This is a genomic window from Phyllobacterium sp. OV277, assembly GCF_900104355.1.
Lineage (GTDB): Bacteria > Pseudomonadota > Alphaproteobacteria > Rhizobiales > Rhizobiaceae > Phyllobacterium.
The window spans coordinates 1-57,671 of the sequence record NZ_FNIY01000002.1; the positions used below are offsets into that span (position 1 = coordinate 1).

Below are 57,671 nucleotides of genomic sequence, written 5' to 3' on the forward strand. Positions count from 1 at the left end.
CGATGGACCAACGGTTCACTGAAGCTGCCAAGCGAGCTGTGGGCCGATTGCCGAACCCACGTCTTTCTGCGCGTGACCATGGATTCCGGCGGCAGCCCGCACTGGGTGGCAGGGTCGAAAACCAGACCACCACGCACCGAACCTGCTGATACAAACCAAACCAACATCGTCCCGCTGCGTGCCGCGTGACGCGGGAAACGCGCTCTATTTGTCGATGAGATCGGGCTCCGCTTGGTCAGTACGGACCGGGTCGAGCAGGAGAAGCGGCGAGCTGCCCTCCAGTTGTTTGGTATGGCTGATAATATGAACCCGGTTTTGCTTATCGCGGTGGACTGAATAGACCAACTCGCCATCCGGCGCTTTGTCCGCCAGCTTGCTGTCGATCCGAAACCGCAGCGTCAGTGCCAGCAGCCCCAGCACGAAGACGGGAGGTATAAGCAGCCATATCGCCTTGATCAAATCCGGCGAGGCTTGAAATGTATCGAGCAGATGAGCCCAGAAATTGTAATCGTTCATGCGCACTCCCTTGTCCAAGAGGAAAGTGGCCACCGGAGGCTAAGCCTCTGGTGACCGGGGAGTTCGTAACTCTCGCAGGAAGAGCGCGCCAGCCTTTAGGGTTGCCCCCTGAACATACGCTGGCGCCTCCCCGATCATAGAACGGGAAGTGCAGTATACGGCAGCACAAGGCCGCCTGCGAGAGGTTACGACACCCCAAGACCGATCCATTTCGAGCGGTCTCATTGCGGACCATAATTGGAATGTGACGGGGGTGGAACTGGTAGAACTACTGGTATGCAGACTTATTGAGCTTGGCGTGGTTCGTGGTTCGTGGTTCGTGGTTCGTGGTTCGTGGTTCGTGGTTCGTGGTTCGTGGTTCGACAGGCTCACCATGAGGGAGGTGGGTGATGCAAAGATAATCGCAGAGATTGCAGATCAAAATGGTTGCAGACTGTAGCTCCCCATCATCCCTCCCCACTCCGTCATCCTCGGGCTTGACCCGAGGACCCATAATTTAAAAGCGCGAGTGGTCACGTTCGTTTGATCTCTTTTGCCGTGGGTCCTCGGGTCAAGCCCGAGGATGACGGGGAGAGGTGGTTTGTAGGGAGCCATATTCTGCAGCCATTATGATTACCTTTGCATCACCCCTCTCCCTCATGGTGAGCTTGTCGAACCACGAACCACGACCACCAACCAACAGCCTTGCAGGGATCACCTACCTGTCAATAAAATCCCGCACGGCCTTATTATACCCCGCCGGGTCCTGCAGCATCGCAAAGTGGCTGGCATTATCCAGTATCACCAGCTTGGCGCCGGGAATGGTTTTGGCCATGTAATCCGTATGCTCGCGGGTGATCGCTTCGTCATGATCACCAAGCACGACGGCAATTGGTGTTTTGATTTTTTTCAGGTCGTCATCGGTCCAGTTTGGCTCGCTGGCCCACATGCCGCTGATCTGCTCGACAAAGGCATCATATTCGCCCGGTGTCGGCGAAATTTTCCTGTAAACCCCGCCAGCCTTTTCGATGTAACCCGCAAAGGTCTTGTTCTGCAGCACATCCGGCTTGACGCCGTCGATCTTGGTATTGGCGGCCTGCGCAAATACTTTGGTGAGGCGCTCCGGGTGATGAATGGCGATATCAATGCCGATAATGCCGCCATCGCTCCAGCCAACCAGCGCCGTCTTGTCGATTTTGAGATAATCGAGCAAAGCAAGGTAATCTGACGACATCAGATCGTAGCTGAACGGATCGGCATTGCGGGTGGAGCGGCCATGGCCGCGGCTATCGGCAACGATAACCATATGGTCCTTGGAGAGATCAGCCACCTGCCCGCCCCAGACATCGCTATAGCCAAGCCCGCCATGGATAAGCAGCACCGGTGGGCCGGAACCATAGACCGCATAATACATCTGAATGCCATTAACAGGCGCGGTGCCGCTTTTGACGGCGGCTGGCATTGGTGCGGGATCAGGCAGTTGCTCCCAGCGCTCGGCGGCAAGCGCCGTTGTCACAGCGAAGGCAAACAACAATCCCAGAGCGGCGGCGACTGATTTGAGTTTCATGATGCTCTCCATTTCCTGCAATGATTGCAGTGGGTGAGCAGCAAGATCAGCACTTTTCAGTCAGCGCCGCAATGGGCCGGAGGCGGACTACTCCGCCGCCTCCGCAATGGCTTCGTTGGCCTGCATGGCAGGATCAACCGGCTTGGGCTTGCCCGCGCTCGGCAACTGCACCGGCTTCAGGAGCGTCGCCATCAGCAAGCCGAACAGGGCAATGCAGGCGGCTGTCAGGAACAGCGGGCTGAATGCTGCGGCATAACTATCGGCAAGCATCTGCTTTGCTTCCGCTGGCAGTGCCGCCATCATCTTGGGCGTCAATTCTTCGATATTGCCGACACCCGGAATGTTGACCGCCCCATGCGAGATATTGGCCGCGATAATCGCTCCATAGGCCGAGATGGCAATCGAGGCTCCGGCCATGCGTGCCAGCGATACCGAGCCAGTCGCTGCACCAACATCGCGACTTCCGGCGGCGTTCTGCACGCCGATAATCGGAATCTGCTGCCCCATGCCAATGCCAACACCGTGCATCAGCATCAGGAGGCCGATGAGAACCACGGGAGTTCCCGCATGAACCTGCGTGAACAGACCAAAGGCAACGGTACTGATGGCCAGGCCACCCATTGACAGATATTTGTAGCGGCCCGTCATCGAGATCACGCGGCCCGTAAATAGCGAGCCGCCGACAATGCCACCCGTCAAAAGGATGAACAGCAGCCCTGCCATCGATGGCGACAGACCCGTCGTCGTCTGCAGGAAGAAGGCGAAATAATTGACCATGCCGATGGCAATGCAACCGCTGGCAACCGAAATGATCACGAACAATGTGAAGGTCGAATTGCGGAACAGCGATAACGGAATGATCGGCTCCTGCGCGCGGCGCTCGACAAAAACCCATATGATGGCGCAGACAATGCCGAAGCCGATAATGCCGAGGGTCTGCGGCGCCAGCAACGAGCCGAACAGCTGGCCGCCATCGGCCGCAAGCACAAGGCTTGTCGTCGTCAGGGCAAGCAGGACAGCACCGGCATAGTCGATCTTCGGCTTGCGGGCGGGTTTGCGGTAGGGAAGCATGAAGATCAGCCCGGCGAGGACGATCAGCCCGATCGGCAGGTTGATCAGGAAGATCGAGCGCCAGCCAAAAAGATCGCTCATCGTGCCGCCCAGAACCGGCCCGATAGCGCCAGAGGCGATGAAGACGAGGCTGAGATAGCTCTGGTACCGTGCGCGTTCGCGCGGTTGAAACAGGTCAGCACTGACGGAAAAGATCGAGACCATGACCCCGCCGCCGCCAAGCCCCTGCAGCACGCGTGCGGCAATCAGCGTGTTCATGGAGATCGCAAGGCCGCAGACGACGGAGCCGAGCGTGAAAATGAAGATGGCCGAAATCATCACATATTTACGGCCAAACAGGTCGCCAAGCTTGCCATAGACAGGCATGACCGCGCTGATGGCGAGCAGATAGGCAGAGCCGATCCAGGCGAAGCGCTCAAGCTGGCCGAATTCACCAACGATAGTCGGCAAGGCGGTTGAGACGATCTGATTATCCAGCGTCGCCATGAACATGGCGGCCATCAGAAAGAAGAAGAGAGTCAGCCGTTTGCGCGGGTCCGCGACGAGCGGCTCAAAGGAATTATTCTGGTCCATTGGATGGGGTATCCGGTTTGATTGGCGCAATTTATGTGCTATTAGCATACATATGTCAACAGCAGCGGAATGCTTTTTGCATATTTTAAACCCGGTGCGCATCTGTTATGGTTGAATCATGACTGATACTTTAGTGACACATGAAATCGAAACGCCCGAAACCGGGACAGATGACGATCTCCTGCGCATTGGCCATGCTATGACCCGTATGCGGCTGATGACAGGACGGCGGGTGATTGGCCGTCTTGCCATTCAGAAGGTTGCGCCGGGGCTGGAACTCACACACCTTGATGTGCTTGATGCGGTCAGGCGCGGGGAAATCTCCGGTGAAGTCACGGTTGGCCTGATTGCCGAAACATTGCGGATCGATCCCTCACGCGCCAGCCGTATCGTTGCGGAAATGGTTGCCAAGAATGTGCTGCGCCGGAAAGCCTCGCAGGCCGATGCGCGGCGCATTGTCGTTGTCATGACACCGCTCGGACAACGGCTTCTCGCCGAACTGCGGTTGCAAAAGCAGGCCATTGTCGAGGGCATCGTTGCTGATTGGTCGCCCGAAGAAATCGAAATCTTCGGACGCCTTTTCGAAAAGTACGTCAGCGGGTTCGAAGCATTGTTTGCATCACGCGAATAAGCGTCAGATGAGCTTGCGCGCCGTAAGCTCGTCTTTCAGATAGGCATAGTAGATCGGCGCGGCGATGAGCCCCGCCACGCCAAACCACGCTTCCATAAACACCATCGCCAACAACAATTCCCACGAACGGGATTTGATCCGCGCGCCGATAATGCGGGCGTTCAGGAAATATTCGAGCTTGTGAATCACGACGAGGAAGGCGAGCGAGCCGAACGCCGCCATAAACGACACACTGAGCCCGACAATGACGATGATCGTGTTGGAAATCAGATTGCCGATGACGGGCAGAAGACCGGCCACGAAAGTGACGACGATCATCGTCTTGACCAGTGGCAGATGCACGCCAAGGATCGGCAGGATGACAACGAGATAGATCGCTGTCAGGAATGTGTTCAGCGCTGATATGCGGATCTGCGAAAAGACGATATTGCGGAACGCCCCGCTGAGCACGCTCGCCCGCTCGACCAGCGCTAGGGCCAGTGGACCCGGCGTGCGCGATATATTCACCGAGCTTAGCGCAATCATGCCGCCGATCACCATTCCAACGATGACGCGGACGATCAGCACGCCGAAATCACGACCGACAAGCTGCAACTGGCCCGCATGTTCGCGCAGCCATTTGGCGGCAATGGATTCCAATTCGTCAAGGTTGGACGGGAAATAGGCTTTCGCCCAGTCAGGCACATGAACCTGTGCCGTATCCATGATCTCGGCCATTTTCTTGAATAGCGAGACAACGCCTTCGGAACCATTGGTCAATTGCCCAAGGCCGCTCACGACAGCTGCAACAATCAGAAGAATGAAAATAATCGCCAGCAGCGCCAGCGCCAATGTCTTGGTCAAGCTGTTGGAAACACCAAGCTTACCAAGCACGGGCGCCGCAAGATGGACGAGATTATAGACGAGAAGTCCCGATAGAAGGGCCGAAAGCAGCCCAAGCTGGAGGACAGCAAAGAGAGCGATGAGCGTCAACGCGAAAGACGCGATGTAGAGCCTTGTGGCAGTCAGCAAGTTGCACCTTGAGAAAGGCTATCTGTTTCAATTTGTTCCTAGCCTTGAAAGCCTCTCCGGCGCAAGCGAAAGCCGCGTAAACGTGGACAAAATTTAATGGCGGCGGCAATTTCCATGCAACCCCATTACCCGCTAATGTACTGTTTCTCTTAGACCCTTTCGAGGGAAGACATGAACAGGTGAGTGAATGGTATCGAAAACGCGCGCTCTGGTGGTGATCCTGATCATTGCTGCCCTTTGCGCGGGCGCATATGTGACGCGCGAACGCTGGTGGAAAACACCCGGCGCGACAACGCAAAATGCTGCCTCGCCGGGTGGTGGTCAGCAGGAAAGCGGCCGCCGTGGCGGCGGGCGGCGCGGCGGCGGCCAGAGCCTTGGCCCCACGCCTGTTCTTGTGGCCGAGGCCAAGTCCGCTGATGTTCCTGTTTATATTGATGGCGTGGGTTCAGTGCGTCCACTCAACTCTGTCGTCGTGCGTTCGCAGGTCAGCGGCAAGCTGGCCGCCATAGAGTTTCAGGAAGGGCAGGATGTGAAGGCGGGCGATGTGCTCGCGCGCATTGATGACGCCATTTATCGTGCCCAGCTGGATCAGGCCACCGCAAAGAAGGCGCAGGACCAGGCGCTTCTTGCCAATACCAAGCTCGACCTTGAACGTTATATCCGCCTTGCCCAGACCAATGCTGGCACGCAGCAACAGGCGGACACGCAGCGCGCGCTGGTCGCGCAATATGAGGCGCAGCTCAAATCCGACGAGGCTGCGATTGAAAGTGCGCAGGCAACTCTGGATTACACGATTATCCGCGCACCCATTGATGGGCGCACCGGTATCCGCAATGTCGATGTCGGCAATATTGTCAGCACATCCGATACCACGGGTATCGTGACACTGTCGCAGATCAAGCCGATTTCGGTGCAATTCTCGATCCCGCAGCAGCGGCTGGCCAAGATCAATGTGGCAAGCGCGGCCAATACCCTCCCCGTGCAGGCGCTTTCGGGAGACGGAAAGACGGTCATCGACAGTGGCACCCTTGCTGTTATCGACAATCAGGTCGATCCGACGACGGGAACCGTAAAGCTCAAGGCAAACTTTCCCAATGACAAGCTCGTCCTCTGGCCGGGCGCTTTCGTCAATGCGCGCTTGCTGGTGCAGACCTTGAACGGGGCAATTGTCGTACCCACCGCATCGGTGCAGCGTGGCCCCACGGGAACCTTTGTCTATCTGCTTCAGGAGGGTGACACGGTTGCCATGCATCCGGTGACAGTCGGGCAACAGGATGATGTGCAGGCCGTGATTACGGAAGGTGTTGCAGCGGGCGACAAAATCGTCACCACCGGCTTTGCCCGATTGCAGGACGGCGCCAAGGTTCAGGTCACCAGCGCTACGGATGCAGGAACGACGCCTGCTCCTGATGCAAAACCGGCTGATGATGGCAAACAACCGGGTGGAACTGCAAAGAGCGGCGAAAAGCAGCATAAGCGACGCAATCAGCAGAGCGGTGGTGCAAGCGGCGGAGAGGCCGATAGCGGGACCCCGAAATGAGTGTTTCGACACCTTTCATCCACAGGCCCATTGCAACCTCGCTTCTGGGGATTGCAGTGCTGCTGGGCGGTATTCTCGGCTATCTTGCCCTGCCGGTAGCGCCGCTGCCACAGGTGGATTTTCCGACGATACAGGTGACAACACAATTGCCAGGTGCCAACCCCGACACCATGGCGTCGCTCGTCACTGCACCGCTTGAACGTCAGCTGGGGCAAATACCCTCGCTCTCTTCAATGGTGTCATCAAGCGCATTCGGCATCAGTCAGGTAACCCTGCAATTTGATCTCGACCGGGATATCGATGGTGCCGCGCAGGATGTGCAGGCGGCGATCAATGCTGCCGGTTCCCTGCTGCCAAAAACCCTGCCCTACCCGCCCACCTATGCCAAGGTGAACCCCGCCGATACGCCCATTATCACCCTCGCTTTACGGTCCACGAGCTATTCCATCCGCAATCTCAGCGATTTTGCCGATACCATGATGGCGCAGCGCCTGAGCGAGGTCACGGGCGTCGGCAATGTCAATATTCAGGGCGGCGTGCGCCCGGCCGTGCGCATTCAGGCGGATTTGCCGCGTCTTGCCTCCTATGGCATTGCGCTAGAGGATATTCGAACCGCGATCACCAATGCCAGCGTTGCGGGTGCCAAGGGTGCGCTCGATGGCACACATCAATCCTATACGATTTCAGCCAACGACCAGATTGTTGATCCACAGACCTATAATTCCATCATTGTTGCCTACAAAAACGGTTCCCCGGTCCTGCTCAAAGATGTGGCAACTGTTGTTGAAGGGTTGGAGAATTCCCGTGTTGGCGCGTGGTATCAGGGCGAGCCTGCCGTCGTCATCGATGTGATGCGCCAGCCCGGTGCCAATGTCATCGATACGGTCGCCCGCGTGCTGCAGCAATTGCCGCGTCTCAAACAAGCCCTGCCAGCAGGGGTCACGCTGGATGTGGTAAACGACCGAACGAACACAATCCGCGCGTCCATCCATGATGTGCAATTGACTCTGGCAATCAGTATCGCACTGGTCATTCTTGTGGTTTTCATCTTCCTGAGAACCGTGCGTGCCACAATCATTGCCGGTGTTGCGCTTCCCCTGTCGCTTGTCGCGACGTTCGGGGTGATGTGGTTTGCAGGTTTCAGCCTCGACAATCTTTCCCTGATGGCGCTGACCATCGGCACCGGCTTTGTGGTCGATGATGCCATTGTGATGATTGAGAACATTGTTCGCCATATTGAAGACGGCGAAGGCCCGCTCGAAGCTGCCCTAAAGGGCGCGGGCGAGATCGGGTTTACCATCATATCCCTGACCGTCTCGCTGATCGCAGTGTTCATCCCGCTGCTTTTTATGACCGGCATTGTCGGGCGCATGTTCCGCGAATTTGCCTTGACCCTGACCATCGCCGTCGTCGTATCGGCAATCGTCTCCCTGACGCTGACACCCATGATGTGTGCCCGCATCCTGCGTGGCAAAGAGGAAGGCGAGCGCCGGGGCGTCCTGCACAGCATCGACCAGTGGATGGACAAGGTCATAGAGGGCTACCGCCGCAGCCTGCTCTGGGCGCTTGATCGTAGCAAACTGATGCTGCTGCTGACGGCTGTCACGCTTGCAGCGACGATTGCGCTTTACGTGATCATCCCCAAAGGATTTCTGCCTTCACAGGATACCGGGCTGATAACGGCGATCATCGAAACCGAGCCAACAACCTCATTCGACGCGATCAAACGCACCCAGGCTATTGTTACCGACAGGCTGCGACAGGACCCTGATGTTGCAGGCGTTGTTTCGGTCGTTGGAACCAGCACGACCAATCTTACGCCCAACACGGGCACGCTCAGCCTTGTGCTGAAACCACAGGACCAGCGGTCGGATTCGGCCGCGCAGATTATCGACCGGCTGCGAACAGAGACCACTGGCATTCCCGGCGTACAGGTAACATTCCAGAGTGTGCAGGATATCCGCATCAGCACCCGTTCCAGCCGTGCGCCGTACCAATATACGCTGACCGGCACCGATACCGCGATGGTGGTGGACTGGGCGCAGCGGCTCGCCAAGGAATTGCAGCGCGATCCGGCTCTGATCAATGTGGCTTCGGAAATCGAAATGGGCGGCGGGCGCATTTTCGTCAATGTCGACAGGGAAACCGCCTCGCGGCTCGGCGTTTCCATGCAGGCGGTCAGCGACACGCTCAATGACGCTTTCGGTCAGCGCCAGATCGGCACGATCTATGGACAGGCCAATCAATACCGGATCATCCTTGAAGCCTCGCCGCAATATCAGGCGGACCCGAAGTCGCTCGACAAACTCTATGTCAGCGGCACCGGGGATGCGCAGGTGCAATTGAGCGCGTTTGCCACCGCTTCGTTCACCACGGCACCATTGGTTATCGGCCATGACGAGCAGTTTCCTGCTGTCACCGTCAGTTTCGATCTTGCACCGGGAGCCTCGCTAAGCCACGCGGTGACGGCAATCAAATCGGCTGAAAAGGCCATTGCCCTGCCCGAGTCGATCCGTGGGCAATATTCTGGCGATGCGGCGGAATTTGCCAGTTCACTCGCGGGCGAGCCTTGGCTCATTCTTGCTGCCATCATCACGATCTATATCGTGCTCGGCGTTCTCTACGAAAGCGCCATTCATCCCATCACCATTCTCTCCACACTGCCATCGGCGGGTGTCGGGGCACTGGTCGCCCTGATGCTGTTCGGGCAGGACCTGTCGATCATTGCGCTCATCGGCATCGTGCTTCTCATGGGTATCGTGAAGAAGAACGCGATCATGATGATCGACTTTGCGCTTGAAGCTGAAAGAACCGAAGGACTTGATCCGCGCGAAGCGATTGTCAAAGCATCGATCCTGCGTTTCCGCCCGATCATGATGACCACGCTTGCGGCGCTTTTCGGTGCCCTGCCGCTGGCGCTGGCTCAAGGAACCGGATCTGAACTGCGCATTCCGCTTGGCATCAGCATTATTGGTGGTCTCGTGCTCAGCCAGCTCCTGACGCTTTATACAACGCCGGTCATCTATCTCGGCTTCGAACGGCTGCGCAGCCGCATCGTCGGCCGACCAACCGGCACACCCGCCCCTGAAGCGGATGGCGGCGTATGAACTTTTCCGAACCGTTCATCCGCAGACCTGTTGGAACCACGCTTCTGGCGCTGGGTCTGTTGATGCTCGGCATTGTCGCCTATGGTTTTCTGCCTGTAGCAAGCCTGCCTTCCGTTGATCTGCCGACGATCCGCGTTTCCGCCAGCCGCCCCGGCGCCGACCCTGCGACCATGGCCGCCAGCGTTGCCGCGCCGCTGGAGCGGCGCCTCGGTTCCATCGCTGGCGTTACGGAACTCACATCGGTCAGCTCGCTCGGCTCCACCAACATTACGGTGCAATTCGACCTTTCGCGCGATGTCGACGGGGCGGCGCAGGACGTGCAGGCAGCGCTCAACGCAGCTGCTACGGACCTGCCTTCCGACTTGCCGTCACTGCCCAGTTTCCGCAAGGTCAATCCGGCGGCAGCACCCGTGCTTATTCTGGCGCTGACATCCGATACGGTCTCTGCCAGTGCTATTTATGATGCGGCAGATACTGTCATCGTCCAGCGTATTTCACAGGTGGAAGGGGTTGGCGAAGTGACAGCCAGCGGAGCGGATCAACCGGCGATCCGCGTCCGCTTCGACCCTGATCGCCTTGCGGCCATGGGCATGTCGCTCGACACGGTTCGCACCGCCATCGTCAATGCCAATGTGGCCGAACCCGTTGGCTCTATCGATGGCAGTGATTTTGCTTTCTCGATTGGCACCAATGCGCAATTGAAAACAACCGAGGATTACGGACGGATCATCATCCGCAGCGGCGACGGGACGGCTGTTCGCCTCTCTGATATCGCCACTGTCGAGCAGGGCGTGCGCAACAGCAGGTCGGACGCCTGGTATAATGGCAAGCCTTCGGTTCTTCTCAACATCACCAAACAGGCCAATGCCAATGTCATTGCCACCGTGGATGCGGTGAAAACGCTGCTGCCCGATCTGAAGCGACTGATACCGCCGGGCATTGATATTGCGGTTCTCTCAGACCGGACCACGACCATCCATGCCAGTGTGAATGATATGCAGTGGACGCTTCTGGCCACCATCTGTCTTGTTATGGCGGTTGTCATGGTTTTCCTGCGGCGCGCCACCCCGACCATGGCAGCCGGTGTGACCGTACCATTGTCGCTCGCTGGCACATTTGCCGCCATGTGGGCCTGGGGTCTTTCCATCGACAATCTGTCCCTGATGGCACTGGCCGTATCGGTTGGATTCGTTGTCGATGATGCGATCGTCATGATCGAGAATATTTATGCCAATCTTGAAGAAGGCATGAAGCCGATGCGGGCAGCGCTTGAAGGCGCGCGGCAGATTGGCTTCACTGTCGTTTCCATCAGCGTGTCGCTGCTTGCCGCCTTCATTCCCCTGTTCTTCATGGGCGGTATCGTCGGGCGTTTCTTCCAGACGTTCTCGCTGACCCTTGCCTTCACCATTCTTGTCTCCACGGTCGTATCCCTGACTGTCACGCCGATGATCTGCGGACACAGGCTGAAAGCCCATGATGCCAATGCCCGTCCGGGCGCCTTCGGCCGTATAGTCGAAGGTACGCTTGACGCTGTGATCGCCTTTTATGGCCGGACATTGAAAAGTGTCCTCTATCACCGTGTTCTGGCCGTGCTTGTCATTTTTGCCTGCGTTGCCATCACAGCTTTTCTCTATGTCAAAGTCCCAAAAGGCTTCTTTCCGTCTGATGATACCGGCTTCATCATGGGCGGTACGCAGGCTTCAACCGATATCTCCTATCCGGCCATGGTGGACCTGCAGCGTCAGGCGGCAGCGATTGCAGGTCAAGACCCGGCTGTTGCTGGCGTTGGCTCCTCCGTCGGTGGCGGCGGGTTCTCATCTGGTGTCAATCGCGGGCAATTGCTGATTTCACTGAAACCGGAAAAGGAACGCGACCCGACCGCCATCGTCATCGACCGTATGCGCAAATCGCTTGCCTCCGTGGCGGGGCTGTCAACATTCCTGTTCTCGCCGGGAGACATCCGCGCGGGCGGACGTTCGACCCAGTCGCAATATCAGTTCACCCTATGGGATGCCAATTACAGTGAACTTGTCACATGGGCGCCAAAGGTGCTGGACCGCCTGAAACAGGAACCCGGTTTGACCGATGTGGCAACGGACCGCCAGCCCAATGGATTGCAGGCCAATGTGACGATAGACCGGGTTGCTGCTGCACGCATGGGCGTGGCCATCGGCGATATAGACAGCGCGCTCAACAATGCTTTTTCACAGCGGCAGGTCTCCACGATCTACTCGGCGCGCAATCAGTACCGGGTGGTGATCGAAGCCAATGCCGGTTACGCGCTCGACCCTGAGCAAATCGCCAATCTGCATGTGACCGGAACCGGCGGCATACAGGTGCCGCTCAGCAGTGTCGCCAAAATCGAGCGCACCCTTGCGCCCCTCGTCGTCAATCATCAGGGGCAGTTTCCGTCCGTCACCATTTCCTACAATCTGGCATTGGGGACATCGCTTGAGGACGCGAATAATGCGGTACAAACAGCTGTTCTCGGCATGCATCTTCCCGATTCACTTCACGCGGAGTTTGCGGGCGACGCCGCATCACTCACCCAATCCACCGGCAGCCAACCCCTGCTTATTCTTGCGGCACTGCTGACAGTCTATATCGTGCTGGGCATCCTCTATGAGAGCCTCGCCCACCCTTTGACAATCATATCCACCCTGCCCTCTGCCGGGCTTGGCGCCCTGCTTGCACTGGTCATAACCGGCACGGAGCTGACACTGATTGCCTTTATCGGCATCATTCTTCTGATCGGCATCGTCAAGAAGAACGGCATCATGATGGTGGATTTCGCACTACAGGGCGAGCGAAGCTATGGCCTGTCGGCGGAGGATGCGATTTATCAGGCGTGCCTCAAGCGTTTCCGGCCAATCCTCATGACAACGCTTGCCGCCATCATGGGTGCCATACCGCTCATCATTGCGACCGGTCCCGGTTCAGAACTGCGGCGTCCGCTTGGAATTACCATCGTCGGCGGGCTCATCGTGTCGCAGGTGCTCACCCTCTACACCACACCAGTCATCTATCTGATGCTGGCACGGCTGCACGAACGCTGGTCGGTAGAGAAACCCATAGCTGCCGGGCAACGGCCATAAAATTTGTAAAATTTTAATAAATTGAAACGCGGGATGAACGGCTGGTTCTACGCGTGTTCAGGTTGCAACCCATACCTTTGTGTCAGTTCCACGGGGGTATCTGTCATGCTTGTACAGCGTCTTGGCATTGTCTTTTTCATTTTCATGGCTTTTGCCTTGTCCTTCGGCAGTTTTGTCAATTACACGGCCAAATACGGCCGGGACGCCCACCTCGCCTATCAGGGCAAGGTTATGCAGGACACACGCAACAACTGAGCCACTCATTATTGTTTGCGCTTCTCCGCCTTTTCAAGGCGCTTGAGCAGATCAACGAACTGCGAGGGAAGATCCTTGTCAGCCTGAGAAAGCTGGGAGGACTGGACGGCATTGCGAAAATCCTGCCTGGTAATCTGTGTGCGCATGACCGTGGCAACCGGTTGATGCGGCATTCCATGTTTTACAGCCATGACCCTTCCCATCCATTTCTGGAGCAAGATCGGTACTCATTTGCCGACGCGTGCCAAACACCTCAAAAGCCTATGCTTCTGCACCCGCCTATCACCCTTCCAGCAATGCTTGGGCCTGCTGAGATAACGGACCGAGGCGGCATTCGTTTCAAATTTTACAATCTTATAGTCAACAAAGACTGAAGAGCCTTTCGGCGCGGGTTTGAGCAAAGCCCATTTGCATTTATCGACAATTTTATTGGGCATGGCAGGAACTCAAACTCCTTTCTCGCGTTCCATTCAAAACCCCAAAAGGATGCGCCATGTTGATCCGTGTCGGATATGAAATTGCTATCAAGTGCAACGAACCAACGCCGATGACGACCTATCTCAATCTGGAGGCGGGACGACTTTCCGATATTGTTTGCGAGAGGGGACCGTCAGCGTCGCCCACGGTAAAACTGGAGAATTTCCACGACCTTTTCGGCAATAGCTGTCTGCGTCTTCTGGCTCCGGCGGGCAATCTTTCATTGAAATATGATGCTGTTGTAGAGGATGACGGACTGCCTGACCCCATTGACGAAAATGCACAGGAATTGACCGTCGACAAACTGCCTACCGAGTGTCTCGCCTTTCTGTCCGCCAGCCGCTATTGCGAAACGGATGAGCTGAGCAATCTGGCATGGAGCCTGTTCGGCAATGTCAAGCCAGGCTGGTCGCGGGTTCAGGCCATCTGTGATTACGTCAACCAGCGGCTGACTTTCAGCTATGGTTTTGCCCGTGCCACGCGGACTGCCGCACAGGCCCATGAAGAGCGCGTCGGCGTATGCCGGGATTTCGCGCATCTCGCCGTTGCTTTCTGCCGTTGCATGAATATCCCAGCGCGATACGTCAATGGATATATGGGTGATATTGGCATTCCTGCCGATCCCGCGCCGATGGATTTCAACGCGTGGTTCGAGGTTTATCTCGGAGATCAGTGGCACACATTCGACGCCCGCCACAACACGCGCCGTATCGGACGGATTGTTGTGGCGCGTGGCCGCGATGCCGCCGATATTCCGCTCATCCATACGTTCGGGCCGCACGAACTGACAAACTTCAAGGTCTGGACTTTTGAGGAGACTGATCCGTCCTTTTCCAGCCAGCGCTTTGAAAAAATATCTTTGGTCACTCCATGGTTCAGTCAGCGGTGGTCCCGTCTTTCCAGGCATATTCAGGCAAGAACAGATGCTGAAAGCAGTTTGTAGCGATGGCTCGAATCACCCACCCATACATGGGTAAAGCCGGCTCATAATCACTGTCCGGATTTGCCATATTCCGATAGGCGGGTTGCCAGTTTGCACTGCGGTAAGTTCTTTCAGAGTACCAGGAAATCGTTTCGAATTGCCATGCCACATTTGAGCGACTAGCCTTTTCCTGTCGCGGGGTTTTCATTCGTTTCAGGGAAGGAATACTCCCCATGTCTTTCGCAAATCCACCAGGACCGACCTATTCGCAGGATGATTGGGACCTGATGCAGGCGGCCTACGACAAGGCGGCGGCAACACTCCTCGTGAAATCCAGCACAAATGAGGAAGCGAAAATCATCGCCGAAACCGTTATGACGGCATTCAATCGCGGCAATCGCAGTGTGAATTCACTTGCTGCTCTGGCGGTTATCACCGCTGTCAATGCCCACCCGGCTGTCAATGGGGCGGACGTCGAACCTGAGAAACGCTATGCCTGATTGGCGAGGCCCCTAAAGCTGCGCAGAAACTGCGCGTTCAGATCATCAATAACCCGTCCCGCGCCGTGTCCTTTCAGCAAAGCCTCATTGAGGCGTTCCGATGCTGATTGCTGAAACGCCATATAGCCATTGTGGCGTGGACGCACCCATGCAGCCTCAAGCGTTTTGCGTGTTGCTGTATAAAAATCTGACGTGGCGGCATTGACCGCTTGATCTTCCCACGCATCCGCATGTCCGGGCTGGCCGCCCGCTTCCGCATAAAGACTTTTCTGTATGCCGCCGCTGGCTATCCAGTAGGCAAAATCAATGGCCTCAGCGCGATGCCCGGAAAATGCAGAGACTGCAATACCCGTTCCACCAAGTGCTGACCCAGCCGGGCCATTTTCACCCGCAGCAGGAATATCGGCAAAAGCAACGAGATTGGGGCGGAAGCCTTTGATTGCATAATTGACGTAGCCATAAATCAGGGGCGCGCAGGCGATTTCTGATCCGGTTTTGGCCATGCGTTCAAGTACAGCAATCGGGTCCATCTCGAAACAGGCGGGATCAACAAGGGCACTGATCTCGCCCATCATTTCCAGAACATGCATACCGTGCTCCCGATTGATCAATTGGCCCGATGCTGTTGCGCAGGGAGTTTCGAGATTACCGCACAGGGTGTAGAACGTCATAAGGGAATGCGGTGGCCTGAGCGGCAGAAGAACTCTGCCCTCTCTGGCAAGAACCAACATCTCGGCCCATGTTTTGGGTGCGTGCTTCAGAAGATCAGGCCGCCACGCGCAGACCTGCGTCGCCGTATCAACGGGAAAGGCCCATTGATGGCCCTGCCAATGATAACTCGGATAGGATTGCCCGACGCTGCCCTTGAGTAGCGCGGCGCGCTCTGCCTCCCGCCCCGGAACATCGAGCGGAGCAAGGCAATGCTCAGCCGTGATCTGCCCGACATGCGGATGGTCGATCACGATCAGATCATAGGTGCGCGCCAGTTCCTCCACGGGAAAGGATTCAAAATCCTGAAGCGAACGCTTGTCCCATTCAATGGTAATTCCAGTCTTCTCAAACCAAAGTCTGGAGCAGGCAACCATGGGATCGTAGCCACGCGGATGGCTCCACGTCATGCCCTTCAACGTGATCGTGCTCACAGGCCGAACTCCTTGCGGATCGCCTCGCTGTGCTCGCCAATACGCGGCGCCGCCCGGTCGGATTTTGCCCGTTTGCCGTTCACCCGGATGGGCGAGCGCGTCGTGAGAATGGAAACATCGTCCTCGCGCTCGACGGTCTGCAGCATGTCGAGCACCTTGAAGCCCTCGCTCGCCATCAGTTCTTCCCAGTTCAGCACCTTCGCGCACCAGATATCGGCGGGCTCAAGAATTGAAAGCCAGTGATCCGTATCCTCAGTTGCAAGCTTATTGGCGATGATCCGCTTGATTTCATCACGGGCGGTAAACCAGCTGGCGGGTGTATCGCGGTAAGGTGCGAGTTCATCCAGGCCCAGAAGGTCGGCAAGCTTTGGCAGGGGTGTCATGGCAAGGGCGAGATAATTGTCCTTGGTCGGATAAACGCCATAGGGCGCGGAGAGATAGGCATGGGCGCTGCGGAAATCCGAGCGCTTGGGCAGGCGGCGGCCATCATTGAGATGCGTGGTCAGCACTTCGAACTGGAAATCAATGAGAGACTCCAGCAGGCTTGTCTCGATGTGACTTCCGGTGCCGCTGATGCCACGTCTTACCAGTGCAGCCAGAATACCCTGAACCGTCGCGGCGCCCGCCAGCATATCGGCGACGGCAAGCCCGAATGGCACAGGCCCTTGGCTTTCATCGCCATTAAGCCACATCAGGCCCGAGCGCGATTGCGCCAGCAAGTCCTGCCCCGGACGCCCGACCCACGGACCCTCTTCGCCATAGCCGCTAATCCCGGCATAGACGAGACGCGGGTTGATCGCCTTAACAGCTTCATAATCGAGGCCCAAACGCTTGATGACACCGGGACGGAAGTTCTGAATGAGAACATCAGCTTTCCCGAGAAGTGTCCGCAATGAGGCGAGATCGCTTTCGCTTTTCAGATCAATCGCCAGACTTTCCTTGGCGCGGTTGATCGCGTGGAAAATAGTCGAATCGCCGCCGATTTCCGTATCGCTCAAATAAAGCCGCCGGGAAAGATCGCCACCGTCAGGGCGCTCGATCTTGATAACCCGCGCACCCAGATCCATCAGGCGCAGCGAGGCATAAGGCCCTGACAGAAACTGGCTCATATCAACGACAAGCAGCCCGGCGAGCGGCAGATCAGCATTATCCGTGGTCATTATTTCTCAGTCTTTCCAATAAAATCGGCGGGGGTCTGGTATTTCACCGTTTGCAGATGCTCACAGTAGAGAACCAGTTCACCCTCGTTCTTGAACACCTCGTAGCTGGCGCGGATCAGCCCAAGTTCCTTGTAGCGCGGGCGCTTATCCAGATTGGTGCGGATGGTGTAGATCGTGTCGTTGAGAAAGACCGGCTTGATAAAACGCAGCTTGTCATAGCCATAGGAAAAAGCATTGACGCAATTGGTTGCGACAAGTCCGAGACCAGCGGAAAAGACAAATGCCCCGGCGACCAGCCGTCTGCCAAATATGCCCTCACTTTCCGCGAACATCTGATCCTGCACATAGGGGTGGATGTCAGTGACCAGCGTATTGAAGAGGTGACTGTCGCTTTCGGATAGGGTTCGGCGCAGCGAGCGTATTTTTTGCCCGACGGGCCAATCCTCATAGAACCAGTTTTCCGCATTCCAGACCGGCAGCGCCGCATGATCGGCTGGCATGTTCTTTGGCTGTGTCGAGGACACGCCGACTGTGGGCGCAAAATCACTCACAGCGGCACCTTAAAGGCACTCTTCAGGCTTTCAAAAATGGACTGGCGTCCCATGGTGCGATCCTCCTCAATCTTCTTTTGTGAATAATATTTTCACATATGGGTATTCATGACAAGCCATAAAACGAGAGAAAAAGCGGCCGCAATGCAAAAAGCCCGATGGCCGGATATTTCTATCCAGCCATCGGGCTTTGGTTCAAAACGGCTGAAGTCAGCGCTCTAACGCAGGACGATGCCTTTGCCGATGAGGCGCTCCCGGTCATGCGGCCGATCAAAATCAATCAATGGCCCAGCCGGAACGATGCCGGTCGGATTGACCGAGGCGATGGAATAGTACCCGGTCTTGATGTGATCAATCTTCACCGTCTCGCGCACATTTTCGAACTGATAGAGTTCGCGCAGATAATTGGACAGATGGTGATAATCCTCCAACCGCCGGATGTTGCATTTGAAAACACCATTATAGGCAGCGTCGAACCGGACCAGCGTCACAAACAGACGCCAGTCGGCTTCGGTTAGATATTGTCCTGCCAGATACCGATGATCGGCCAGATGTGCTTCCACACGATCAAGCGCCGCAAAAACATCCCTCACCGCTTCGTCGTAGCTTCCTTGCATCTTGGCAAACCCGGCACGGTACACGCCATTGTTGATATTGTCATAGATGAGCGCGTTCCACCGTTCGATCTCCGGCTGCAAGCTCTCCGGATAAAAATCCCTGCGATCCCCGGTCAGCCCATCGAATGCGGAATTCAGAATACGGATGATATCAGCCGACTCATTATTGACGATCTGCCCCTCCTGACGATCCCAGAGCACCGGAACAGAAACCTTGCCGGTGTAAGTGGGCAAACCAGCCGTATAGAGTTGGTGCAGGTAATGGATCGGCGGTGCCTTTGACCCCGCATCGACAAGATTGGTGTATGTCCAGCCATTTTCCCCCAGGGCAGGCTCAGCCACTGCCACGCTGATGATGTTTTCCAGCCCTTTGAGGTGCCGAAAGATCAGTGTCCGGGAAGCCCAGGGACAAAGATAGGATACAAAAAGCTGATAACGGCCAGCCTCTGCCTTGAAGGTGGGAGTGCCCTCTTTGTCGAGCACGCCATCCGGCGTAATCCAGTTGCGAAACCGAGTCGGCTCACGATGGAATGCCCCATCCTTCATTTCACTGGCGGCAACGTCGCCTTTGATCCACTGTCCATTCACGAGGGCTGGCATATGCTTATTTCCTGACGATTTCGATTGTGCGTCAGGATCGCATTTCATGGGCGGCATTCATACCGCCCATGCTTTTGACAGACTGTTCTCAATCTAATCCGTGACCGCACCTTCGCTGGCAGATTTGGTGAGTTTGGCAAATTTTGCCAGAACGCCGCGCGTGTAGCGGGGGGCAGGCTGTTGCCAAGCCTTGCGCCGTTCTGCCAGCTCAGCATCGCTCACTTCCAGTTGCAGAAGCTGTTTGTGGGCGTCAATGGTGATCGTGTCGCCTTCCTTGATCAGCGCAATCGCACCACCTTCGAAGGCCTCAGGCGTAACATGGCCGACGACCATGCCCCACGTCCCGCCGGAGAAACGACCATCGGTTATCAACCCAACACTCTCACCGAGACCACGCCCGATAATCGCCGATGTTGGCGCCAGCATCTCCGGCATGCCGGGTCCGCCCTTGGGTCCGAGATAGCGCAGAACGACCACATCACCGGGCCTGATTTTATCCGACAGAATAGCATCCATCGCCGATTGCTCGTCATCAAACACCCGTGCAGGGCCTTGAATGACAGGGTTCTTCAGGCCGGTAATCTTGGCGACAGCACCCTCCGTTGCCAGATTACCCCGAAGGATCGCCAGATGCCCTTCCTTATAGAGCGCCTTGTCGATGGTCCGGATTATATTCTGATCAGCGGGCGGCGCATCTGGAACGTGAACCAGTTCCTCGGCGATGGTGCGACCGGTGATTGTCAGGCAATCGCCATGCAGCAGCCCTGCATTGAGCAGGATTTTCAAAACCTGCGGAATGCCGCCAACCTGATGCAGATCAACAGCCATATATTGGCCTGATGGCCGAAGATTGCAGATAACCGGCACCTTGCGGCGCACACGTTCGAAATCATCGAGCGTCCATTCGACTTCAGCCGCATGGGCAATGGCGAGGAAATGCAGGACACCATTGGTTGAACCGCCGGTCGCCATGATCAGCGACACGGCATTTTCAATGGATTTGCGGGTGATGATATCGCGCGGACGGATTCCCCGGCGCACCGCCTCCACCAGAACGCGCGCCGACTCTGTTGTGCTATCAACCTTTTCGGCGTCGGGATTGGCCATGGTCGATGAGGACATGAGCGACATGCCCAACGCCTCGAACGAGGAACTCATCGTATTGGCCGTGTACATGCCGCCACAGGAACCCGTGGAGGGACAGGCATGCCGCTCAATGCCTTCAAAATCTTCCTGACTCATTTTTCCAGCCATGAAAGACCCGACCGCCTCAAAGGACGAAACGATGGAAAGGTCTTTGCCCTTCCATTTGCCCGGCTTGATCGTGCCGCCATAGACATAGATCGCCGGAACATTGGTGCGGGCAATGGCGATCATACCACCCGGCATGTTCTTGTCGCAGCCGCCAAGCACCAGAACGCCATCCATCCACTGACCGTTGACGCAGGTTTCGATGCAATCGGCGATGACTTCGCGGGAGATCAGCGAATATTTCATGCCTTCCGTGCCCATGGCCATGCCATCGGAAATGGTTGGCGTGCCAAAGATTTGCGGATTGCCGCCCGCCGCCTTGACCGCAGCAACCGCCGCATCGGCCAATGGCTGCAATCCGGCGTTGCATGGCGTGATGGTGGAGTGGCCGTTGGCGATGCCGATCATCGGCTTGTCAAAATCCGCCTTCTCATAACCCAGCGCATAATACATCGCGCGGTTGGGCGAGCGCGCTACGCCCTGTGTGATATGTTTCGACCGTTCATTGGCTGCCATGGCTGTTCCTCCACAAGGACATTTTGGTTCGAAGACCCGATCGTCTTTTGTTTAGAGCGTTTCCAAACAAGTGTGAAATATATAATTCATGCTTGATTAGGTCGTTTTCCATATTACAAACGCGATATGGATTTGCGTCAGCTGCGCTACTTTATCACTGTTGCCGAGGAACTGCATTTCGGCCGGGCTGCCGCACGACTGAACATGACCCAACCGCCACTGAGCCAGACCATTCTCGCGCTCGAAGAGGAAATCGGTGTCGAATTGTTCGCCCGCACCAAGCGCAGTGTTGTGCTGACACCGGCAGGCGCGCAATGGCTTGATCATGTGCGGAAGATTTTGGACGACGCGGCGGCATTGCCCACAATCGCCCGGCAACTGTCACGCGGAACGCTGGGCACTTTGAAACTCGCCTTTGTCAGCACCGCCGATTACAGCCTGCTGCCAAAACTGCTCAGCCGCTACAGAACTGATTATCCCGAAGTGCACGTCAATTTGCAGGAGGCAACCAGCGACTGGCAGATCGAAACTCTTTTGCAGGACGACATTCACGCGGGTCTGATCATTCCACCGCCGCAGGCGGCTCTTCACGCCTCGCTAACCTATCTGCCGCTCCTGCAGGAAGAGCTGGTGGCCGCCATACCGGAAGAATGGTTGCTATCGGGAAGGCTCAAAAGTGTCGATGGCACGCTGGATATCACCGCCGCATTATCGGAGCCGTTGATTATCTTTCCCCGCCGCAGCGCGCCAGCCTTTCATGATCTGATCACCGGCTACTACATCGACAATGGTGCCGCTCCACTGATCGGACAGGAAGCAATCCAGATGCAGACGATCATCAGCCTAGTCTCCACCGGAATGGGGATCGCGCTGGTGCCGGAATCGCTGCAAAATCTTGGCCGCACCGGCGTGCGTTATCTCAAACTCTCCGGCGAGCCGCCCGTCATCGAAACCGGGCTGATCTGGCGCAGGGATGATCCATCCCCTACCCTGAAACATCTGGTAGCTATCGCTGCGAAAATCAGCGAATTGCCTTGACCAGGTCCTTATCCGGAAAACAGGTGGCAGGCTGGCCCTGCTTCGCCTGCCAATCGCCAATGGAGCGCCTTGTCTTGAACCCCGGGAAACCGTCGGCGCCACCAGCGTCATAGCCCTTTTTCTCCAGTGCTTTCTGCAAGCTGGCAATATCGGAACGGTAGAGCCCGCCCACATCACCCCAGCCAACCGAGAAGCCCTTGGCGCCACTGCCAATGCGATCGCCGACATGGGCAATGAAGAGCGCATAAAGATCGCTCATATTGTATTCTTTGATGACATAGAAATTCTTGGTCACGACGAAAGCCGGTCCATGCCGCCCCGCAGGCATCAGCAGAAAACCTTCGCGATTTGTCTCGCTCGATGGAAACGGCTTGCCGTTGACGCGAGTAATGCCGAGCTTGGACCAAGCGGCGAAGGGCTTGCCCTGATCCGGTCCTTCCAGCGAGCAGCTGACATTTTGGGGAACGTTAACTTCATAGCCCCAGTCGCGCCCACGCTGCCAACCATATTGTGCCAGATAATGGCCGATGGAACCAAGCGTATCGGGAACCGAATTCCAGATGTCGCGTTTGCCGTCCCCGTCAAAATCCACCGCATGCTGGAGATAGGACGTCGGCATGAATTGCGGCTGCCCGAGCGCGCCAGCCCATGAGCTTTTCATGGCGCCGACGCCGATATAGCCTTTTTCAACGATCTGCAGTGCCGCGATCAATTCCTTACGGAACATATCCTTGCGTGTGGCCAAAAAGGCCTTGGTGCCAAGCACGGTAAAGGCATTGTTGGGAATCTTGACGCTGCCATAGCCGCTTTCGCGGCCCCAGATCGCCAGCACAATGGGGCCGGGTACACCATATTTGCTCTCAACGGCTTTGAGAATTTTGGCATATTGACCGGCTCGTGCCGTACCGCCTGATGTGACTGCACCAACCGTCTTGTCGTTGAAGTATTTGCCGGGTGAGCCGAATTCCGATTGCTTCTGTTCCTTCGGCGTCTGCGGCTTTTCACCGGGCATAACCAGATCAGGCAGATCGAAATTCAACGTGACGCCGGAAAAGGCATCATCGAAAACCGCTTTGGAAACGCCTAGCGTCTTGGCTTCCGGCCACAGATCATTGGCAAGCCACGTCCGGAATTGCGCTTCGATTTCAGGCTTGGAAGCGGCAAAACCAGCTGTTGCATAGAGAAGTACGGCTATCACCGCCCCAAGGACTGATTTCATCGGGCGTTTGATCAAAAGCCTTCTCCCTATAACGTCGTCCGTGCACGCAGGGCCGCCGTCAGCGTGCCCTCATCCAGATAATCCAGTTCGCCGCCGACAGGCACCCCATGGGCAAGCCGTGTGATGCGCACTTCGAAATCCGCCAGCTGGTCGGTGATGTAATGCGCCGTTGTCTGCCCCTCAACAGTCGCATTGACAGCGAGAATGACCTCCTTGATCTCGCCTTCCGCCACCCGGCTGACAAGGCTTGCAATGTTGAGATCATCAGGGCCGACACCATCCAGCGGCGACAGGCGGCCGCCAAGCACATGGTAGCGGACATTCATGGAGCCGGCACGCTCAAGCGCCCAAAGATCGGAAACATCCTCGACCACAATCAGCGTCGCCCGTTCCCGGCGCGGGTCGGTGCAGATCATGCAGGGATCAGACGTATCGACATTGCCGCATGTGGAACAGATGCGTACCTTTTCCGCTGCATCCTGCATGGCGGAACCGAGCGGGATGAGCAGTGCTTCTTTTTTCTTGATCAGATGCAGCGCCGCCCGGCGTGCAGAACGCGGCCCGAGGCCCGGCACTTTGGCCAGAAGCTGGATCAGGCGTTCAATTTCAGGACCGGCGATTCGTTTCGACATATCGACGGTTTAAAGCAAATTCGGCTTGTAGGGAATCGCAGACGCAACCTGAGCGGAAAGTGGCCGAAATTTCACAACCCTGCATTCGTTGCCGACAGCCAAGAACCAAGTAATCATCACCGCAAGCGTTGCAAGACGCAATGGTTCGAAGGCGAAGCAGCAGCACTGTGCCAGCCGGTGCATCGGGAGAATGGGCTACCCGACTGTAGCAACAGCCTTGCCTTTGAACTTGGAGGTGAAATTATGCGGATTTTTCCGTTTAGTATTACCCTCATTATGAAGAAAACCCGGACGAGCTGGTCATGGACCGTCCGGGTTCAATTTTCAAAATGAGGACAGGAGACGGGCGAAAGCTCGTCTCCAACTCCGGGCCAGTATAGGCCAAACTTTCTCTATTTCCAATAAACTTGTGATTGCAACGCTCGCGATCAAAACGGCAGCTTGAAACCGGGCGGGATCGGCAGACCAGCGGTGAGCGCCTGAGTCTTCTCCGCCATAATAGCCTCGACCTTCGCCTTGGCCTCGTTATGGGCAGCGATAATCAGATCCTCAAGAATCTCCACATCATCTTCCTTAAACAGGGACGGATCGATCTTGAGCGAGGTCAACGCACCCTTGCCTGACAGCTTCACCGTGACGAGACCGCCGCCCGAATGCCCTTCAGCTTCAAGCGCTGCGATTTCTTCCTGCATGGCGGCCATCTTGCCCTGCATTTCCTTGGCCTGTTTCATCATGCCCATAATGTCACGCATGGGAAAAACTCCTTTTGATCAATCGTCTTCTTCGACGGGCGCCAGCGTGTCATCGCCAAGGCCTGTTCCGTCCATTGCATCCGGATCGCCATTGGCCTGCCCGGCAGGCGTTGCAATCCGCACATTGATAATCTTCGCCCCGGGAAACCGCGACAGGATCGCTGCCACGTCCGGATCAGCGCGCGCATCGCTGAGCATCGAATCGCGCCGCGCCGTTTCGGTTTCATTGATCGTCCTCCCGCCCTGCTCGCGGGACAGCGATACCATCCAGCGTGAGCCGGTCCATGCGGTCAGTTTTTGCGACAGATCCGTGATCAGGGTTTTGGGCGCATCGTCGGTCAGATTGATCTCAAGCCTTCCCGGCTTGATGCTGACGAGCCGGACGCAATTCTTGACCAGAATCTTGAACTGCATGTTGCGCTCTTTTTCCGCGAGCGCGACGATATCGGCAATACTGTTTACGGGAACCGATGGAGCCTGTTCTTCCACCACGGGCTGAACCTGCACAACAGGCTCTGGTTGTACCGTTTGCTCAACCAACCGCATGGTGGCACCGCCGCCTGAACTTACGGCACTACGGGCAGGTGCTACCGCATCCGCCGGTGCCGAACGGCCCAAAGCCTGTCCACCCCCATTGCCGGGGCGCGGGCCATCGTTTCGCGGCGATTGGCCTGATGGAGACGCACCGTTCTCCAGCGATTTCAGCGCTTCATCCAATGTCGGTAAATCTGCCGCATGGGCCAGCCGGATCAGCAGCATTTCGGCGGCCTGCACCGGACGGTTGGATGCATCCACCTCGACAATGCCTTTGAGCAGCATCTGCCATGTGCGGGAGAGCACGCGAATGGAAAGCTTTTCCGCATAATCCCTGCCGCGTACCCGTTCGTCTTCCGACAGGGAAATATCATCAGCCACATCGGGAGTGAAACGTATGCGTGTCACCAGATGGTTGAAATCGGCAAGATCGGAAAGCACAACGCTTGGATCAGCCCCGACATCATATTGCGCGCGAAACTCGCGCAGAGCCGACGCCACGTCACCGCGCATCAGCATTTCAAACAGATCGATGATACGGGCGCGATCCGCAAGCCCCAGCATGGAACGCACGGTTTGCGCATCGACATTACCAGCACCATGGGCAATCGCCTGATCGAAGATCGACAGAGAATCGCGCGCCGAGCCTTCACCGGCGCGGGCAATCATCGCCAGCGATGCCGCATCAACCGTGATGCTTTCCTTGTCGGCAATCTTCTTCAACAAGCCAGTCAGCATATTCGCGTCGATGCGGCGCAGGTCGAAACGCTGGCAGCGCGACAGGACCGTGATCGGAACTTTGCGGATTTCCGTCGTGGCAAAAATGAATTTGACGTGGGGTGGTGGCTCTTCCAATGTTTTCAGCAGGCCGTTAAAGGCCTGATTGGACAGCATGTGTACTTCATCGATGATATAGACTTTGTAGCGGGCCGAAACCGGGCGGTAGCGCACCTGCTCGATGATCTCTCTGATATCATCGATACCCGTATGGGAGGCGGCATCCATCTCGATCACGTCGACATGGCGGCCTTCCATAATCGCCTGACAATGTTCACCGGGAACAGACAAATCGATGGTCGGCTTGTCGATCTCAGCTGTCTTGTAATTGAGTGCTCGGGCCAGAATACGGGCTGTGGTGGTCTTGCCCACCCCGCGCACACCGGTCAGCATCCATGCTTGTGCTATACGGCCAGTCTCGAACGCATTGGTGAGCGTGCGCACCATAGGTTCCTGGCCGACCAGATCGTCGAAATTCTGCGGGCGATATTTGCGGGCGAGCACGCGATAGGCGCTATCTGCCGTTTTGGTGTCCATCCCGGTTGATTCCGCTCCTGCATTGCTCTTCATTGCGTCAGACAAGTTTGTACCGCCGCACACCGCAGCGTCAATGCCGGATAACGGCTTTGAAGAGGATAAAGGGTGGGAGGCTGGCACGGCGACCCGTGCCTGGCTCGTTGGGGCTGCTTCCTTCCGGACCTGACCCGGTTGGCGAGTGGCTCGTCCACCACCAACCTCCCGAGGCTCATATCGGCAATCTTTACGCAAAAAGCAAGCGGAACGACAAAAAAACTGCTATTTGTTGCAAATCATGACGTTCATACTCGATAGCAAACTTGCAGCTGATACAATTCCCATTGCAAGGCTGGGCCTTTGCGACCTGCGCCTGATGAATGACCGGCGCTGGCCCTGGCTTATTCTCGTGCCGCAACGGGTTGGAATCAGCGAGATTCATGACCTCACGCCGCTTGATCAGACCATGCTTGTTTTCGAGTCTGGAATAGCGGCACAGGCGCTGAAAACTGTCGCCAATTGCGAAAAGATCAATACCGGCGCACTTGGCAATATTGTGCGGCAGCTGCATTTGCATGTGATCGCCCGCAACACGGGCGATCCGGCCTGGCCCGGACCTGTCTGGGGACATGGTATTCGCGAACCCTATGGCGAAAAAGATGCAAGGGACTTTGCGAACGCCATTCTCGGGGCTATCTAATCATTCACACCATGTGAGTCCTTTTCCGGACCAGTTTTCTGGAGCTTCATCCATGTCGTTTCGCCTTTATGATGTTCCGGAAGCGGAAGCGAGCCATTTCGTCGGTTTTGCCGGCAACCGGATCAACCGCCATGCGGAAAAGCGCAGCGATGATGTGGTCACGGTTGCACTGGCGGACACAAACACACGCATGCTGCTGATTGGACAAGGTCATGTGCTGGTGGCCCAAGGTGACGGCATCAGCAATGCTCTTTTCGCCCTTGAAGATGCTGTCGCATTGCTGCCGAACCCGAACAGGACGATCTATTTGGGCATGCAGGACGAGACGCCGGTTCTCGCGACTTTAAGCGGCGTCGATCTCGCGGCACTGCCGGAAACAATCAAGGCCATTGAATATCGCCCTGTTTATACGCAGGGTCTTATCCCTGAGGATCAGCTCGGCGCGATGGCGCAGGCGGTCTCATTGCTGACCTGGCATGAGAATCATCGCTTCTGCGGACGCTGCGGTTCGGAAACAGTGATGCGGGATGGCGGTTATCGCCGTACATGCCCCAATTGCGACGCCCAGCATTTCCCCCGTACCGATCCCGTAGCCATCATGATGGTGGTGCGCGGCGACAAGTGCCTGCTGGCGCGCGGCGCCCATTTTGGGCCGGGCATGTATTCCTGCCTTGCCGGATTTATTGAACCCGGTGAAACCATTGAAAATGCCGTACGGCGCGAGACGCTCGAAGAAACAAACCTTCCCATCGGCCGCGTTGTCTATCACGCGTCGCAGCCGTGGCCGTTTCCCTATTCGTTGATGATTGGCTGCCATGCGGAAGCACTGTCCGACGACTACACGCTTGATAAGGCGGAACTGGAAGCGGGACGCTGGTTTACGCGCGAGGAAGTCGTCTTGATGCTGGACCGTACCCATCCGGACGGGTTGATGACACCCCCTCCCGGCGCCATTGCCGCCCATCTCATCCGCAGTTGGGTTGAGAGCGGAACGTAAGGTGTTGTGGTTCGTGGTTCGACAAGCTCACCATGAGGGGCTTGGGTGATGTAAGGGAGCTATATTCTGCAACCTTTGCGCTGCAACACCTGTGATCTGAAATGTCGGCGATTATCTTTGCAACCCTCCCTCTCCCTCATCCTGAGCTTGTCGAAGGGCGCGACAATGTTACTGCAACAATCTTTTCAAAAAAAATCACACCAACTTATCCAACACCATCCCACCTCGCTTATTCTGATGGTGTCCTTTCCGGCGGGAATGCTCCGGAAACCTTCTGAAGTCAGGAAAGGATCGGTGATTTCATCTGCGGGGAGACCCCAACCGCAGAGGAAGCGGTTTTATCTCAGAAGGGTAAAACCAGTCATCGAGACGGGTGATCCGGTTATTTTCTTGGTTCGAACAGGAAAATCTCCGGGGAACGCATTGATTACACTACCAATACCAAGACCCCGCGTTCCCCTTTGGATCGCCCGTCTTTCCCACCTTATCAATAGCCAGACGCAAAAGCGGGCGTGGCAATGGGGAAGCTTGTTCCGCAACTGCAATGTTGGTGGATGTATTCACCCCCCTCTGTCCTGTCGGACATCTCCCCCACAAGGGGGGAGATCAGCCTTCAATACGGTTCTTGCACAATCTGCAACATTTCCGGTTGTGCAAAGGCATTAATGCCAATGTGATCTCCCCCCTTGTGGGGGGTCCGAAGGACGGGCGAGACCCGTGGCTCGCCCCGGTAGTCCGACAGGACAGAGGGGGGTGAGCACCACTGATGCGTGTTTCATGCAGCAGAAGCCAATAGCTACCTACTCGTCATCACTCTGTGAACTGCGGAATGTAGTATCTGCGGGATAGACGCCCAGAATCCGTACTTCCTTGGAGAAGAATTCCAGCTCTTCCAGCGCGCGGGCGACATTCTTGTCATCAGGATGTCCTTCAATATCCGCATAGAACTGCGTTGCCGTGAACTTGCCGTCGATCTGATAGCTTTCCAGCTTGGTCATGTTGACGCTGTTCGTCGCGAAGCCGCCCATGGCTTTATAGAGCGCGGCAGGTACGTTGCGTACGCGGAACACAAACGTCGTCATCATGAGTTCGTCCGACTTGCGCGGGGCCCATTTCTTCGTTTTCGTAAGAACGACGAAGCGCGTCACATTGTTCTCGGTGTCCTCGACATCCTCTTCCAGAATATCGAGACCGTAGAGGCTGGAGGCAAGACGCGGTGCAAGCGCTGCCATGGTCTTGTCCTTCACATCGGAAACCAGCCGCGCTGCACCGGCGGTGTCACCGGCAATAACCGGCTTCCAGCCATTCTTGCGGATATATTTGCGGCACTGGCCCAGCGCATGGATATGGCTGTGAACAGTGACAATATCGCTGCGTTTTGTATCAGGCAGAACCATCAACTGGAAATGAATAGGCAGAAAGTACTCGCCAACGATATGCAGACGCGATTCCGGCAACAAATGGTGGATGTCAGCCACACGGCCAGCGATCGTGTTCTCGATCGGGATCATGGCAAGATCGGCTGCACCGCTCTCAACCGCATTGAACGCATCCTCGAAGGTCGGGCATGGCAGCGGTTCCATCTGCGGAAACATGTTCCGGCACGCTGTGTCGGAATTGGCACCCGGTTCGCCCTGAAAGGAGATGCGGTTGGTTTTGGCCATAATCAATTGCCCTTTATGAATGTAAGAATATCACGTGCCCGTTCGAGATCTTCAGGGGTATCAACACCCAGTGGCACCGAATCAACGATCTCGACATCGATGCGCATACCGGCTTCCAGCGCGCGCAATTGTTCCAGTTTCTCGCGCTGTTCCAGCGGTGAAGGCCCGAGGCCGACGAAGCGCTCCAGCGCCGCGCGACGATAGGCGTAAAGACCGATGTGATGATAAAGCGGGCCATTGCCGTAAGGCGCTGTCGCGCGAGTAAAATAGAGAGCGCGCATTTTGCCTGTACCAATGCCAGATCCAACCACTTTCACAACATTGGGGTTGGTCTTCTCGTCATCCCTGATGATTTCAACACACAATGTGGCGATATCGGCAGGCCCCTGTTGCAGCGGCAAAAGGGCACGCCTGACCAGTTCAGGATCAATGGTCGGCAGATCACCCTGCACGTTGACGATGGCATCGACAGTGCCATCCGGATCGAGCGCCAGCAGTGCTTCATAGATACGGTCCGAACCGGATTCATGATCGCTGCGCGTCATCACAGCTTCCAGTCCGTGCGCTTCGACCGCGGCTTTCACCTCGGCACTATCGGTGGCAACAACAGCGCGGCCAAGTCCTGCGGCCAGCGCACGTTCGGCCACATGCACGATCATCGGCTTTCCGGCAATATCGGCCAATGGCTTACCGGGAAGCCGGGTGGAGGCCATACGGGCGGGAATCAGGGTCAATGTTTTCATCGTCGCAAGTAACCTACGGTGTCAAAAAGTCTCAGGCAGAACAGCCCTTATATGTGTTGCAAGTCTTGAGCAAAAGACCTAGTTTCCGCGCGATCACGAGGGGACTCTCGTCAAGTAAATGCAGCTGTTTGCATTGACCAGATAATGAGAACCTCCGCAAGAGGAGCAATGATCGACAATGGATTCGAGCGCGTTCAACAAATATGCCATGGCGTTTCTGGCAACAGTCTTCGTTGTCATGACAGCGGGCATCCTTTCGGATTTCGTATTTGATTCACATGCGCCCGAAAAACCCGGTTTCATCATTCAGGCAGCGGAAGCTGGCGGTGAAGGCGAAGCCGGCGCACCGGCCGCTGCGGCTGCCGTGCCGATTGCAACACTGCTGGCATCTGCCGATGCGACACGCGGTGAAGCTGTTTTCAAGCGCTGCCAGGCCTGCCACACCGGCGAAAAGGGCGGAGCAAACAAGGTTGGCCCAAACCTTTGGGACATTGTTGATCGTCCAATGGCTACCCATGAAGGCTTCAGCTATTCCGGCGCCATCAAGGATTTTTCGAAAGGCGGCAAGGAGCTCTGGACTTTTGACCATCTCAATCACTTCCTGACCTCGCCAAAGGCCTATATCAAGGGCACAGCCATGGGCTTTGCCGGCGACAAGAAGGACAATGAGCGCGCCGATCTGATTGCTTACCTGCGCACACTCTCCGACAGCCCGAAACCGCTTCCTGCTGCCGATGCAGCACCCGCGGGCGGCGACAAGCCAGCCGAGGGCGCAAAGCCTGCTGAAGGCGCAGCACCTGCCCCAGCGAAATAAGCCAAACAAAAGAACACTGAAAGCCGGGCCTTGTGCCCGGCTTTTTTGTATCGGACTGATCTCGCCATCAAGACTGCGTGTTTTTTTGCTGAAGGCCTGTTCTCTGCCGCATTTTCTCTTAGACTGACCCAAAAGAGAAATTGTGGAGACCTGATTTGCACTTCCGCCCACTCGTTGCCAGCCTCGCCCTCCTCGCCATCACCGCGATGGCTCCCCTGTCAAATGCGAGGGCTGCGGAGCCAGAATGGCGGCATGCGGTGAGCGCCTTAGGCACGCCCAAATATGGGCCAGATTTCAAACATTATGATTTTGTGAACCCCGATGCCCCTAAGGGCGGCACCCTAAACCAGATTGCACAGGGTTCATTCGATAGTCTCAATCCCTTTGTCGTTCAGGGAACCGCTGCGGCGGGGCTTCCCGGTGGCACAATTTTGGGTGGACTACTGTATGACACACTTCTTAACCGCGCCCTTGATGAGCCAGCAACAAATTACGGTCTGCTTGCCGAAGCCATTGCCTACCCGGATGATTTTTCCTGGGTAAAGTTTCGTTTGAACCCGGCAGCGAAATGGCATGATGGTGAGCCCATCACCGTCGAGGATGTGATCTGGTCTTTTGATATTCTGAAGGCGCAAAGCCCAATTTATAATAAGTACTACCATGATGTGACAAAGGCTGAAAAAACGGGCGATCGTGAAGTCACCTTTACCTTTGCCAGCGGTGGAAATCGTGAATTGCCAAGTATCGTTGGCGAATATCCAATACTGCCAAAACACTGGTGGGAGGGCACTGATCCATCCGGCAAGAAACGCGATATCACCAAGCCCACGACAGAAATTCCGCTTGGTTCTTCGTTCTACAAGATTGAAAGTGTCGACTTAGGCAAAACCATAACATGGAGCCGTGTCCCTGATTATTGGGGCAAAGACATACCCAGCAATGTCGGGCGCTATAATTTTGATCGTATTCGTTATGAATACTTCCGTGACGCGAATGCCAGTTGGGAGGCCTTCAAAAAGGGCGGATTCCAGGATTTACGGGGCGAACCAAGCATTGGCCGTTGGATGCGCGGTTACGACTTCCCCGCATTCACAAGAGGTGATGTCGTCAAAGCGGTATATCCGGAGCGATCTTCAGGTCGTATGCAAGGGTTCTTGCTAAACACACGGCGCGACAAATTCAAGGATATCAGAGTACGCGAAGCACTGAATTACGCCTTCGACTTTGAGACTATGAGCAAGAATGCATTTTTCGGGCAGTATAAGCGGATAGACAGTTATTTCGCGGGGTCTGAACTGGCGTCAAGCGGCCTTCCAGCAGGCAAAGAACTTGAAATTCTACAGACGGTTAAAGACGAAGTTCCGGAAGGTGTTTTTACCGAGGAATTCAAGAATCCCGTTTCCGACACGCCGCAGGCACAACGTGACAATTTGCGAAAAGCTGTCTCACTGCTGCGGGATGCTGGTTATGATCAAAAGAACGGAAAACTGGTCAATACTATAACCGGCCAGCCGCTGACCATTGAGTTTCTTGCCGATGATCCCAGCAATGAACGTACGGTCGGACCATTTATGGCCAGCCTTCGAAAACTGGGCATTGACGCGCAAATGAGGGCGGTGGACGCCGTACAGTATGCAGCCAGAGTCAATGACTATGATTATGACGTCCTCGCGATCTCCGGGATCGGGCAAACCTTGTCGCCGGGTAACGAGCAAAGGGATTTTTGGGGGTCTGTTACCGCAGATACGCCCGGTGGCCGCAACTACATGGGCATCAAAAATCCGGCAATCGACAAGCTGATCGACAGGGTCATTTTTGCCAAGGACCGCGAGGAACTCGTAGCCGCGACCCATGCGCTCGACCGGGTTCTCCTGTGGAATTACTACGTTGTACCGCAATGGTACGATGACAGAACCAAGATTGCGTATTGGAACAAGTTTGGCATGCCCGACAAGCAACCGGACTATATTGGCGTTGATCCCTATTCATGGTGGATCGACACCGCCAAGGAACAAGCGCTGAAAGCCCGGGCGCAATGATGGGAAGCCGTCTTAACCGCCGGGACCTGCTGAAATATTCCAGTGCGGCGGCGCTGTCAGCGCTCGCCCCGCGCGTGGCGCTGGCGGAGGTCAAAACCGGTGTGCCACTGTATGGCCTTTCGGCTTTTGGCGAGCTGAAATATCCGGCGGATTTCACCCATTTTGAATACACCAATCCCGATGCGCCGAAGGGTGGCACCTTCTGTTTTTCACCCGGTACCTGGTTTTTCAATCAGTCGCCGCAAACCTTCAACACATTGAATGGTTTCAGCGCGCGCGGTGATGCGCCGCCCCGTATCGAACTGTGTTTCGACACACTGATGGCATCAGCGCTGGATGAGCCTGATTCGATCTACGGGCTGGTTGCCGAGAATGTGACGGTTTCCGAAGATAAAAAGACATTTGTCTTCAAGATGCGGCCTGAAGCGCGTTTTCATGATGGTTCGCCGCTGACGGCGCATGATGCTGCATTCAGTTATGAAACACTCAAGACCAAAGGCCATCCCGATCTCATCGTCCTGATGGCGGAACTTAAAGAGATTGTCGCGCAGGATGATCATACGCTGCGTCTTGGCTTTTCCGGCAAGCATTCCGATCGCGCCATTCTCGATATTGCTGCGACAATACCGATCTTTTCCAAAGCCTGGTATGCGACGCGCGATTTTGACGCCTCGACGCTGGAAGCGCCACTGGGTTCGGGGGCCTATCGTGCCGCAACAATTCTGGTGGGACAAACAATCGAATATGAACGGGTCGCGGACTATTGGGCGAAGGATTTGCCTGTCCAGCGCGGCTCCAATCATTTTGATCGCATTCGCATCGAGTTCTTTCGCGAGCGTCAGGCAGATTTCGAATCCTTCAAGAAGGGCGATATCTATTGGAGAACTGAATCTGTCGCCAAAACATGGGTGACGGAATATAATTTTCCGGCCATTCAGCAAAAACGCGTGGTGAAACGCGAATTCTCAAGCGAAAAGCGTCCAGTGCTACAGGCATGGGCAATCAATGAGCGCCGCGAACAATTCCGGGATCAGCGCGTGCGGGAAGCCATTGCGCTCTGCTTTGATTTTGAGTGGACCAGCAAGAACTTTTTTTACGACGTCTACAACCGATCGCAATCTCTGTTTGAGAAGTCGGAGTTTCGCTCCGAAGGCAAGCCATCGCCGGAAGAACTTGTTGTCATGGAGCCACTGCGCGATAAGCTACCGCCGGAGATTTTCGGTGATGCGCTTCTGCAACCAACCTCGGATGGATCAGGACGCGACAGAAACAATCTGCGGCGTGCGGTCGAGTTGATAACAGCGGCGGGATTCACTCGCCAGAATGGCAAATTTGCCGATTCCAAAGGCAAACCGCTCAATCTTGAGCTGTTGATTTTTGCCGAAGTCTTCACCCGGTCTTCAACGCCGTTCATCAACAACCTCAACGCCATCGGCATCAATGCATCGTTGCGGCTGGTTGATCCCACACAATATCAGGTCCGGCTGCAGGATTTCGATTTCGATATGATCGGCGCAGCCTATTCGCTTGGCCCGACGCCGACCGAGGAAAGCCTGCAGGCAATGTTCGGCTCCAAATCCGCAGCTATTCCGGGATCAACAAATTTTCCCGGTCTCGCCGACCCAACCGTGGATGCGCTGATCCAGAAGGTGAGCGGGGCCAAATCGCGGGCGGAGCTGATCACGATTATGCGTGTTCTGGATCGGCTCTTGCGTATAAGACGCGACTGGATTCCAAATTGGTATAGTGCGAATCACCTGATCGCCTATTGGGATATGTTCGGTTTCAAGGAGCCGAAGCCCGATTATGGTTTTCCGGTGGAAACGCTATGGTGGCGTGACGAAGCAAAGGCAAAGGCAATTGGCAAGTTTTGAACTGATCCTCCCCTGCGGAGCACCGTCTTAATGGGAGCCTATATTCTACGGCGTTTGCTTCTGATGATACCGACCCTGTTCGGAGTTTTGCTAGTCTGCTTCGTGATTGTACAATTCGTGCCCGGTGGTCCTGTGCAGCGCATTATCGGTCAGTTGACCGGTCAGGGCGGCAATGCACTTGATCGTATCGGCGGTGGCGGAGCCGATTTTGGCCAGACCAATGAATCGCTTGGCACGGGCGCAGCCAATTCGAAATATCGTGGTGCGCAGGGCCTCGACCCTGCCTTTATCGCCAGCCTTGAAAAGCAGTTCGGCTTGGACAAACCACCGCTGGAGCGTTTCCGCCTTCTGGTGTGGAACTATCTGCGCTTTGATTTTGGCCGGAGTTATTTCCGCGATATCAGCGTGGTGCAGCTCATCAAGGAAAAACTGCCCGTTTCCATATCGCTGGGGCTATGGATGACGTTGATATCCTATGCGATTTCCATACCGCTGGGGATTCGCAAGGCCATCAAGGATGGCTCTGCCTTCGACGTCTGGACCAGTGCCGTTGTCATTGTCGGTTACGCCATACCGGGGTTTCTGTTCGGTATCATGCTCATCGTTTTCTTTGCCGGTGGCTCATTCTTTGACTGGTTCCCGCTGCGCGGCCTGACCTCGAACAATTTCGCCGACCTCTCCTTCTTCGGCAAGATTGTCGACTATGCCTGGCATATCGCCTTGCCCTTGACCGCCATGTTGCTCTCGGCCTTCGCGACGACGACGCTTTTGACCAAGAACTCGTTTCTCGATGAAATCCGCAAGCAATATGTCACGACAGCGCGCGCCAAAGGCCTGACCGAACGCAAGATTCTCTATGGTCATGTCTTCCGCAATGCCATGCTGATTGTCATCGCCGGGTTTCCCAGCGCGTTCATCTCGATCTTTTTCACCGGCCAGCTGCTGATTGAGGCGATCTTCTCGCTCGATGGGCTTGGATTGCTTGGCTATGAATCGATCATCAACCGGGATTATCCTGTGGTGATTGCCACGGTCTATATCTTCGCGCTGGTTGGCGTGGTGATCAGCCTTCTCTCCGATCTGCTTTATACGTGGATCGATCCGCGTATCGATTTTGAGCGGAGGGACGTCTGATGAGCGATACGACCATCGGCACCCAAGCAACACCCGCCGCAACGCGTCGTCCGCGTATGTCACCGCTCAACGCCCGGCGCTGGCAGAATTTCAAGGCCAACCGGCGCGGCTGGTGGGCGTTGTGGATATTCCTGTTCCTGTTCATTGGTTCACTTGGCGGCGGGCTCATTGCCAATGACAAGCCAATCATCGTTTCCTACAAGGGCGAAATCCTGTTTCCGGTGCTGGTCGATTATCCGGAGGAAAAATTCAACGGCTTCTATGCGGTGACGGATTATCGCGATCCGGTCATTCAGGATGAGATCAAGGCTCATGGCTGGGCCATCTGGCCGCCGGTTCGCTACTCCTACCGGACCGTCAACAACGAGCTTCCCGATACGGCACCGTCAAAGCCATTCTGGCTCTATACGGCTGAGGAGCGTTGTGCGCGCTATCCCCAAGGGGTGAACGATGCCAATTGCACGTTCGGCAACATGAATATTCTGGGAACCGACGATCAGGCGCGTGATGTGTTTGCCCGTGCGCTTTATGGTTTTCGTATTTCTGTGCTGTTCGGCCTGATCCTGACCGCAGCGTCGGCTGTGATCGGCGTGACGGCGGGTGCATTGCAGGGTTATTTCGGTGGCTGGCTTGACCTTCTGGCACAGCGTTTCATCGAAATCTGGTCCTCGGTGCCAACGCTCTATCTGCTGCTCATCATGGCCTCGATCCTGCCTCCGGGTTTCTGGATTCTGCTCGGGATCATGCTGCTGTTTTCATGGGTGCATTTTGTCGGCATCGTCCGTGCGGAATTCCTGCGCGCCCGCAATTTTGAATATGTGAATGCGGCGCGGGCGCTTGGCGTGCGCGACCGGACCATCATGTTCCGGCATCTTCTGCCCAATGCCATGGTGACGACGCTGACCTTCCTGCCCTTTATTCTCAACGGATCGATCACGACACTGACGTCGCTGGATTTCCTCGGCTTTGGCCTCCCGCCAGGTTCGCCGTCGCTTGGTGAACTGCTTGCGCAGGGCAAGAACAATCTGCAGGCGCCATGGCTGGGCCTGACCGGGTTCATCGTTATTTCGCTCATGCTGTCGCTGCTGATCTTTGTCGGTGAAGCGACCCGTGACGCATTCGATCCGCGCAAGGCTTTCAAATGAGTGCGTCCCCTCTCCTTTCCGTGCGTGACCTCTCGGTTGCCTTCACCCAGAATGGCCGCCAGTCGATTGCGGTCGATCACATCTCCTTTGACATTGCTCAAGGTGAAACAGTTGCCCTTGTCGGCGAATCCGGTTCCGGCAAGTCAGTCTCGGCCCTCTCGATCCTGAAGCTCCTGCCCTATCCACCAGCTTCGCATCCATCCGGGCAAATTCTGTTCAACGGGCAGGACCTTCTTGATAGCGACGAGGATGATCTGCGCCGCGTGCGTGGCAATGACATCACCATGATCTTTCAGGAGCCGATGACCTCGCTCAATCCGCTTCATTCGATCGAGAAACAGATCGTTGAAGTGCTGAAGCTGCATCAGGGCATGGGCGACAAAGCTGCCAAGCAGCGCACGCTTGCACTTCTCAATGAAGTAGGCATCCGCGAGCCGGAAAAGCGCCTCGATGCCTATCCACACCAACTGTCAGGCGGGCAGCGGCAGCGTGTCATGATTGCCATGGCGCTGGCCAACAAGCCGAAGCTGCTGATCGCCGATGAGCCGACGACAGCGCTTGACGTGACCGTGCAGGCGCAAATCCTGCAACTGCTTGCGGACCTTAAAAAGGCGCAGGGCATGTCGATGCTGTTCATCACGCATGATCTTGGCATTGTCCGCAAGATTGCCGACCGCGTCTGCGTCATGACCAAGGGCAAGATTGTCGAGACGGGGCCGACGAAGGAAATCTTCGACAACCCCCAGCACGACTATACGCGCCATCTTCTGGCCGCTGAACCGAAGGGCAATCCGCCCTCCCCCGATCTTTCAGCTGCCCCTGTGATGCGCGGTGAACAGGTCAAGGTGTGGTTCCCGATCAAGCAGGGTTTCCTGCGCCGTACCGTTGATCATGTGAAGGCGGTGGATGGTATCGATGTCACCATTCGCGCCGGACAGACGCTGGGTGTTGTCGGTGAATCCGGTTCGGGCAAAACCACGCTTGGCCTCGCCTTGTCGCGCATGATTTCATCGCAAGGTGTCATTCGCTTTGGTGAGAAGGACATCAACCAGTTCTCGTTCAAGCAGATGCGCCCCCTGCGGCGCGAATTGCAGATCGTGTTTCAGGACCCGTTCGGTTCGCTGTCGCCGCGCATGTCGATTGCCGATATTGTGGCTGAAGGTCTCGCGGTGCACGAGCCGAAACTGTCGGCGGATGAACGTGATGCGCGGGTTGTCGCGGCACTCAGGGAAGTCAATCTTGATCCGGAAAACCGCTTCCGCTATCCGCACGAGTTTTCCGGCGGTCAGCGCCAGCGTATCGCCATCGCCCGCGCCATGGTGCTCAATCCGCGCTTTGTCATGCTGGATGAGCCAACCTCGGCGCTTGATATGAGCGTGCAGGCACAGGTGGTCGATCTGTTGCGCGGATTGCAGCAAAAGCACAATCTGGCCTATCTTTTCATCAGCCACGACCTCAAAGTGGTGAAAGCGCTGGCCAATGATGTGCTGGTGATGCGCAATGGCAAGGCGGTAGAATATGGTCCGTCGGAGGAAATCTTCGCTAATCCGAAGAGCGACTATACAAAAGCACTGATGGCAGCAGCCTTCAGGATAGAAACGGCCGAACAGGGAGCAGTAAGCGAATGACCGGGACAAGCGACACGATTTTTCTGGCTGTAACGGGTTGGGACCCGGAAGTCTGGCTCTCGGAATTTGCCAAGAACGATCCTGCCCGCAAACTCGTGCTGAACACCGATACGGACAAGGAAAAGGTCCGTTATGCGCTGGTGTGGAAGCAGCGTCCGGGATCGCTTGCCGATCTGCCGAACCTGAAAGTCATCTTTTCACTCGGTGCTGGCGTTGATCACGTTTTCCATGACGACCGGATTCCCGATGTGCCAATCGTTCGCATTGTCTCGCCTGACCTGACTATGCGCATGACCGAATATGTGGTCTGGCAGGTACTGGATCACCATCGTCTCGGCTTGCGCTACCGGCAGCAACAGGCTGGCAAGGTCTGGCACGAAGACCGGCGCCAGCCCGCCGCCCATGAAGTCAATGTCGGCATTCTCGGCATGGGCGTGCTTGGCCGCGATGCTGCGCTGAAGCTGCGCGCGCTGGGCTTCAAGGTGAGCGGCTGGAGCCGCAGGCCGCAGTCCGTCGAGGGTGTGACAAGCCATCATGGTCCCGATGGGTTGAAGGCTTTCCTGAAGGATGCCGATATTGTTGTGTCCCTGCTGCCATTGACGCCGGAAACCAAAAACATTCTTTCCATGAGCCTTTTTGCCCAGATGAAACACGACGGTCCTCTTGGACCGCCAAGCCTGATCAATGCCGGTCGTGGCGGTCTGCAGAACGAGGCGGATATTCTGGCGGCGCTCGAACGCGGCATGCTCTCGGCTGTCACGCTTGATGTTTTCAACAAGGAGCCATTGCCGAAGGATAGTCCATTGTGGACGCATCCACAGGTGATTATCACACCACACGCAGCGGCAAGCTCCAGTCCATCCGCACTTGTTCCTGAGATCATCGCGCAGATTGAATCCTATGAGCGTGGTGAGCCACTGAAAAATATTGTCGACAGACAAGCGCAGTATTAGAAAAATTTGGCTTTGACCGCCGCTGCTGTTCGGATAGATTATCCGCGTAAGTGTTCTCAGGGCGGGGTGTAATTCCCCACCGGCGGTAATCACTGGATGTCGAAAGATGTCAGGTGCGAGCCCGCGAGCGCTTTCCGGTTCACCGGAAAGGTCAGCAGATTTCGGTGCAATTCCGAAGCCGACGGTATAGTCCGGATGAAAGAGAACAACTGAAAGCAAGGGCTGCCGTCAGGCAGTCCCTCAGCATTTTTGGTTGTGCCCTGATTCACGTCAACTCGAAGGAGACAGACATGGATCAGTTCCAGAATAACAATACCCCACATCCCGCACCACGCATCGCCTTTATTCAGGCGCGATGGCATTCGGAAATCGTCGATCAATGCCGTATCGGCTTTGAAGGCGAACTCAAAAGTCAGGGCGTCATCCCCGCACGATTCGACGTCTATGACGTGCCGGGTTCATTCGATATTCCGCTTTTGGCCAAGAAGCTGGCAGAAACCGGGCATTATGATGCAATCGTTGCAACGGGTCTGGTTGTTGATGGCGGCATCTACCGGCATGATTTCGTCGCCGGGACCGTGGTGAATGCGCTTCTCACCGCGCAGATGGAAACGGGTGTTCCGATGCTGTCAGCAGTGCTGACCCCGCATCATTTTCAGGAACACGCACAACATATCGAGTTCTTCACCAAGCATTTTCTGACCAAAGGTCAGGAAGCAGCGCGTGCGTGTTTGCAGATTATTGGAACGTTCAGGCGCGTGGCTGAATTGACGGCTGCTTGAGGGGTTTCACCCCCCTCTGCCCTGTCGGGCTACCGGGGCGAGCCACGGGTCTCGCCCGTCCTTCGGACCCCCCACAAGGGGGGAGATCACATTGGCAGTAACGCCTTTGCACAACCGGAAATGTTTCAGATTGTGCAAGATGGTATTGAAGGCTGATCTCCCCCTTGTGGGGGAGATGGGCGACAGCCCAGAGGGGGGTGAAAAACTACAACCGCCGCACCGCTGTCGGCTTGCCATATAGATAATCAATCCGCTCAATAGCATCATGCAGAGGTTCAAGCGTCACGCTCATGGTATGGCCGCTTGCGTGAAGCAGCATGGAATGGCTGGCCATCATGGCCGCGTGACCCTTCCAGAAAACAAAATCACCGCGCTTCAGATTTTTATAATTTTCGTCCGGTTCCACCAATTCGCCTATGGAAGCCGCCTGCATATCCGAATCGCGCAATACGGACTGTCCGGTCATCAGCAGCGACAATTGCAGGAGACCGGAGCAATCGATGCCAAAGCCTGATACGCCGCCCCAGAGATAGGGGGTGTGAATCAAGGTTTCGGCCACAGCCACATGATCGTCAGTGACTTCATCAATGGACACGAGATGCTTGGCAATAATCGCCTCACCACTTGGCAAAAGACCATAAAGCGTACCCCGGCGTTCCTCACCGCCCTTTATCGTGACCAGCGATCCCATGGACAGGGCGTTGGTTGGGGGAAACTTCAGGTCCGAACCCGGATAGACAAAGGTGCGCGGTGCGATAACAATATGGGTTGGCTCGTCATAGCGCTGATCAAGCGTGGTATCGACGATATAGCCTACATAGCCATCGCGTTCGTTCTGGACCCAGCACCAGCCATTGCTGTCTTCAAACACCAGGACATCATCGCCGAACAGAAATTGCGTGGTCACACCGGCATCGCCGCGTGCTTCGCTACGCACGTCAACCACCGGGTCGGAAATGCGCATGGGCTTGCCTTCGACAAACTGATCCGCCTCGACCTGCCCGCGCAGGCTTTCATCCGCCAGATCGGGGCGGAACGCATTCAACCGTTTATCCAATGTCACAGGGGTAATCCTCTTGCTTTGGCAATCACAAGGTCGCCGAGCTTTTCAACATAGAGCGCACCTTTTACCGTTCTCTTGACGAGAACATTGCGCTTGTCTTTTTCATCACGATGACGATCCACCAATCCATAGCCACCCATTGTGTCAAGCGCACGGGTGATCACTGGCTTGGTCACTTTCAATTTCGCAGCCATACCACGGATCGTGTGCGGCGGCGGCTCCAGATAAACCGTCAACAGCACGGCCAATTGCCGCATTGTCAGATCATGCGCATCATCCCGCACTTCGGAGATGGCAATTTCCTTCCACAATGTCAGCGCCTGAAACGGCTTGAGTTCAATCTGCATAAGAGGCTTCCGAGATCATTTCGGTTCCGTATCATTTTATTCTCTGCCACGCTAAGTGCAAGCTGTTCATTTTGTTCGGCAAGTCGGGTTAAATTGAGCCTGTATAGAGCGAGGTTTTCCATGGAATATGGCCAAATCATTATCCTGAACGGAGCACCGCGCTCCGGAAAATCCAGCATCGTTGAAGTCATTCAGGAAACATTCAGCGGCGTCTGGATGAATCTTGGTGTCGACAACTATATGCGGATCACGCCACCACGCTATCAGCCGGGGATCGGATTGCGTCCCGGTGGTGAGCGGCCAGATATCGAACCGCTCCTTCCCGTGTTCTATGCGGCCCTTTATGAATCCATTGCGGCGCATAGTCGGCTTGGCCTGAACGTCGTGGCCGATATCGGTCATCACGACAGCTACACAAAGCCGCTTCATATCCTCATCGATTGTGCGCGGCGTTTGAGTGGCCTGCCGGTGCTGTTTGTCGGCGTTCGCTGTTCTCTCGAGGTCATCATGCAGCGCCGCAATGCCGGTCAGCCGGGACGTGATGGCCAGTATGAGACGGGAACAGTTGATACGCCAATCCCGGAAGCCGTACTTCGCTGGCAGGAGGCTGTTCATCATCCCGGCATTTATGATCTGGAAGTCGACACATCAGCACAAAGCCCGCAGGATTGTGCTGCATTGATCGCCCAAAGACTAAATCATGGTCCGGTGCACCCGACAGCGTTTGAAGAACTCGCTGCCGGGCACTGATCATAACATCGTTATTTGCTGGCCGGGAAACGAGTCTTCAGCAAATGATATAGCGCCCTTATCGCCTGCGCTTCACCGCCAATGGGTGAATGCGGCTTTTCCACCGGGTTCCAGCCGTAAATGTCGAAATGGCCCCAGACTTTGGCCTTTTCAACAAAGCGTTTCAGGAACAGAGCTGCTGTCACCGAACCGGCAAAACCATCCGTTGTTACGTTATTGATATCGGCAACGCGGGACGAAAGTTTTGCCTCATAGGGCTGCCAAAGCGGCATGCGCCATACTGGATCGCTTACAGCTTCAGAAGCCTTGGCAACATCGGCCGCAAAAATCTCGTCGTTCGAATAGAATGGCGGCACATCAGGGCCGAGCGCAACACGCGCCGCGCCAGTCAAGGTTGCCATATCGATCAGGATTTCCGGCTCTTCCTCATCGGCCAGCGCCAGCGCGTCGGCAAGGACAAGCCGCCCTTCCGCATCGGTATTGCCGATTTCAACCGTGATGCCCTTGCGGCTGGTCAGGATATCGCTCGGCCGGAAGGCATTGGCGGAAATGGAGTTCTCGACAGCCGGGATCAGCACACGCAAACGCACCGGCAGTTTCGCATCCATGATGATGCTGGCAAGTGCCAGCACATTGGCTGCGCCGCCCATATCCTTCTTCATCAAAAGCATGCTGCTCGCTGGTTTGATATCAAGACCGCCGGTATCGAAGCAGACCCCCTTGCCGACAAGCGTTACCTTCGGTGCATCCTTCTTGCCCCATTCCAGATCGATCAGGCGCGGCTCTTCGCTTCCAGCGCGGCCAACGGCATGGATCATCGGAAAATTCTTCTTGAGCAGCGCATCACCCTTGATCACATCGACAGATGCCTTGTGCTCGTCGCCCAGTTTGCGCACAGCGGCTTCCAACGCATCGGGACCCATATCATTGGTCGGGGTGTTGATGAGGTCGCGAGCGAGCGTGACCGCCCTTGCCTGCCGCTTGACGTCAGCCTTGTCGGCGCCATCAGGCAATGCAAGCGAGACCTCCGTATCGTCCTTCTTCACATAACGGGTAAACTTATAGCCGCCGAGCAGGAAGCCGAGTGCTGCAAGATCCGGCTGGTTAACCGGACCGACCAGATGCCACGCACCTTTGGGTAAAGCCTGCGCCAGTTTGCCTGCGGCCAGCCGGTTTTCATCTTTGCCTGTGCCAAGCAGTGCGCCGGATATTTCACCCTTTTCACCGGGAACAACAAGCAGCCTGCCAGCCTGACCTTCAAACCCGTTTGCATGGGCCCAGGCGAGCGTTACCGCGTCAAGTCCAAGGGCCTCCAACCCGCCCTTCGGGACGAACCAGACGGGCCTGCTGCCCGATGATTTCTGTTTGGTGATTTCGGCAGACATGATTGTTTACTCCTGGGGTCAATTTTATGCATTTACGCCTGCAAACATGGCGTCATTAACGGTCCGTTAGGGTTAACAGAATATTTCTTTCGCATGGGATTGGTTAACGCACCAATGAACGTGCGGTGGGATCTGACGGGGCAAATTATGACAAGCGCAGGGATTATTCAACGCAATCGCCGTCTCATTTTTTCCGCCGCAATAATTGCCCTTGCCGCGGGTATTTCTGGCTGCGCTACAACCGACAAAACAACCACCGGATCTATTTCCCCCGCTTCCACTACGGCAGCACCAGCGGGCAATTTCGATCAGATGAATGCGCAGCAGCTCGCGCAAGCATCATCCAGTCTTGGAGCGCGTTATCAAGGCAATCCCAAGGACAAGACCACGGCGATGAATTTTTCCACCGTGCTGCGTATGACAGGCCGCAATGATCAGGCACTAGCGGTCATGCGCAGTCTGGCCATTGCCTACCCGAAAGACCGTGATGTGCTTGCTGCCTATGGTAAGGCACTGGCGAGCAGCGGCGAATTTGAAGCGGCGCTTGATGCAATTCGCCGCGCGCAGACACCCGAATATCCCGATTGGAAACTGCTTTCCGCTGAAGGCGCTATCCTTGACCAGCTGGGCAAGACCAGCGAGGCCCGCAACATCTACAAGCAGGCTACGGACATCAATCCAAATGAGGCATCGCTGCTCTCCAATCTTGGCATGTCCTATGTCCTGTCAGGTGAGCTGAACACGGCCGAGACATATATGCGCAAGGCAGTTGGCGCTCAAGGTGCCGATAGCCGTGTCAGGCAGAATCTGGCGCTGGTTGTCGGACTGCAGGGCCGATTCGCCGAGGCGGAAACAATCGCCAAACAGGAACTCTCGCCGCAACAGGCAGAGACCAATGTCAGGTATCTTCGCTCGATGCTTGCCCAGCAGAACTCCTGGAACATGCTGAAAGACAAGAAGAAGCCCAACAACAGTTGAACCTTCCAAGAGCAATGGAAACAGCCGCATGATGAGAAGCGGTCTGTTTATTTGAGCGCGCCGAAAATGCCGCCTTGCGCCGAAACCTGAATGATCGCGGGTCCGAGAATGACCGCGAAAAGCACAGGCAGAAGAAACACAATCATCGGAACGGTCAATTTGGGCGGCAAGGCTGCCGCCTTCTTCTCGGCGGCATTCAGCCGGGCTTCGCGGCTTTCATCGGACAAGGTTCGAAGCGCGCCGCCTATGGATGTACCGTAACGTTCGGATTGGGTCAGGGCCTGTACGACTGATTTGACCGACTCCAGCCCAGTGCGCGTTGCAAGATTTTCATAGGCCAACCTCCGCTCGGGCAGAAAGGAAAGTTCTGCATTCGTCAGGACAAACTCTTCGGCTAGCGCCGTTGACTGAACGCCGATCTCCTCCGACACCTTCTTGAAGGCGGCCTCGATCGACATTCCGGATTCAACGCAGATCAGCATGAGATCAAGGGAATCCGGCCACGCCATCTGGATCGAGTGCTTGCGCTTGCTGCCCGCATTGCTAACATACAGATTGGGCGCGTAAAAACCGATATAGCCTCCAACGAGACATACGAGTACGCGTACCATTGTCGGCTGCCCCCAAAGACCATTCAGGCCGAATATCCAGAAGGCTGTCAGGGTGAATGTCAGAAATGGCAGACCGAAACGGGCCGCCAGGAACACATTCAGTGCATTCTGCCCGCGAAAGCCGGCGGTGCGCAACGATGCCAGCGTCTTTTCATCGGCAAGCGCCCGTTGCAGGTCCAGCTTTTCGACAAATTGCCGGACGCCCTGCCGCTGGGCCATGCGCAGGCTACCCTGCGAAGTGGCCTTATGTCGGCTGATGCTTTCAGCCGCAAGGCGCGTGCGATCTTTCGCTCGCAATTGATCCCGCTCCAAAGCCACCGATTTCATCCGCGTTTTCAAAACTGATGTGCGAAGTTTCGGCAGGAAAATCGTCATAACCGTTGCAAAGGCTGAAACAGCCACAAGCACAGCCCGAACGGTGTCCGGATTGTCATGCACGGCTTTGAGAAGGGAAGAAAACACCGCGCTTGCTCCGTCTAGAATTTGAAGTTGATCATTTTGCGCATCACAAGAATGCCGATGGACATCCAAACGCCTGCGCACATCATGATGAGGTTGCCTTTATCGGTCGTGAACAGCAGCGAAATGTAACCGGGGCTTGTTATGTAAACGAGCCCGGCAACAATGAAGGGCAATGCTCCGATAATATAGGCGGATGCCTTGGCTTCCATGGACAGAGCCTGCACTTTCGCCTTCATTTTTTTGCGGTCCCGCAATACGCGCGAAAGATTGCCAAGTGCTTCGGATAGATTGCCGCCCGCCTGCGATTGGATCTGGATGACGATGCCAAAGAAGCTTGCTTCGGGACAGGGCATGAACTCCGACATGCGCATTGCCGCTTCCGGAATACTCACGCCGACCTGCTGCATATCAACAATCCGCCGAAACTCCGTGCGGACAGGTTCCCGCGCTTCCTGCGCAATCAATCGAATTCCATCATTGAGCGGCAGTCCCGACCGTATGGCGCGCACGATGACGTCAATGGAGTTTGGAAATTCGTGCAGGAAGGCGGCAACGCGCCGCCGTCGCATATAATAAACAAAGGCGCGTGGCAGACCCAAAGCGCCAATCAGGAAGAAGCCAGGCGCCAGATAAAGCGGCGCGCCGAAGAATACGCGCAGAAACACCAGAACAATCCCGACAATGCCCGAATAAATATAAAAGCGCCTGACTGTGACTTTCAGGCCCGCCTGTTGGAGCAGCATCTTGAGCGGAGGGGATTTGATGTTCTTGTCGCGCAGCTTTTGCCGCTGGTCGATATCGTTCAGCGTATCCTGCACCGATTTGCGGCGCTTCACGGCCTCCGCCTGTTTATCCCGGGCGCTGGATTTACTCAGACTGTCGGTTGCTGCCAGCTTGACCGACTTTAAACGATCATCGGACTTTTTCTGCTGTTCGATTTGGTCGAAGACGCAGAAATAAGCCAAGGAGGCGAGCGAAAGTGTTGTCAGCACGACAAATGCGAGTTGCTCGAAATCAAGACCGAACATCGCCATGCTCCCGCCGCGCTAATGATCTCATGACTGGACTTCCATCGCGTCGATGGCCTGCGCCAGCCTATGCTCTTCATTGTAGTATCGTGCGCGATCCCAGAATTTCGGACGGCTCAATCCCGTCGAGACATGCTTTCCAACAAGACGGCCATTGGCGTCTTCGCCTTCGATATCGTAGACCATGAGGTCCTGCGTGATGATCACATCGCCTTCCATGCCAACGACCTCGGTCACATGGGTGATGCGCCGGGAGCCATCGCGCAGACGTGCGGCCTGAATGATAATATCGACAGAACCAACGATGATCTCACGCACGGTCCTTTGCGGCAGTGCGAAGCCACCCATGGCAATCATCGATTCCATACGGCTCAAACATTCGCGCGGGCTGTTGGCGTGAATGGTACCCATCGACCCGTCGTGGCCGGTGTTCATGGCAGACAGAAGATCGAAAACCTCGGGTCCGCGCACCTCACCGACGATAATACGTTCCGGGCGCATACGCAGGCAGTTCTTCACGAGATCACGCATGGTGATCTCGCCCTCGCCCTCCAGATTGGCCGGGCGGGTTTCAAGACGGACCACATGCGGCTGCTGCAACTGAAGTTCAGCGGAATCTTCGCAGGTGATGATACGTTCATCCCTGTCGATATAGTTCGTCAGGCAGTTCAGAAGCGTCGTCTTGCCCGAACCCGTACCACCCGAGATAACAATATTGCAGCGAACACGACCGATGATCTGCAGCAGTTCAGCGCCGGGAGGCGAGATGGCGCCAAGGCGAACCAGTTGATCAAGGGTCAGCTTGTCCTTCTTGAATTTGCGGATGGTGAGAATAGGTCCGTCAAGTGCAAGTGGTGGGGCAATGACATTGACGCGCGAGCCGTCAGGAAGACGCGCATCGCATATGGGGCTCGATTCATCAACACGGCGGCCAACCTGACTGACAATGCGCTGGCAGATGTTCAGAAGTTGCTGATTGTCGCGGAACCGGACGCTGGACTCCTGTACCTTTCCGAGGACTTCGATGTAGGTCTTGCGCGCACCGTTGACCATGATATCGGCAATATCATCGCGCGCCAGCAAAGGCTCCAGCGGACCATAGCCAAGAACATCGTTGCAGATATCATCGAGCAGTTCTTCCTGCTCGGCGATCGACATGGCAAAGTTCTTGATCGCGATGATGTCGTTGACGATGTCGCGGATTTCTTCGCGCGCAACGTCTGGATCAAGTTTCGACAATTGCGAAAGATCGATCGTATCGATCAATGCCGTAAACACCTGCGATTTGGTGTCGTAGTAGCTCTCGTTCTTTTCGCGTTGCGGTGCGGCTGGTTTTGACGGCTGTTCGACAACGGCAAGACGCTTTATCTCGGCAACATCGCGCGGAGAACGCGCAGCATCCGGTGCAGCGTGCATCGGCAACGCTGTCTCAAGCGCAATTGCCCGAAACTCCTGAATCGGGCGGCCTTCTCCCGTACTTCCGCGTTTGCCGAACATGGGTTTATTCCTTCAATGTCATTTCTTGCGCTTCAGTTTCGACAGGACTGAAGAAAGTACCGGCTTCCTCTTGGCCTTCAATTCGAGGCGGCCAGTCAGGATGTGGGCAATCTCATTGATGTTCTGGACAATTGCATTAGCGGAATCAGTCTCCGCAAGCATCCGTCCATTGTTGGCGGCATTTCCAAACAGGGCAGGATCAAACGGAATCACACCCAGCGGCGCAATTCCCAGCGGACTGCAAAAATCCGCCGGTGCAATCTCAGGCCGCTTGGGAATTCCAACCTGATTGAGAATGAGGCGCGGCGGCCCGTCATTCGGCCGCAACTGTTTCAATGTATCGAGCAGGTTTTTGGTGTTGCGCAGATTGGCTAGCTCAGGCGAAGCGACAATGACGATCTCGTCAGCCCGTGCGAGCGTGGTGCGGGTCCAGCCGTTCCAGGTGTGCGGAATATCCAATACCACATGGGGAACAGAGCGCTGGGCAACATCAATCAGATGAGCGAAGGAATCATCACGAAAGTCAAACACGCGGTCGAGCGTGGATGGGGCGGCAAGCAGAGACAGGTTCTCCGCACATTGGGCAAGAAGCCGGTCGAGATAGACATCATCAATGCGCTCTGGCGAAAAGACCGCTTCCGCTATGCCCTGCGGCGGGTCCTGATCAAAATTGATATTGGCTGTGCCATAGGGCAAATCCATATCGGCAATGACGACTTCGTTCTTGAAAAGCGACGAGATGGACCAGGCAATATTATGCGCAATGGTGGACGCACCAACACCACCCTTGGCACCGATAAATGCAATGGAACTTCCCAAAGGCTTGGCGTCTGGATCAACGAACAAGCCGCCGATCACGCCGATAATATCGGCCAGATCAATTGGAGCGACCATATATTCGGAAATGCCGTTGCGCAGAAGTTCGCGGTAAAGCCAGACATCATTGTAGTGACCGATAATGACGACCTTGGTGCTCGGATCGCAGACCTGAGAAAGCGCGGCAAGCTGTTCCAGCATATCGCGAGGCGCTGCCGATGATTCCAGAAGAATGAGATTGGGCGTCGGCATCGTCTGGAAGAGTTCGACGGCACTGCCTATCCCGCCCATATGCAGCTGGGCATGGGTCTTCGCCATGCGGCGGTCGTCACTTGCCCGCGATATCTGCTGTGCAACAGCGTCCGTTTCGCAAAATGCCTGTATCGATATGCGAGGTATGGGCCTGTAGGCATGCAGCCCGGTAGTGGCCGCACGCCCGCTGCCGTCCTCCAACTGAATTTCTGATTCAAAGGCCAACTGGCTCATTCTGGCATTCCGCTTTTCAAAAAGAGGTGCTGTTCATCTGTTAGTATTTGACTTCCTGCGTGTAGACAGGCTGCGGCGTTGTGGCGTTTCTGTAGGCATCGATCACCTTGCCGCGGCGTTCGGCATCAATTGAAGTGGTCGCTCTTGGTCCAAGCAAATCAGCCGGATTGGCAATCTGTGCCGCGAGATTGTTCTGACTGGCACAACCAAAATTCTGATAATGCTTGTTGTCGGCGGTATCGAGAATATCCTTGGGCCACTGGCCGCAAGGGCCTGTCGAGGCGGTCATTGCGGAATAAGACAGGCGAATGGGCGCCGATTCATCAGGATCAGCCTGATAGCGCTCGCTGGAAATATTGAACGGCTTTACGCCGCTTTTGCGCAAAGTCGCGATAATATCATCGCGCAACCGGGCGGCAGCACGCTCATTGGATGTGCCCGATGGCAACAGGATATGAATAACGCCGGAACCATTGGCATGATAATTGGCCAGCACATTCTGAACGATGCTGCGCTGGGTTATGGAGAGCCTGCTGTCGGCATGTCCAACCGGAATATCCGCAACCTGCTCTTTTTCCGAGATGACAATCGGGTGATTGGTTCGATAATCATCAGGGATACTGCCAACCGTTCCACTGCGGTCAGCGCAACCGGCAAGGAATGTGATCGCAATGAGAGCAAGCACCTGTTGCATGCGCATGGATTTCTTGTCTGACATGGAGAGGTCCTTGCTCATTTGTAGATGTATCCAACAACGCCTTCATAGCGCCCGGCCGGGGCGGCAGAAGCGTTCGTGCCATAGACCCGATTGACTTTGCCGAGGAACATTCCCGCCGCATCGCTGGCAAGGTTGAGATTATCGTCAGGGCGGGCAAGCGCATTGCGGGCCACCGGGCGAACGAGATAGGGCGTGATGATGATGACAAGCTCAGTTTCGTTGCGCACGAATTCACGGCTGCGGAACAGGGTGCCGAGTATCGGAATCTTGGAAAGTCCCGGAAAGCCCGATATTGCCTGGCGAGCATCATCGCGCATGAGTCCTGCGATCATCATTGATCCGCCGGACGGAAGCTCAACTGTGGTGTCAGCGAGGCGCTTGCGTATCGAAATGATATTTGCTGACAGCTCTTGGGCAGACGTACCCATAGGAAGAGAGCCTTCAACGGTAGGCTCAGACACAGATGTTCTGACTTTGAGACTGATGCGCCCCGGCGAAAGGACGACGGGCACAAATTCAAGGCCGATGCCGTATTCCACCGTCTTGTGTTCGCGCGTAACCTTGCCTTTATCGTCAACATCCTGTCCCGAAAGAATGTTGTATTCCCCACCTACGCGGAAGGTTGCCTTTTCGCCTGATATCGCTGTGAGGGTTGGTTCGGCCAATGTCTTCATCACACCGGCCAATTCCATTGCATTCAGGTATGCCCCGATCGATGTACTGCCGATCTTTGCATTTATACCGGCTCCAGACCCACTCAAGGGCACACCGAGACCTGCAACGTTTTGAGAAAGCCCGGCAAAGCTTATGCCGTTGCTGCTCCCTGAAGCCACGAGGTTCACACCCAGTTGCTTCATCACGGTGCGACTGACTTCCGCCACGGTAACCTTGAGCGTCACCTGATCTTCGCCGGCAATCTGGATCAGATTGACGATCTTGCTTTTCTGGCGTGCCTCATCCTGATTGCCAATGATGACACTGGTGCCACTACCGCCGGTTACGCTGTTCTGCGAATATTGACCGGTTGTTGCTTCACCGCCTGTTACCAGCAAGGTTGCAAGATCGGTCGCACGCTTGGCGTCGAGCGGGGTCTGCACTGTTCCCGTCAAAATCACATTATCATTGAGAAGCTCGACCTTGATGTCGGAATCGGGGATGTATTTCTTCAGACTGCCTTCAAGACCAGCGACATCGCGTTCGATCACCAGATCAAAGCTTGCAAGCTGCTCGCCATTTGGCCCGAAAACGAAGATATTCGTCTGACCGACCTGTTTTCCAAAGAGGTAGATGCGGCGGGCCGTGCGGGTAACAGCGTCAGCAACCGTCGGATTGGCAACAAGAATATCGTAGGCATCCGCGGGGAGATCAACGACAAGCGACTTATTGAGAGCAAGGTTGATCCGCTTCGATACGCCCTGCCCCTGGTTCAGCTTGACCACATTACTTTCAGCAACGGCACTTGTCTGTATTGGCAAAAGAGCGATGCCGCAGCCTGCTGCAATGAGTCCGGCTTTCCAGAATCGGGACAGGCGGTTGTCGCATTTGCGCGTCATGACGATTGATCGGAACTCCATTTTATTTGCGCCCCAATATTTCAGTGACAGTTCCGGATTTGATGAGTTTGACGTTTCCGGCACGTCCCGGTGAATTGACGAGGTATTCAGCGCCCGGCCCTGTCGGCTCCTGCACATCCTGCAGGGATCGCAGCACCAGCGTCATCCGGCTCGCCATCTGCTGCGCCACCGACAATATTTCTGCCTGTTGCGGGGTCAGTTCGAGCGTTGCGGTGGAGCCCACTTTGTTTTTCTGGCCGGTCTCGTCTTCCTGAATTGTTTGATCAATGGCGAGAACCCGCACATTGCTGAGAATTGTTTCGGTAGTGAATTGCTTCTGTTCGCCTTCCACCTGCCTGATCATGATCACGTCGACATAATCATTGGGCAGGATGAAGCCGCCAGCGGCGGTATCGGCCGCAATCTGCGTTGCCACTGCACGCATCCCGGCGGGCAATTGCGCTGACATGAAGCTCTGGCCCTTGCCGATCAGCTTGGCTTCACGGATCGGCTCTCCCGGAAATATCTGCAACCGGACGGTAGATCCGCTCAGTTCTTTTTCAGCGTTTGGTCGCTCTGAACGTTTGATGTAGCCGTCAGCCAATGCCGCTACAGGCCATGGCTGCCAGCGCATCTGGTTTTGCATTTCGGCACCAACGCCAAGGCCATCGGTGGCTACCAATACATCCTGAAGTTCAATTTGAGGCGGGGGCGGCGCGACGGCCTCAACAACCGGAGCATCGGGCTTCATATTCATTGCGATATAGCCAGCCGCACCGGCAGCCGTTATCGCCACGATGAGAATAACAACGCGTGCCTTTTGCATTGACGACCCCAATAGTTTTTCACCCACATTGCCCGGGGAACACCTTGGCTTCGCAATCGTGTAATTATGGTTAATACTTTGCTTAAAATGATGATTAATGGGGACAATCTGGTCGTATTTTGTACTGTTTCAATCCAATCCTACGCGCATGCCGTGCGGAGGATCGGAAAGCCAACCAGAGGCTGTTAAATATGGGCCAATCGGTCCACAACCCACAGACACATGGGCGATGACGGAAACACCAGCAAACCGGCTGCTCCGAGAGCCACACCGTAGGGCACGCCTTCCTCTTTCTGTGCCAATCGTTGCATGAAATTAAGCCGCCCCGCATATACAATAGCCAGGTGCGAGCTTCGATATCTAAGGATTGCCAGTGTCAGAGCCCCGCCAAGCAGCGACAGAATGAGCAGATAGCCTGCCAATTCCATGTTCCAGCCGATCCAGACTGCCGTTGACGTCATGAGCTTGGCATCGCCGCCGCCCATGGTTCCGGTCGCAAACAGCAGGAACGTGACCGCAAGAACTGCACCACCAGCTGCAAAATGCAGGCCGTAAATATCCCAAGGCATTCCGGTGAGAGGAGCCAGTACGGCAAACGAGACGAGCAAGATGACCGAGACACGGTTCTGGATTGTCATGGAGAGAAGATCGGATACGCCCGCAAATGCCATCGCAAAGGGGAAGACGATCAATATTGCTGCTTCAATCATCGCTCTTGTCCATCACGCCGAGCGTCTGAGCCGTTCTTGCGTTTGAACATCACTGGGCCACGTCTACAACTTTGGTAGAGACGCTTTCATAGGTGGCTTTGACGGCAGTTCCGAGCGTTCCTGCGCTGGAGACGATCCCGATGGAGATGATGGCCGCAATCAGGGCATATTCAATGGCAGTTGCTCCGGATCTGTTCCGGGGAAAGCCGGTGAAAGCATTGTCACCCGGCTCTGCGAGATGTTTTACGTTGAACATTGTGATCTCCCGCACTTCTGTTGCCATTTATCGTGGCCATTTTTGTAACGTGATATGTTTGGAGATTATCCGCGACGAATTGCTTTCATCTTAAAAAAGACCGTTACGAAAGGATGAAACTGAAGCCTAAAATTGTTGGCTCGACGTACACTGATGACCTATTGCCACGAACAGAGCAGCCGTTCAAAATTATGCTTAACAAGCGGTTCACGGATTAAGCCTTCTTTCACCAATCACGGGCATGGTTCATCCAACGATTTTGCGAAGGGCATTCCCATGGTTCGACATCACGGCACGATCATTGCACTTGCGCTTTTGGCTGCTCTGTCGAGCGCGGTACAAGCTGGTGCTGATACCGGCATCCATGTTGTGATGAATCAGGCCACCGTTCTGAAGCTGGCCCGCCCTGCGGATACGGTCGTTGTCGGCGATCCTGAAATAGCCGATGCGGTTGTGAAAGATTCAAAAACGGTGGTGCTCACAGGAAAAGGTTTCGGTGTGACGAACATTGTCATCATGGACGCCGATGGCAGCGCCATTGTCGATGATCACGTTCTCGTCAGCCGCAGCGTCGCCAACACCGTGCGCGTCTATAGGCGCGCTGCTGTCCAGACACTCTCATGCTCGCCCTTTTGCGAAACGTCCCAGAAGACCGACGCTGAAAAGAAATCCGATACGGAAATCGGCGGCAACTGATAATTTCTCCCGTTCACCTGCATCAAAGTTGAGAAAGAGTGAATTCACTCATCGCAATTTGCATCTGGCTTCAAACGAGATTCTAACATCTGGCTGATAGAGCTTTGTCCGGCGCGATAATACGGAGAAAGACAATCCATGGTGCGGGGAGCTGTTACAACTGATTTACAGGAAGGTAATGGCCCTTCTGGACCAGCATGCGGCGAACGCAGGCCTTCAATGTTTGCACGGTTCTGCAGGAACAATCGCGGTACCGTTGCAATCGAGTTTGCCCTGATTGCCCTTCCCTTCTTCCTGCTCATTTTTGCTATTATTGAAATCAGCCTGAGCTTTACCGCCGAACAGGTCATGTCCAACACCGTTGACGATCTCTCGCGCAAACTGAGAACCGGCCAGCTCAAAGCCAGCGACGTAAGCGGCACCAAGTTGGCGACGCTCATTTGCGGCCAGTTGCTCATGCCCGCAGCGGGTTGCCCTGATCTCGTCGTCGATTTGCAAACATATGCGACCTTCAAGGCTGTGCCGAAGACCATTCCACTCAAGGCGGACAACGATGTCGACGCGTCCGGGTTCAAGAACGCTCCCGGTGGCGCAGGAACAATCAATCAACTGCGGGTCTTTTACCGCTGGCCTATCCTTACCGATTTGATGAAGCCCCGCATTGAAAGCATAAAGGGGCAAGGGAAGACCCTGCTCTTCTCAACGGCAACCTGGCAAAACGAGCCCTATCTGTGATTGTCCGCCAGACTTCCCAACATTCCCCGTCTTCAGCGAGAGCCCGCACCATGCAGCCCTGTAAAAGCCTGTTTGCCATCGCCAGTAGTTTGAAAGCGTCTTTTACGGCTTTCCTGAGAGATCAACGTGGTGTTGCAGCAATGGAATTTGCATTGATTGCACCGGTGATGATCCTGCTGCTGCTTGGCAGCGTTGAAGTGACGAATGGAATTGACGTCAACAGGAAACTCGCGCGCTCCGGCAGTATGGTGGCCGATCTGGTGACGCAGCAGCAATCGGTCACGAAAGACCAGATTAACAATATCATGGAGATCGCCGGTCTGACGCTTCTGCCTTACCAGCGTGATTTACCGCAAATCACGGTGACATCCATCAATGTTCCTGGCGATGGCAGCAGTGCGACGGTTGCGTGGTCGCAGCGCCGGGTCAACCAGTCGGTCACAACGCCTTATGCGAAAGGCAGCACAATCGCCATTGATCCCAATTTGCGCGTCACGGGCACCGACATCACATTTGTGCGTGTTGAGACAAACATCGCCTACCTACCGCTCATCGCCTGGACGATGCAAAATCCTGTCGACACGTCCAGCGGCACCACAGGCAAAGGCATTGCCATGGCGAAGATGATCTATGGCCGCGTCCGTCAAGGTAAAGCAGTCGCTTGCAGCAATTGCTGAGATAACAGATCGCCTTCAAGAGCTGCTGTTACTTGATGTTTGTCATCCGCTTCAGTTTCACCTATCTGTGGAAGGTGGTTCTGATGGAGTAATGCATGTCTCGCGCTTTTCTTTTTGTGCTCGATTCCTTTGGCATAGGCGGCGCGCCGGATGCTGCAGCTTTTGGTGATGCAGGCGCAACAACGCTGGGGCATATTGCGGAAGCATGCGCTCAAGGACGCGGCGACAAGGATGGGTTGCGTTCCGGCCCGCTCGCTCTGCCAAAAATGGCTTCACTCGGTCTCTTCCACGCAGCCAATCTTGCGTCTGACTTTGAAATTCCGTCTGATATAACTGATCCGGTCGGATTGTGGGGAGCCGCAGAAGAGGTTTCCAATGGCAAGGATACACCGTCAGGTCATTGGGAAATCGCTGGCGTACCCGTAACCTTTAACTGGGGTTACTTCCCGCAGGTAATCCCGACCTTTCCCGACAGTCTGATTGCAGAAGCCGTCCGCCGTGCCAATTTACCGGGTATTCTGGGCAACAAACATGCGTCCGGAACTGACATCATCGAGGAGTATGGCGAAGAGCACATTCGCAGCGGCAAGCCGATTTTCTATACGTCAACGGATTCCGTGATCCAGATCGCTGCGCACGAACAGCATTTTGGCCTCGACCGGCTTTACAAGCTTTGCGAGATCATGCGCGAGCTGGTCGATCCGCTGAATATTGGCAGGGTGATCGCACGGCCATTTGTCGGCGAAACCAAAGAAACCTTTGAGCGCACCGGTAATCGCCGCGACTATTCCGTCCCACCACCCGAACCGACATTGCTTGACCGCCTGACCGATGCTGGCCGCACTGTCATCGCGATCGGCAAGATCGGCGATATCTATGCGCATAAGGGCGTATCACAGGTGCGCAAGGCCAATGGCAATATGGCCCTTTTTGACGAAACGTTGATTGCCATGGACGATGCGCAGGACGGTGATCTGGTCTTCACCAACTTTGTCGATTTTGACATGCTTTACGGCCATCGCCGTGATGTACCCGGTTACGCCGCAGCCCTCGAAGCC

At 55.7% G+C, this 57,671-nt stretch carries 52 protein-coding genes, 1 other RNA gene, 1 pseudogene and 1 riboswitch (1 of these 55 running past the window's edge); of the genes and pseudogenes, 25 read left to right on the forward strand and 29 right to left on the reverse strand.

Annotation, left to right across the window (positions count from 1 at the left end):
* Positions 1–189, forward strand: a pseudogene (locus BLU05_RS26370) (hypothetical protein); the annotation flags it as partial.
* A gap of 15 nt (positions 190–204) precedes the next feature.
* On the opposite strand, the gene BLU05_RS05935 reads toward BLU05_RS26370, so the two are convergent.
* The 3 genes from BLU05_RS05935 to BLU05_RS05945 form a co-directional block, all read right to left on the reverse strand.
* Positions 205–516, reverse strand: coding sequence for a hypothetical protein (locus BLU05_RS05935; protein ID WP_091878559.1), 312 nt, complete (start codon positions 514–516; stop codon positions 205–207).
* Between the two features lie 697 nt (positions 517–1,213).
* Positions 1,214–2,062 carry an alpha/beta fold hydrolase gene (locus BLU05_RS05940; protein WP_091878561.1) on the reverse strand — a complete coding sequence of 283 codons (849 nt, stop codon included), beginning with the start codon at positions 2,060–2,062 and terminating at the stop codon, positions 1,214–1,216.
* Positions 2,063–2,149: 87 nt separating this feature from the next.
* The gene (locus BLU05_RS05945; RefSeq protein WP_091878562.1) at positions 2,150–3,706 is read right to left on the reverse strand and encodes an MDR family MFS transporter; all 1,557 of its coding nucleotides are present in this window, start codon (positions 3,704–3,706) and stop codon (positions 2,150–2,152) included.
* 118 nt (positions 3,707–3,824) lie between these two features.
* Between BLU05_RS05945 and BLU05_RS05950 the strand changes: the two genes are divergently transcribed.
* Positions 3,825–4,337: a MarR family winged helix-turn-helix transcriptional regulator gene (locus BLU05_RS05950; RefSeq protein WP_091878564.1), complete on the forward strand. Its 513-nt coding sequence runs from the start codon at positions 3,825–3,827 to the stop codon at positions 4,335–4,337.
* A 3-nt stretch (positions 4,338–4,340) separates the two neighbouring features.
* Here BLU05_RS05950 and BLU05_RS05955 read toward each other — a convergent pair whose 3' ends face one another.
* Entirely contained in the window at positions 4,341–5,348 is a 1,008-nt protein-coding gene (locus BLU05_RS05955; RefSeq protein WP_091878565.1) for an AI-2E family transporter, read from the reverse strand.
* A gap of 187 nt (positions 5,349–5,535) precedes the next feature.
* Here BLU05_RS05955 and BLU05_RS05960 point away from each other — a divergent pair, with 187 nt between their 5' ends.
* The 4 genes from BLU05_RS05960 (at position 5,536) to BLU05_RS26120 (ending at position 13,345) form a co-directional block, all read left to right on the forward strand.
* Entirely contained in the window at positions 5,536–6,888 is a 1,353-nt protein-coding gene (locus BLU05_RS05960) for an efflux RND transporter periplasmic adaptor subunit (protein ID WP_091878567.1), read from the forward strand.
* Positions 6,885–9,995: an efflux RND transporter permease subunit gene (locus BLU05_RS05965; RefSeq protein WP_091878569.1), complete on the forward strand. Its 3,111-nt coding sequence runs from the start codon at positions 6,885–6,887 to the stop codon at positions 9,993–9,995. The genes BLU05_RS05960 and BLU05_RS05965 overlap by 4 nt, the downstream gene beginning before the upstream one ends.
* Complete coding sequence (locus BLU05_RS05970) at positions 9,992–13,090, forward strand: efflux RND transporter permease subunit (protein ID WP_091878570.1); 3,099 nt, start codon at positions 9,992–9,994, stop codon at positions 13,088–13,090. The genes BLU05_RS05965 and BLU05_RS05970 overlap by 4 nt, the downstream gene beginning before the upstream one ends.
* A gap of 105 nt (positions 13,091–13,195) precedes the next feature.
* Positions 13,196–13,345 (forward strand): hypothetical protein, encoded by a 150-nt coding sequence (locus tag BLU05_RS26120; protein ID WP_162700273.1) that lies wholly within the window; start codon positions 13,196–13,198, stop codon positions 13,343–13,345.
* Positions 13,346–13,353: 8 nt separating this feature from the next.
* Here the strand turns inward: BLU05_RS26120 and BLU05_RS05975 are convergent, their stop codons facing one another.
* The gene (locus BLU05_RS05975) at positions 13,354–13,536 is read right to left on the reverse strand and encodes a hypothetical protein (protein WP_091878572.1); all 183 of its coding nucleotides are present in this window, start codon (positions 13,534–13,536) and stop codon (positions 13,354–13,356) included.
* 302 nt (positions 13,537–13,838) lie between these two features.
* Here BLU05_RS05975 and BLU05_RS05980 point away from each other — a divergent pair, with 302 nt between their 5' ends.
* Both BLU05_RS05980 and BLU05_RS05985 read left to right on the forward strand, forming a co-directional pair.
* Positions 13,839–14,765: a transglutaminase-like domain-containing protein gene (locus BLU05_RS05980; RefSeq protein WP_091878573.1), complete on the forward strand. Its 927-nt coding sequence runs from the start codon at positions 13,839–13,841 to the stop codon at positions 14,763–14,765.
* 212 nt (positions 14,766–14,977) lie between these two features.
* Positions 14,978–15,244 carry a hypothetical protein gene (locus BLU05_RS05985; RefSeq protein WP_091878575.1) on the forward strand — a complete coding sequence of 89 codons (267 nt, stop codon included), beginning with the start codon at positions 14,978–14,980 and terminating at the stop codon, positions 15,242–15,244.
* Here BLU05_RS05985 and BLU05_RS05990 read toward each other — a convergent pair.
* The 5 genes from BLU05_RS05990 to ilvD form a co-directional block, all read right to left on the reverse strand.
* A complete protein-coding gene (locus BLU05_RS05990) occupies positions 15,235–16,362 on the reverse strand; it encodes a type 2 periplasmic-binding domain-containing protein (protein WP_091880080.1) in 1,128 nt (375 codons plus the stop codon). The two genes, BLU05_RS05985 and BLU05_RS05990, sit on opposite strands and share 10 nt — an antisense overlap.
* A gap of 20 nt (positions 16,363–16,382) precedes the next feature.
* Entirely contained in the window at positions 16,383–17,546 is a 1,164-nt protein-coding gene (locus tag BLU05_RS05995; protein ID WP_091878576.1) for a CaiB/BaiF CoA transferase family protein, read from the reverse strand.
* Positions 17,546–18,097: a MaoC family dehydratase gene (locus tag BLU05_RS06000; protein ID WP_091878578.1), complete on the reverse strand. Its 552-nt coding sequence runs from the start codon at positions 18,095–18,097 to the stop codon at positions 17,546–17,548. The genes BLU05_RS05995 and BLU05_RS06000 overlap by 1 nt, the downstream gene beginning before the upstream one ends.
* Positions 18,098–18,315: 218 nt before the next feature.
* Positions 18,316–19,314: a glutathione S-transferase family protein gene (locus BLU05_RS06005; RefSeq protein ID WP_091878579.1), complete on the reverse strand. Its 999-nt coding sequence runs from the start codon at positions 19,312–19,314 to the stop codon at positions 18,316–18,318.
* 93 nt (positions 19,315–19,407) lie between these two features.
* Positions 19,408–21,081, reverse strand: a complete 1,674-nt coding sequence (ilvD, locus tag BLU05_RS06010) for a dihydroxy-acid dehydratase (RefSeq protein ID WP_091878581.1) — start codon at positions 21,079–21,081, stop codon at positions 19,408–19,410.
* Positions 21,082–21,207: 126 nt separating this feature from the next.
* Between ilvD and BLU05_RS06015 the strand changes: the two genes are divergently transcribed.
* Positions 21,208–22,119, forward strand: coding sequence for a LysR family transcriptional regulator (locus tag BLU05_RS06015; RefSeq protein WP_091878582.1), 912 nt, complete (start codon positions 21,208–21,210; stop codon positions 22,117–22,119).
* On the opposite strand, the gene BLU05_RS06020 is transcribed toward BLU05_RS06015, so the two are convergent.
* The 5 genes from BLU05_RS06020 to ffs form a co-directional block, all read right to left on the reverse strand.
* Entirely contained in the window at positions 22,103–23,338 is a 1,236-nt protein-coding gene (locus BLU05_RS06020; RefSeq protein WP_091880082.1) for a lytic murein transglycosylase, read from the reverse strand. The two genes, BLU05_RS06015 and BLU05_RS06020, sit on opposite strands and share 17 nt — an antisense overlap.
* A 26-nt stretch (positions 23,339–23,364) precedes the next feature.
* On the reverse strand, positions 23,365–23,970 hold the full coding sequence (recR, locus tag BLU05_RS06025; RefSeq protein ID WP_091878584.1) for a recombination mediator RecR: 606 nt from the start codon (positions 23,968–23,970) through the stop codon (positions 23,365–23,367).
* 428 nt (positions 23,971–24,398) lie between these two features.
* Entirely contained in the window at positions 24,399–24,722 is a 324-nt protein-coding gene (locus BLU05_RS06030; protein WP_091878585.1) for a YbaB/EbfC family nucleoid-associated protein, read from the reverse strand.
* An 18-nt stretch (positions 24,723–24,740) separates the two neighbouring features.
* A complete protein-coding gene (locus tag BLU05_RS06035; protein ID WP_091878587.1) occupies positions 24,741–26,603 on the reverse strand; it encodes a DNA polymerase III subunit gamma/tau in 1,863 nt (620 codons plus the stop codon).
* A 72-nt stretch (positions 26,604–26,675) separates the two neighbouring features.
* Positions 26,676–26,772, reverse strand: an RNA gene (gene ffs / locus BLU05_RS06040) — signal recognition particle sRNA small type.
* Between the two features lie 69 nt (positions 26,773–26,841).
* Between ffs and BLU05_RS06045 the strand changes: the two genes are divergently transcribed.
* Positions 26,842–27,246, forward strand: a complete 405-nt coding sequence (locus tag BLU05_RS06045; protein WP_091880083.1) for an HIT domain-containing protein — start codon at positions 26,842–26,844, stop codon at positions 27,244–27,246.
* Between the two features lie 52 nt (positions 27,247–27,298).
* Complete coding sequence (gene nudC, locus BLU05_RS06050) at positions 27,299–28,243, forward strand: NAD(+) diphosphatase (RefSeq protein ID WP_091878589.1); 945 nt, start codon at positions 27,299–27,301, stop codon at positions 28,241–28,243.
* Positions 28,244–29,043: 800 nt separating this feature from the next.
* Here nudC and BLU05_RS06055 read toward each other — a convergent pair.
* Positions 29,044–29,907 carry a prephenate dehydratase gene (locus tag BLU05_RS06055; RefSeq protein WP_175540535.1) on the reverse strand — a complete coding sequence of 288 codons (864 nt, stop codon included), beginning with the start codon at positions 29,905–29,907 and terminating at the stop codon, positions 29,044–29,046.
* Positions 29,908–29,909: 2 nt separating this feature from the next.
* The gene (locus BLU05_RS06060) at positions 29,910–30,650 is read right to left on the reverse strand and encodes a 3-deoxy-manno-octulosonate cytidylyltransferase (RefSeq protein WP_091878591.1); all 741 of its coding nucleotides are present in this window, start codon (positions 30,648–30,650) and stop codon (positions 29,910–29,912) included.
* A gap of 178 nt (positions 30,651–30,828) precedes the next feature.
* Here BLU05_RS06060 and BLU05_RS06065 point away from each other — a divergent pair, with 178 nt between their 5' ends.
* The 8 genes from BLU05_RS06065 to BLU05_RS06100 all read left to right on the forward strand — a co-directional run bounded on the left by BLU05_RS06065 (position 30,829) and on the right by BLU05_RS06100 (position 41,019).
* Positions 30,829–31,464: a c-type cytochrome gene (locus BLU05_RS06065; RefSeq protein ID WP_091878592.1), complete on the forward strand. Its 636-nt coding sequence runs from the start codon at positions 30,829–30,831 to the stop codon at positions 31,462–31,464.
* A 206-nt stretch (positions 31,465–31,670) separates the two neighbouring features.
* Positions 31,671–33,503 (forward strand): extracellular solute-binding protein, encoded by a 1,833-nt coding sequence (locus BLU05_RS06070; RefSeq protein WP_091880086.1) that lies wholly within the window; start codon positions 31,671–31,673, stop codon positions 33,501–33,503.
* A complete protein-coding gene (locus BLU05_RS06075; RefSeq protein ID WP_091878594.1) occupies positions 33,500–35,377 on the forward strand; it encodes an extracellular solute-binding protein in 1,878 nt (625 codons plus the stop codon). The genes BLU05_RS06070 and BLU05_RS06075 overlap by 4 nt, the downstream gene beginning before the upstream one ends.
* Positions 35,378–35,407: 30 nt before the next feature.
* Positions 35,408–36,511 (forward strand): microcin C ABC transporter permease YejB, encoded by a 1,104-nt coding sequence (locus BLU05_RS06080; RefSeq protein WP_091878596.1) that lies wholly within the window; start codon positions 35,408–35,410, stop codon positions 36,509–36,511.
* Positions 36,511–37,656, forward strand: coding sequence for an ABC transporter permease (locus tag BLU05_RS06085; RefSeq protein ID WP_091878598.1), 1,146 nt, complete (start codon positions 36,511–36,513; stop codon positions 37,654–37,656). Before BLU05_RS06080 ends, BLU05_RS06085 begins: the two co-directional genes overlap by 1 nt.
* On the forward strand, positions 37,653–39,284 hold the full coding sequence (locus BLU05_RS06090) for an ABC transporter ATP-binding protein (protein ID WP_091878599.1): 1,632 nt from the start codon (positions 37,653–37,655) through the stop codon (positions 39,282–39,284). The genes BLU05_RS06085 and BLU05_RS06090 overlap by 4 nt, the downstream gene beginning before the upstream one ends.
* Positions 39,281–40,237, forward strand: coding sequence for a 2-hydroxyacid dehydrogenase (locus BLU05_RS06095; protein WP_091878601.1), 957 nt, complete (start codon positions 39,281–39,283; stop codon positions 40,235–40,237). Before BLU05_RS06090 ends, BLU05_RS06095 begins: the two co-directional genes overlap by 4 nt.
* A 48-nt stretch (positions 40,238–40,285) precedes the next feature.
* A riboswitch (FMN riboswitch) is annotated at positions 40,286–40,448 on the forward strand.
* 79 nt (positions 40,449–40,527) lie between these two features.
* The gene (locus tag BLU05_RS06100; RefSeq protein ID WP_091878602.1) at positions 40,528–41,019 is read left to right on the forward strand and encodes a 6,7-dimethyl-8-ribityllumazine synthase; all 492 of its coding nucleotides are present in this window, start codon (positions 40,528–40,530) and stop codon (positions 41,017–41,019) included.
* Positions 41,020–41,224: 205 nt separating this feature from the next.
* Here BLU05_RS06100 and BLU05_RS06105 read toward each other — a convergent pair whose 3' ends face one another.
* Together BLU05_RS06105 and BLU05_RS06110 are read right to left on the reverse strand one after the other, a co-directional pair.
* Positions 41,225–42,082, reverse strand: coding sequence for a C40 family peptidase (locus BLU05_RS06105; RefSeq protein WP_244518212.1), 858 nt, complete (start codon positions 42,080–42,082; stop codon positions 41,225–41,227).
* Positions 42,079–42,429: a MarR family transcriptional regulator gene (locus BLU05_RS06110; protein ID WP_091878605.1), complete on the reverse strand. Its 351-nt coding sequence runs from the start codon at positions 42,427–42,429 to the stop codon at positions 42,079–42,081. The genes BLU05_RS06105 and BLU05_RS06110 overlap by 4 nt, the downstream gene beginning before the upstream one ends.
* 120 nt (positions 42,430–42,549) lie before the next feature.
* On the opposite strand from BLU05_RS06110, the gene BLU05_RS06115 reads away from it, so the two are divergent.
* Positions 42,550–43,179, forward strand: coding sequence for a chloramphenicol phosphotransferase CPT family protein (locus tag BLU05_RS06115; protein WP_091878607.1), 630 nt, complete (start codon positions 42,550–42,552; stop codon positions 43,177–43,179).
* An 11-nt stretch (positions 43,180–43,190) separates the two neighbouring features.
* On the opposite strand, the gene BLU05_RS06120 is transcribed toward BLU05_RS06115, so the two are convergent.
* Complete coding sequence (locus BLU05_RS06120) at positions 43,191–44,564, reverse strand: leucyl aminopeptidase family protein (RefSeq protein WP_091878608.1); 1,374 nt, start codon at positions 44,562–44,564, stop codon at positions 43,191–43,193.
* A gap of 147 nt (positions 44,565–44,711) precedes the next feature.
* Here BLU05_RS06120 and BLU05_RS06125 point away from each other — a divergent pair, with 147 nt between their 5' ends.
* The gene (locus BLU05_RS06125) at positions 44,712–45,542 is read left to right on the forward strand and encodes a tetratricopeptide repeat protein (protein WP_091880088.1); all 831 of its coding nucleotides are present in this window, start codon (positions 44,712–44,714) and stop codon (positions 45,540–45,542) included.
* A gap of 47 nt (positions 45,543–45,589) precedes the next feature.
* Here the strand turns inward: BLU05_RS06125 and BLU05_RS06130 are convergent, their stop codons facing one another.
* From BLU05_RS06130 to BLU05_RS06170, 9 genes are all read right to left on the reverse strand, one after another.
* Positions 45,590–46,615, reverse strand: a complete 1,026-nt coding sequence (locus tag BLU05_RS06130; protein WP_244518214.1) for a type II secretion system F family protein — start codon at positions 46,613–46,615, stop codon at positions 45,590–45,592.
* Between the two features lie 14 nt (positions 46,616–46,629).
* Positions 46,630–47,643: a type II secretion system F family protein gene (locus BLU05_RS06135; protein WP_091878610.1), complete on the reverse strand. Its 1,014-nt coding sequence runs from the start codon at positions 47,641–47,643 to the stop codon at positions 46,630–46,632.
* A 27-nt stretch (positions 47,644–47,670) separates the two neighbouring features.
* Positions 47,671–49,140, reverse strand: a complete 1,470-nt coding sequence (locus BLU05_RS06140) for a CpaF family protein (protein WP_091878611.1) — start codon at positions 49,138–49,140, stop codon at positions 47,671–47,673.
* Positions 49,141–49,158: 18 nt separating this feature from the next.
* The gene (locus BLU05_RS06145) at positions 49,159–50,442 is read right to left on the reverse strand and encodes an AAA family ATPase (protein ID WP_091878613.1); all 1,284 of its coding nucleotides are present in this window, start codon (positions 50,440–50,442) and stop codon (positions 49,159–49,161) included.
* A gap of 40 nt (positions 50,443–50,482) precedes the next feature.
* A complete protein-coding gene (locus BLU05_RS06150) occupies positions 50,483–51,178 on the reverse strand; it encodes a CpaD family pilus assembly protein (protein WP_244518216.1) in 696 nt (231 codons plus the stop codon).
* Positions 51,175–52,734: a type II and III secretion system protein family protein gene (locus BLU05_RS06155; RefSeq protein ID WP_091878614.1), complete on the reverse strand. Its 1,560-nt coding sequence runs from the start codon at positions 52,732–52,734 to the stop codon at positions 51,175–51,177. The genes BLU05_RS06150 and BLU05_RS06155 overlap by 4 nt, the downstream gene beginning before the upstream one ends.
* A gap of 1 nt (position 52,735) precedes the next feature.
* On the reverse strand, positions 52,736–53,539 hold the full coding sequence (gene cpaB, locus BLU05_RS06160; protein WP_091878616.1) for a Flp pilus assembly protein CpaB: 804 nt from the start codon (positions 53,537–53,539) through the stop codon (positions 52,736–52,738).
* A 185-nt stretch (positions 53,540–53,724) separates the two neighbouring features.
* Entirely contained in the window at positions 53,725–54,249 is a 525-nt protein-coding gene (locus BLU05_RS06165; protein ID WP_091878617.1) for an A24 family peptidase, read from the reverse strand.
* Between the two features lie 49 nt (positions 54,250–54,298).
* On the reverse strand, positions 54,299–54,505 hold the full coding sequence (locus BLU05_RS06170; RefSeq protein ID WP_091878619.1) for a Flp family type IVb pilin: 207 nt from the start codon (positions 54,503–54,505) through the stop codon (positions 54,299–54,301).
* 276 nt (positions 54,506–54,781) lie between these two features.
* Here BLU05_RS06170 and BLU05_RS06175 point away from each other — a divergent pair, with 276 nt between their 5' ends.
* The 4 genes from BLU05_RS06175 to BLU05_RS06190 form a co-directional block, all read left to right on the forward strand.
* The gene (locus BLU05_RS06175) at positions 54,782–55,201 is read left to right on the forward strand and encodes a pilus assembly protein N-terminal domain-containing protein (protein WP_091880093.1); all 420 of its coding nucleotides are present in this window, start codon (positions 54,782–54,784) and stop codon (positions 55,199–55,201) included.
* 219 nt (positions 55,202–55,420) lie between these two features.
* Positions 55,421–55,936 (forward strand): TadE/TadG family type IV pilus assembly protein, encoded by a 516-nt coding sequence (locus BLU05_RS06180; RefSeq protein ID WP_091878620.1) that lies wholly within the window; start codon positions 55,421–55,423, stop codon positions 55,934–55,936.
* Positions 55,937–56,076: 140 nt separating this feature from the next.
* Positions 56,077–56,613, forward strand: a complete 537-nt coding sequence (locus BLU05_RS06185; RefSeq protein WP_175540536.1) for a TadE/TadG family type IV pilus assembly protein — start codon at positions 56,077–56,079, stop codon at positions 56,611–56,613.
* Positions 56,614–56,708: 95 nt separating this feature from the next.
* Positions 56,709–57,671: the 5' portion of a phosphopentomutase gene (locus BLU05_RS06190; protein WP_091878623.1), read on the forward strand. The gene runs 273 nt beyond the window's last position; the window shows 963 of its 1,236 coding nt (coding positions 1–963); its start codon is at positions 56,709–56,711; its stop codon lies beyond the right edge, outside the window.

Excerpts from the sequence above, each read along its gene's own strand:
- BLU05_RS05935 (WP_091878559.1), bottom strand. The coding sequence starts at position 516 with ATGAACGATTACAATTTCTGGGCTCATCTGCTCGATACATTTCAAGCC.
- BLU05_RS05940 (WP_091878561.1), bottom strand. The coding sequence starts at position 2,062 with ATGAAACTCAAATCAGTCGCCGCCGCTCTGGGATTGTTGTTTGCCTTC.
- BLU05_RS05945 (WP_091878562.1), bottom strand. The coding sequence starts at position 3,706 with ATGGACCAGAATAATTCCTTTGAGCCGCTCGTCGCGGACCCGCGCAAA.
- BLU05_RS05950 (WP_091878564.1), top strand. The coding sequence starts at position 3,825 with ATGACTGATACTTTAGTGACACATGAAATCGAAACGCCCGAAACCGGG.
- BLU05_RS05960 (WP_091878567.1), top strand. The coding sequence starts at position 5,536 with ATGGTATCGAAAACGCGCGCTCTGGTGGTGATCCTGATCATTGCTGCC.
- BLU05_RS05965 (WP_091878569.1), top strand. The coding sequence starts at position 6,885 with ATGAGTGTTTCGACACCTTTCATCCACAGGCCCATTGCAACCTCGCTT.
- BLU05_RS05970 (WP_091878570.1), top strand. The coding sequence starts at position 9,992 with ATGAACTTTTCCGAACCGTTCATCCGCAGACCTGTTGGAACCACGCTT.
- BLU05_RS26120 (WP_162700273.1), top strand. The coding sequence starts at position 13,196 with ATGCTTGTACAGCGTCTTGGCATTGTCTTTTTCATTTTCATGGCTTTT.
- BLU05_RS05975 (WP_091878572.1), bottom strand. The coding sequence starts at position 13,536 with ATGGCTGTAAAACATGGAATGCCGCATCAACCGGTTGCCACGGTCATG.
- BLU05_RS05980 (WP_091878573.1), top strand. The coding sequence starts at position 13,839 with ATGTTGATCCGTGTCGGATATGAAATTGCTATCAAGTGCAACGAACCA.
- BLU05_RS05985 (WP_091878575.1), top strand. The coding sequence starts at position 14,978 with ATGTCTTTCGCAAATCCACCAGGACCGACCTATTCGCAGGATGATTGG.
- BLU05_RS05990 (WP_091880080.1), bottom strand. The coding sequence starts at position 16,362 with ATGACGTGGAGCCATCCGCGTGGCTACGATCCCATGGTTGCCTGCTCC.
- BLU05_RS05995 (WP_091878576.1), bottom strand. The coding sequence starts at position 17,546 with ATGACCACGGATAATGCTGATCTGCCGCTCGCCGGGCTGCTTGTCGTT.
- BLU05_RS06005 (WP_091878579.1), bottom strand. The coding sequence starts at position 19,314 with ATGCCAGCCCTCGTGAATGGACAGTGGATCAAAGGCGACGTTGCCGCC.
- ilvD (WP_091878581.1), bottom strand. The coding sequence starts at position 21,081 with ATGGCAGCCAATGAACGGTCGAAACATATCACACAGGGCGTAGCGCGC.
- BLU05_RS06015 (WP_091878582.1), top strand. The coding sequence starts at position 21,208 with ATGGATTTGCGTCAGCTGCGCTACTTTATCACTGTTGCCGAGGAACTG.
- BLU05_RS06020 (WP_091880082.1), bottom strand. The coding sequence starts at position 23,338 with ATGAAATCAGTCCTTGGGGCGGTGATAGCCGTACTTCTCTATGCAACA.
- recR (WP_091878584.1), bottom strand. The coding sequence starts at position 23,970 with ATGTCGAAACGAATCGCCGGTCCTGAAATTGAACGCCTGATCCAGCTT.
- BLU05_RS06030 (WP_091878585.1), bottom strand. The coding sequence starts at position 24,722 with ATGCGTGACATTATGGGCATGATGAAACAGGCCAAGGAAATGCAGGGC.
- BLU05_RS06035 (WP_091878587.1), bottom strand. The coding sequence starts at position 26,603 with ATGAAGAGCAATGCAGGAGCGGAATCAACCGGGATGGACACCAAAACG.
- nudC (WP_091878589.1), top strand. The coding sequence starts at position 27,299 with ATGTCGTTTCGCCTTTATGATGTTCCGGAAGCGGAAGCGAGCCATTTC.
- BLU05_RS06055 (WP_175540535.1), bottom strand. The coding sequence starts at position 29,907 with ATGGCCAAAACCAACCGCATCTCCTTTCAGGGCGAACCGGGTGCCAAT.
- BLU05_RS06060 (WP_091878591.1), bottom strand. The coding sequence starts at position 30,650 with ATGAAAACATTGACCCTGATTCCCGCCCGTATGGCCTCCACCCGGCTT.
- BLU05_RS06065 (WP_091878592.1), top strand. The coding sequence starts at position 30,829 with ATGGATTCGAGCGCGTTCAACAAATATGCCATGGCGTTTCTGGCAACA.
- BLU05_RS06070 (WP_091880086.1), top strand. The coding sequence starts at position 31,671 with ATGGCTCCCCTGTCAAATGCGAGGGCTGCGGAGCCAGAATGGCGGCAT.
- BLU05_RS06075 (WP_091878594.1), top strand. The coding sequence starts at position 33,500 with ATGATGGGAAGCCGTCTTAACCGCCGGGACCTGCTGAAATATTCCAGT.
- BLU05_RS06080 (WP_091878596.1), top strand. The coding sequence starts at position 35,408 with ATGGGAGCCTATATTCTACGGCGTTTGCTTCTGATGATACCGACCCTG.
- BLU05_RS06085 (WP_091878598.1), top strand. The coding sequence starts at position 36,511 with ATGAGCGATACGACCATCGGCACCCAAGCAACACCCGCCGCAACGCGT.
- BLU05_RS06090 (WP_091878599.1), top strand. The coding sequence starts at position 37,653 with ATGAGTGCGTCCCCTCTCCTTTCCGTGCGTGACCTCTCGGTTGCCTTC.
- BLU05_RS06095 (WP_091878601.1), top strand. The coding sequence starts at position 39,281 with ATGACCGGGACAAGCGACACGATTTTTCTGGCTGTAACGGGTTGGGAC.
- BLU05_RS06100 (WP_091878602.1), top strand. The coding sequence starts at position 40,528 with ATGGATCAGTTCCAGAATAACAATACCCCACATCCCGCACCACGCATC.
- BLU05_RS06110 (WP_091878605.1), bottom strand. The coding sequence starts at position 42,429 with ATGCAGATTGAACTCAAGCCGTTTCAGGCGCTGACATTGTGGAAGGAA.
- BLU05_RS06115 (WP_091878607.1), top strand. The coding sequence starts at position 42,550 with ATGGAATATGGCCAAATCATTATCCTGAACGGAGCACCGCGCTCCGGA.
- BLU05_RS06120 (WP_091878608.1), bottom strand. The coding sequence starts at position 44,564 with ATGTCTGCCGAAATCACCAAACAGAAATCATCGGGCAGCAGGCCCGTC.
- BLU05_RS06125 (WP_091880088.1), top strand. The coding sequence starts at position 44,712 with ATGACAAGCGCAGGGATTATTCAACGCAATCGCCGTCTCATTTTTTCC.
- BLU05_RS06135 (WP_091878610.1), bottom strand. The coding sequence starts at position 47,643 with ATGTTCGGTCTTGATTTCGAGCAACTCGCATTTGTCGTGCTGACAACA.
- BLU05_RS06140 (WP_091878611.1), bottom strand. The coding sequence starts at position 49,140 with ATGTTCGGCAAACGCGGAAGTACGGGAGAAGGCCGCCCGATTCAGGAG.
- BLU05_RS06145 (WP_091878613.1), bottom strand. The coding sequence starts at position 50,442 with ATGAGCCAGTTGGCCTTTGAATCAGAAATTCAGTTGGAGGACGGCAGC.
- BLU05_RS06150 (WP_244518216.1), bottom strand. The coding sequence starts at position 51,178 with ATGAGCAAGGACCTCTCCATGTCAGACAAGAAATCCATGCGCATGCAA.
- BLU05_RS06155 (WP_091878614.1), bottom strand. The coding sequence starts at position 52,734 with ATGGAGTTCCGATCAATCGTCATGACGCGCAAATGCGACAACCGCCTG.
- cpaB (WP_091878616.1), bottom strand. The coding sequence starts at position 53,539 with ATGCAAAAGGCACGCGTTGTTATTCTCATCGTGGCGATAACGGCTGCC.
- BLU05_RS06165 (WP_091878617.1), bottom strand. The coding sequence starts at position 54,249 with ATGATTGAAGCAGCAATATTGATCGTCTTCCCCTTTGCGATGGCATTT.
- BLU05_RS06170 (WP_091878619.1), bottom strand. The coding sequence starts at position 54,505 with ATGTTCAACGTAAAACATCTCGCAGAGCCGGGTGACAATGCTTTCACC.
- BLU05_RS06175 (WP_091880093.1), top strand. The coding sequence starts at position 54,782 with ATGGTTCGACATCACGGCACGATCATTGCACTTGCGCTTTTGGCTGCT.
- BLU05_RS06180 (WP_091878620.1), top strand. The coding sequence starts at position 55,421 with ATGTTTGCACGGTTCTGCAGGAACAATCGCGGTACCGTTGCAATCGAG.
- BLU05_RS06185 (WP_175540536.1), top strand. The coding sequence starts at position 56,077 with ATGGAATTTGCATTGATTGCACCGGTGATGATCCTGCTGCTGCTTGGC.